The organism is Micromonospora sp. L32 (assembly GCF_052068055.1).
Lineage (GTDB): Bacteria > Actinomycetota > Actinomycetes > Mycobacteriales > Micromonosporaceae > Micromonospora > Micromonospora purpureochromogenes.
This window is the reverse complement of the sequence record NZ_JBQHDD010000002.1, coordinates 1-56209: the sequence shown is the minus strand read 5'-3', so window position 1 is coordinate 56209 and position 56209 is coordinate 1. Positions and strand designations below refer to the sequence as shown.

At 73.3% G+C, this 56209-nt stretch carries 54 protein-coding genes and 2 tRNA genes (1 of these 56 cut by a window edge); 38 read left to right on the top strand and 18 right to left on the bottom strand.

Going from position 1 to position 56209, the window contains the following annotated elements; all coding sequences use genetic code 11:
• A protein-coding gene (locus tag ACTMTB_RS04825) for an SURF1 family cytochrome oxidase biogenesis protein (protein WP_441142736.1) crosses the window boundary here: on the bottom strand, window positions 1-149 show its 5' end (the start). The gene continues 667 nt to the left of window position 1, outside the view; the window shows 149 of its 816 coding nt (coding positions 1-149); it begins with the start codon at window positions 147-149; its stop codon lies off the left edge, out of view.
• Window positions 150-321: 172 nt separating this feature from the next.
• Between ACTMTB_RS04825 and ACTMTB_RS04820 the strand changes: the two genes are divergently transcribed.
• Window positions 322-1689, top strand: coding sequence for a cobyrinate a,c-diamide synthase (locus tag ACTMTB_RS04820; RefSeq protein WP_441142734.1), 1368 nt, complete (start codon window positions 322-324; stop codon window positions 1687-1689).
• The gene (locus tag ACTMTB_RS04815) at window positions 1686-2255 is read left to right on the top strand and encodes a GNAT family N-acetyltransferase (protein WP_441142732.1); all 570 of its coding nucleotides are present in this window, start codon (window positions 1686-1688) and stop codon (window positions 2253-2255) included. The genes ACTMTB_RS04820 and ACTMTB_RS04815 overlap by 4 nt, the downstream gene beginning before the upstream one ends.
• A 174-nt stretch (window positions 2256-2429) precedes the next feature.
• Here the strand turns inward: ACTMTB_RS04815 and ACTMTB_RS04810 are convergent, their stop codons facing one another.
• The gene (locus ACTMTB_RS04810; protein ID WP_441142730.1) at window positions 2430-4562 is read right to left on the bottom strand and encodes a transglycosylase domain-containing protein; all 2133 of its coding nucleotides are present in this window, start codon (window positions 4560-4562) and stop codon (window positions 2430-2432) included.
• Between the two features lie 133 nt (window positions 4563-4695).
• On the opposite strand from ACTMTB_RS04810, the gene cobC reads away from it, so the two are divergent.
• Genes cobC through cobA form a run of 3 tightly spaced genes read left to right on the top strand, consistent with a single transcriptional unit; the run spans window position 4696 to window position 8080 of the window.
• Entirely contained in the window at window positions 4696-5781 is a 1086-nt protein-coding gene (gene cobC, locus ACTMTB_RS04805) for an Rv2231c family pyridoxal phosphate-dependent protein CobC (protein WP_441142728.1), read from the top strand.
• Window positions 5781-6857, top strand: a complete 1077-nt coding sequence (gene cobT / locus ACTMTB_RS04800) for a nicotinate-nucleotide--dimethylbenzimidazole phosphoribosyltransferase (RefSeq protein WP_441143975.1) — start codon at window positions 5781-5783, stop codon at window positions 6855-6857. Before cobC ends, cobT begins: the two co-directional genes overlap by 1 nt.
• Window positions 6854-8080, top strand: coding sequence for a uroporphyrinogen-III C-methyltransferase (cobA, locus tag ACTMTB_RS04795; protein WP_441142726.1), 1227 nt, complete (start codon window positions 6854-6856; stop codon window positions 8078-8080). Before cobT ends, cobA begins: the two co-directional genes overlap by 4 nt.
• 334 nt (window positions 8081-8414) lie before the next feature.
• Here cobA and otsB read toward each other — a convergent pair whose 3' ends face one another.
• Together otsB and ACTMTB_RS04785 are read right to left on the bottom strand one after the other, a co-directional pair.
• Window positions 8415-10976 carry a trehalose-phosphatase gene (gene otsB / locus ACTMTB_RS04790; RefSeq protein ID WP_441143973.1) on the bottom strand — a complete coding sequence of 854 codons (2562 nt, stop codon included), beginning with the start codon at window positions 10974-10976 and terminating at the stop codon, window positions 8415-8417.
• 38 nt (window positions 10977-11014) lie between these two features.
• A complete protein-coding gene (locus ACTMTB_RS04785; RefSeq protein WP_210775986.1) occupies window positions 11015-12415 on the bottom strand; it encodes an alpha,alpha-trehalose-phosphate synthase (UDP-forming) in 1401 nt (466 codons plus the stop codon).
• A gap of 361 nt (window positions 12416-12776) precedes the next feature.
• On the opposite strand from ACTMTB_RS04785, the gene ettA reads away from it, so the two are divergent.
• The 4 genes from ettA (at window position 12777) to ACTMTB_RS04765 (ending at window position 16307) form a co-directional block, all read left to right on the top strand.
• Window positions 12777-14453, top strand: coding sequence for an energy-dependent translational throttle protein EttA (ettA, locus tag ACTMTB_RS04780; RefSeq protein ID WP_334571555.1), 1677 nt, complete (start codon window positions 12777-12779; stop codon window positions 14451-14453).
• Between the two features lie 2 nt (window positions 14454-14455).
• The gene (locus tag ACTMTB_RS04775; protein ID WP_441142724.1) at window positions 14456-14902 is read left to right on the top strand and encodes an acyl-CoA thioesterase; all 447 of its coding nucleotides are present in this window, start codon (window positions 14456-14458) and stop codon (window positions 14900-14902) included.
• On the top strand, window positions 14899-15588 hold the full coding sequence (locus ACTMTB_RS04770; protein WP_441142722.1) for a hypothetical protein: 690 nt from the start codon (window positions 14899-14901) through the stop codon (window positions 15586-15588). Before ACTMTB_RS04775 ends, ACTMTB_RS04770 begins: the two co-directional genes overlap by 4 nt.
• A gap of 131 nt (window positions 15589-15719) precedes the next feature.
• The gene (locus ACTMTB_RS04765; RefSeq protein ID WP_280836195.1) at window positions 15720-16307 is read left to right on the top strand and encodes a YbjN domain-containing protein; all 588 of its coding nucleotides are present in this window, start codon (window positions 15720-15722) and stop codon (window positions 16305-16307) included.
• Between the two features lie 45 nt (window positions 16308-16352).
• On the opposite strand, the gene ACTMTB_RS04760 is transcribed toward ACTMTB_RS04765, so the two are convergent.
• The 3 genes from ACTMTB_RS04760 to ACTMTB_RS04750 form a co-directional block, all read right to left on the bottom strand.
• Window positions 16353-16781, bottom strand: a complete 429-nt coding sequence (locus tag ACTMTB_RS04760) for a globin (RefSeq protein WP_357607187.1) — start codon at window positions 16779-16781, stop codon at window positions 16353-16355.
• A 63-nt stretch (window positions 16782-16844) separates the two neighbouring features.
• A complete protein-coding gene (locus ACTMTB_RS04755) occupies window positions 16845-18233 on the bottom strand; it encodes an MFS transporter (protein WP_441142719.1) in 1389 nt (462 codons plus the stop codon).
• Window positions 18234-18481: 248 nt separating this feature from the next.
• Window positions 18482-19657, bottom strand: coding sequence for a mechanosensitive ion channel family protein (locus ACTMTB_RS04750; RefSeq protein WP_441142717.1), 1176 nt, complete (start codon window positions 19655-19657; stop codon window positions 18482-18484).
• Between the two features lie 184 nt (window positions 19658-19841).
• Here ACTMTB_RS04750 and ACTMTB_RS04745 point away from each other — a divergent pair, with 184 nt between their 5' ends.
• Window positions 19842-20375: an HNH endonuclease gene (locus ACTMTB_RS04745; protein ID WP_441142715.1), complete on the top strand. Its 534-nt coding sequence runs from the start codon at window positions 19842-19844 to the stop codon at window positions 20373-20375.
• A 22-nt stretch (window positions 20376-20397) separates the two neighbouring features.
• Here ACTMTB_RS04745 and ACTMTB_RS04740 read toward each other — a convergent pair whose 3' ends face one another.
• From ACTMTB_RS04740 to ACTMTB_RS04730, 3 genes are all read right to left on the bottom strand, one after another.
• Window positions 20398-21216 carry a class F sortase gene (locus ACTMTB_RS04740; RefSeq protein ID WP_441142713.1) on the bottom strand — a complete coding sequence of 273 codons (819 nt, stop codon included), beginning with the start codon at window positions 21214-21216 and terminating at the stop codon, window positions 20398-20400.
• Between the two features lie 12 nt (window positions 21217-21228).
• On the bottom strand, window positions 21229-21705 hold the full coding sequence (locus ACTMTB_RS04735; protein ID WP_280836245.1) for a hypothetical protein: 477 nt from the start codon (window positions 21703-21705) through the stop codon (window positions 21229-21231).
• Between the two features lie 136 nt (window positions 21706-21841).
• On the bottom strand, window positions 21842-22315 hold the full coding sequence (locus tag ACTMTB_RS04730) for an Lrp/AsnC family transcriptional regulator (RefSeq protein WP_441142711.1): 474 nt from the start codon (window positions 22313-22315) through the stop codon (window positions 21842-21844).
• Between the two features lie 146 nt (window positions 22316-22461).
• Between ACTMTB_RS04730 and ACTMTB_RS04725 the strand changes: the two genes are divergently transcribed.
• From ACTMTB_RS04725 to ACTMTB_RS04650, 16 genes are all read left to right on the top strand, one after another.
• Window positions 22462-23364 carry a tryptophan 2,3-dioxygenase gene (locus ACTMTB_RS04725; RefSeq protein ID WP_441142709.1) on the top strand — a complete coding sequence of 301 codons (903 nt, stop codon included), beginning with the start codon at window positions 22462-22464 and terminating at the stop codon, window positions 23362-23364.
• A 14-nt stretch (window positions 23365-23378) separates the two neighbouring features.
• Window positions 23379-24659, top strand: coding sequence for a kynureninase (kynU, locus tag ACTMTB_RS04720; RefSeq protein ID WP_441142707.1), 1281 nt, complete (start codon window positions 23379-23381; stop codon window positions 24657-24659).
• Window positions 24656-25993 (top strand): FAD-dependent oxidoreductase, encoded by a 1338-nt coding sequence (locus tag ACTMTB_RS04715; protein WP_441142705.1) that lies wholly within the window; start codon window positions 24656-24658, stop codon window positions 25991-25993. Before kynU ends, ACTMTB_RS04715 begins: the two co-directional genes overlap by 4 nt.
• Before the next feature lie 20 nt (window positions 25994-26013).
• Window positions 26014-27495 (top strand): 2-hydroxymuconic semialdehyde dehydrogenase, encoded by a 1482-nt coding sequence (locus ACTMTB_RS04710; protein WP_441143971.1) that lies wholly within the window; start codon window positions 26014-26016, stop codon window positions 27493-27495.
• Between the two features lie 17 nt (window positions 27496-27512).
• On the top strand, window positions 27513-28310 hold the full coding sequence (locus tag ACTMTB_RS04705) for a 2-keto-4-pentenoate hydratase (RefSeq protein ID WP_441142703.1): 798 nt from the start codon (window positions 27513-27515) through the stop codon (window positions 28308-28310).
• Window positions 28307-29239, top strand: a complete 933-nt coding sequence (locus ACTMTB_RS04700) for an acetaldehyde dehydrogenase (acetylating) (RefSeq protein WP_441142701.1) — start codon at window positions 28307-28309, stop codon at window positions 29237-29239. Before ACTMTB_RS04705 ends, ACTMTB_RS04700 begins: the two co-directional genes overlap by 4 nt.
• Window positions 29236-30309 carry a 4-hydroxy-2-oxovalerate aldolase gene (dmpG, locus tag ACTMTB_RS04695; RefSeq protein WP_179801417.1) on the top strand — a complete coding sequence of 358 codons (1074 nt, stop codon included), beginning with the start codon at window positions 29236-29238 and terminating at the stop codon, window positions 30307-30309. The genes ACTMTB_RS04700 and dmpG overlap by 4 nt, the downstream gene beginning before the upstream one ends.
• The gene (locus ACTMTB_RS04690; protein ID WP_441142699.1) at window positions 30306-31079 is read left to right on the top strand and encodes a 2-keto-4-pentenoate hydratase; all 774 of its coding nucleotides are present in this window, start codon (window positions 30306-30308) and stop codon (window positions 31077-31079) included. Before dmpG ends, ACTMTB_RS04690 begins: the two co-directional genes overlap by 4 nt.
• Complete coding sequence (locus ACTMTB_RS04685) at window positions 31076-31498, top strand: RidA family protein (RefSeq protein ID WP_441142697.1); 423 nt, start codon at window positions 31076-31078, stop codon at window positions 31496-31498. Before ACTMTB_RS04690 ends, ACTMTB_RS04685 begins: the two co-directional genes overlap by 4 nt.
• Complete coding sequence (locus ACTMTB_RS04680; protein WP_334571583.1) at window positions 31495-32019, top strand: 3-hydroxyanthranilate 3,4-dioxygenase; 525 nt, start codon at window positions 31495-31497, stop codon at window positions 32017-32019. Before ACTMTB_RS04685 ends, ACTMTB_RS04680 begins: the two co-directional genes overlap by 4 nt.
• Complete coding sequence (locus ACTMTB_RS04675) at window positions 32019-33029, top strand: amidohydrolase family protein (RefSeq protein WP_441142694.1); 1011 nt, start codon at window positions 32019-32021, stop codon at window positions 33027-33029. Before ACTMTB_RS04680 ends, ACTMTB_RS04675 begins: the two co-directional genes overlap by 1 nt.
• Before the next feature lie 28 nt (window positions 33030-33057).
• A complete protein-coding gene (locus ACTMTB_RS04670; RefSeq protein WP_334571585.1) occupies window positions 33058-33276 on the top strand; it encodes a type II toxin-antitoxin system VapB family antitoxin in 219 nt (72 codons plus the stop codon).
• Complete coding sequence (locus ACTMTB_RS04665) at window positions 33273-33698, top strand: PIN domain-containing protein (RefSeq protein ID WP_441142691.1); 426 nt, start codon at window positions 33273-33275, stop codon at window positions 33696-33698. The genes ACTMTB_RS04670 and ACTMTB_RS04665 overlap by 4 nt, the downstream gene beginning before the upstream one ends.
• A 74-nt stretch (window positions 33699-33772) precedes the next feature.
• Window positions 33773-35236, top strand: coding sequence for an amidase (locus tag ACTMTB_RS04660; protein WP_441142689.1), 1464 nt, complete (start codon window positions 33773-33775; stop codon window positions 35234-35236).
• Window positions 35237-35290: 54 nt separating this feature from the next.
• Complete coding sequence (ctaJ, locus tag ACTMTB_RS04655; RefSeq protein WP_435819943.1) at window positions 35291-35593, top strand: aa3-type cytochrome oxidase subunit CtaJ; 303 nt, start codon at window positions 35291-35293, stop codon at window positions 35591-35593.
• Window positions 35580-35987: a DUF5130 family protein gene (locus tag ACTMTB_RS04650; protein WP_357607150.1), complete on the top strand. Its 408-nt coding sequence runs from the start codon at window positions 35580-35582 to the stop codon at window positions 35985-35987. The genes ctaJ and ACTMTB_RS04650 overlap by 14 nt, the downstream gene beginning before the upstream one ends.
• A gap of 119 nt (window positions 35988-36106) precedes the next feature.
• Here ACTMTB_RS04650 and pepN read toward each other — a convergent pair whose 3' ends face one another.
• On the bottom strand, window positions 36107-38653 hold the full coding sequence (gene pepN, locus ACTMTB_RS04645; protein WP_441142687.1) for an aminopeptidase N: 2547 nt from the start codon (window positions 38651-38653) through the stop codon (window positions 36107-36109).
• A 249-nt stretch (window positions 38654-38902) separates the two neighbouring features.
• On the opposite strand from pepN, the gene ACTMTB_RS04640 reads away from it, so the two are divergent.
• From ACTMTB_RS04640 to ACTMTB_RS04625, 4 genes are all read left to right on the top strand, one after another.
• Entirely contained in the window at window positions 38903-39502 is a 600-nt protein-coding gene (locus ACTMTB_RS04640; RefSeq protein WP_441143969.1) for a mycothiol-dependent nitroreductase Rv2466c family protein, read from the top strand.
• 343 nt (window positions 39503-39845) lie between these two features.
• Window positions 39846-40157, top strand: coding sequence for a hypothetical protein (locus ACTMTB_RS04635; protein ID WP_441142685.1), 312 nt, complete (start codon window positions 39846-39848; stop codon window positions 40155-40157).
• 71 nt (window positions 40158-40228) lie between these two features.
• Window positions 40229-41431: a DUF1015 family protein gene (locus tag ACTMTB_RS04630; protein ID WP_154942420.1), complete on the top strand. Its 1203-nt coding sequence runs from the start codon at window positions 40229-40231 to the stop codon at window positions 41429-41431.
• A 71-nt stretch (window positions 41432-41502) separates the two neighbouring features.
• Complete coding sequence (locus ACTMTB_RS04625) at window positions 41503-41970, top strand: ribose-5-phosphate isomerase (RefSeq protein WP_154942421.1); 468 nt, start codon at window positions 41503-41505, stop codon at window positions 41968-41970.
• A gap of 70 nt (window positions 41971-42040) precedes the next feature.
• Here ACTMTB_RS04625 and ACTMTB_RS04620 read toward each other — a convergent pair whose 3' ends face one another.
• Window positions 42041-42370, bottom strand: coding sequence for a hypothetical protein (locus tag ACTMTB_RS04620; RefSeq protein ID WP_441142682.1), 330 nt, complete (start codon window positions 42368-42370; stop codon window positions 42041-42043).
• A 46-nt stretch (window positions 42371-42416) separates the two neighbouring features.
• Window positions 42417-43652, bottom strand: a complete 1236-nt coding sequence (locus ACTMTB_RS04615) for a GNAT family N-acetyltransferase (protein ID WP_441142680.1) — start codon at window positions 43650-43652, stop codon at window positions 42417-42419.
• Window positions 43653-43761: 109 nt separating this feature from the next.
• On the opposite strand from ACTMTB_RS04615, the gene ACTMTB_RS04610 reads away from it, so the two are divergent.
• On the top strand, window positions 43762-44298 hold the full coding sequence (locus tag ACTMTB_RS04610; protein WP_238451741.1) for a hypothetical protein: 537 nt from the start codon (window positions 43762-43764) through the stop codon (window positions 44296-44298).
• Window positions 44299-44436: 138 nt separating this feature from the next.
• On the opposite strand, the gene ACTMTB_RS04605 is transcribed toward ACTMTB_RS04610, so the two are convergent.
• The 4 genes from ACTMTB_RS04605 to ACTMTB_RS04590 all read right to left on the bottom strand — a co-directional run bounded on the left by ACTMTB_RS04605 (window position 44437) and on the right by ACTMTB_RS04590 (window position 48779).
• Window positions 44437-44697: a hypothetical protein gene (locus ACTMTB_RS04605; RefSeq protein ID WP_441142677.1), complete on the bottom strand. Its 261-nt coding sequence runs from the start codon at window positions 44695-44697 to the stop codon at window positions 44437-44439.
• A gap of 82 nt (window positions 44698-44779) precedes the next feature.
• The gene (locus ACTMTB_RS04600; protein ID WP_441142675.1) at window positions 44780-47767 is read right to left on the bottom strand and encodes an Hsp70 family protein; all 2988 of its coding nucleotides are present in this window, start codon (window positions 47765-47767) and stop codon (window positions 44780-44782) included.
• A 309-nt stretch (window positions 47768-48076) separates the two neighbouring features.
• On the bottom strand, window positions 48077-48406 hold the full coding sequence (locus ACTMTB_RS04595) for a hypothetical protein (RefSeq protein ID WP_441142673.1): 330 nt from the start codon (window positions 48404-48406) through the stop codon (window positions 48077-48079).
• 299 nt (window positions 48407-48705) lie between these two features.
• Window positions 48706-48779: transfer RNA gene (locus ACTMTB_RS04590), tRNA-Gly, on the bottom strand.
• A gap of 271 nt (window positions 48780-49050) precedes the next feature.
• Here ACTMTB_RS04590 and ACTMTB_RS04585 point away from each other — a divergent pair.
• The 7 genes from ACTMTB_RS04585 to ACTMTB_RS04555 all read left to right on the top strand — a co-directional run bounded on the left by ACTMTB_RS04585 (window position 49051) and on the right by ACTMTB_RS04555 (window position 55398).
• Window positions 49051-49124, top strand: a tRNA-Pro gene (locus tag ACTMTB_RS04585).
• Window positions 49125-49272: 148 nt separating this feature from the next.
• Entirely contained in the window at window positions 49273-50625 is a 1353-nt protein-coding gene (gene tig, locus ACTMTB_RS04580; RefSeq protein ID WP_441142672.1) for a trigger factor, read from the top strand.
• A gap of 172 nt (window positions 50626-50797) precedes the next feature.
• Window positions 50798-51439 (top strand): ATP-dependent Clp protease proteolytic subunit, encoded by a 642-nt coding sequence (locus ACTMTB_RS04575; RefSeq protein WP_088960728.1) that lies wholly within the window; start codon window positions 50798-50800, stop codon window positions 51437-51439.
• A gap of 10 nt (window positions 51440-51449) precedes the next feature.
• Window positions 51450-52112, top strand: a complete 663-nt coding sequence (locus ACTMTB_RS04570) for an ATP-dependent Clp protease proteolytic subunit (RefSeq protein WP_210776026.1) — start codon at window positions 51450-51452, stop codon at window positions 52110-52112.
• Window positions 52113-52322: 210 nt separating this feature from the next.
• On the top strand, window positions 52323-53618 hold the full coding sequence (gene clpX / locus ACTMTB_RS04565) for an ATP-dependent Clp protease ATP-binding subunit ClpX (protein ID WP_210776027.1): 1296 nt from the start codon (window positions 52323-52325) through the stop codon (window positions 53616-53618).
• Window positions 53619-53727: 109 nt separating this feature from the next.
• Window positions 53728-54561 carry an EamA family transporter gene (locus tag ACTMTB_RS04560; RefSeq protein ID WP_350795819.1) on the top strand — a complete coding sequence of 278 codons (834 nt, stop codon included), beginning with the start codon at window positions 53728-53730 and terminating at the stop codon, window positions 54559-54561.
• Between the two features lie 39 nt (window positions 54562-54600).
• Window positions 54601-55398 (top strand): carbon-nitrogen hydrolase family protein, encoded by a 798-nt coding sequence (locus tag ACTMTB_RS04555; protein WP_441142668.1) that lies wholly within the window; start codon window positions 54601-54603, stop codon window positions 55396-55398.
• A 7-nt stretch (window positions 55399-55405) separates the two neighbouring features.
• On the opposite strand, the gene ACTMTB_RS04550 is transcribed toward ACTMTB_RS04555, so the two are convergent.
• Window positions 55406-55633: a hypothetical protein gene (locus ACTMTB_RS04550; RefSeq protein ID WP_441142666.1), complete on the bottom strand. Its 228-nt coding sequence runs from the start codon at window positions 55631-55633 to the stop codon at window positions 55406-55408.
• Window positions 55634-56209 lie beyond the last annotated feature (576 nt).

The window sequence follows — 56209 nt, the reverse complement described above, 5'->3', positions numbered from 1 at the left end:
CGGCTGCCGGCGTCGATGCGCTCGTTGACCGCCGTGCGCTGCTCGTAGCGGTCCAGCTGCCAGTTGCCCAGCAGCACCATCACCGCGGCGGCGACCAGGGTCAGCGCGAGGATGCCCAGCCAGCGTGGGGTCAGCAGGAACCGGTACACGCCACGAGGCTACCCGTATGACCGGGACCACCGACCGCGACGGCCCGGTGCGCCGACCGGTCGGCGGCCGCACGTGTCGGTCTGGGCGGGTATGGTCACGCGAGCGGATCTCCGGTCGGAGATCTTCCCGGTCGTCCGCTTGCCACCACCCGTCGCCCGCGAGGAGTCGATGATGACCGCCGTGCCGCGCCTCGTGCTCAGCGCGCCGTCCTCCGGACACGGCACCAACGCGCTGGCCATCGGGCTGCTCGCCGCCCTCGCCGAACGGGGCCTGGCCGTCGCCGGCTTCAAGGTCGGCCCGGACCACGTCGACGCCGCGTACCTCGGCCTCGCCGCCGGTCGACCCGGGCGCACCCTCGACGCGAGGCTGGTCGGCGCGGACCGGCTCGGCCCGCTCTTCGCGCACGGCGCGGCCGGCGCCGAGCTGGCCGTGGTCCAGGGCACCATGGGGCTGTACGACTCGGTCGCCGGGCGCCCCGATGCGGAGTCCACGGCCGCCGTGGCCACCGCCCTGCGCAGCCCGGTCGTGCTGGTGGTGGACGTGGCGGCGATGGGGCAGTCGGTGGCCGCCCTGGTGCACGGCTTCCGCTCCTACGACGATCAGCTCTGGCTCGGCGGGGTGATCCTCACCCAGGTCGCGTCCCCACGCCACGAGGCGATGCTGCGGCAGGCGCTCGACGACGTCGACGTCCCCGTCTACGGCGCGCTGCGCCGGCACGAGCTGCCCGCGGTGCTGCCGGCCCGGCGGCACGGCGTGCTGCCGGTGGTCGGCGGCGACGCCGAGGCAACCCGCGCGGTGCGGCGCCTCGGCGAGGCGGTGGCCGGCACCGTCGAGCTGGACCGGCTGCTCGCGCTGGCCCGCTCCGCGCCCGCGCTGCCGGTCGAGCCGTGGTCGCCGTCGCCGGCCGCCCCGGTCGAGGGCCGCCCGTTGGTCGCGCTGGCCGGTGGCCCGGGCGGCAGCTACAGCTACGCCGAGACGGCCGAGCTGCTGCGCGCGGCGGGCGCCGAGGTGGTCACCGTCGACCCGCTGCGCGACGAGGCGCTGCCCGCCGGCACCCGGGCGCTTGTGGTCGGCGCCGGCCTGCCCGAGTCGTCCGCCGCCGAACTCTCCGCCAACCGCCGGCTCTGCATCGCCGTGGCCGAGCTGGCCCGCACCGGCCGCCCGGTGCTCGCCGAGGGGGCGGGCCTGCTCTGGCTGGCCCGCGAGCTGGACGGCCGGCCGATGTGCGGGGTGCTGGACGCGATCGGCGCCAGCCGCGACGGCCTGGTCGTCGGCTACCGCGAGGCGACCGCCCGCACCGCCAGCGTGGTCGCCGAGGCCGGGGCGGCCGTGGTCGGCTACAAGCAGCACAGCGCGGTGCTCACCCCCCGGACCGGTGAGCGCCCGGCGTGGAGCTGGGAGGGCGGCGCTCCCGAGGGCTTCGTCTGGCGGGGCGTGCACGCCTCGCAGTTGGGCCTGCACTGGGCGGCCGATCCGGCCATCGCGACCCGACTGGTGTCGGCGGCCGGGATTGCCGAGGGCGTCGGAGCACCGGCGTGATCGGGCAGGTGGCCGTCCGCCGCTTCCCGGCGTTGACCGTCTCCACCCCGCGTACGGAGGTGCGCCAGCTGCGGGCGGCGGACGCCGACGCGGTCGACGAGGTCTTCGCCGACCGGCAGACCCAGCGCTGGCTGCCGCTGGCCGACGCCAACGGGCAGATCGACGGGCCGGCCTGGTGCACGGATCTGGCCCGGCAGCGGCGCGACAGCGGCGACGGCGACCACTACGCGGTGGTGCGCCGGGAGGACGCCCGGGTGGTCGGCTGCCTCTGGACCCGGCGCACCGACTGGGGCGCCCGGCTCACCGAGGTGTCGTACGCCCTCGCCCCGCACGCCCGTGGGTTCGGGCTGGCCGCCGAGGCGGTGGACGCGCTGGCCATCGCGCTGATCCTGGAGCACGGCTTCCATCGGGTCGAGCTGCGGGTGGCCCCGGGCAACGTGGCGTCGCGCCGGGTCGCGGAGAAGGCCGGCTTCAGCTACGAGGGCCTGCTGCGCAACGCCGGCTTCGTCCGGGGCGCCCGGGTCGACCTGGAACTCTGGTCCCTGGTCGCCGCCGACCTGCACTGAACGCCCCGCCCGCCACCGCAGCCGCCCCGCGACCCGCCGGCCCCTGAGCGGGGCCGGCGCCCATGACCGCGCCGGCCGTCGACCCTGGCCCAGCGGGGCGGACAGAAGCGCTGCGCCAGGAACCGCACCGTTCCTGACGCAGCGCTCCCGGTCATCCGGGCGGGCGGGCCGGTCTCACCCCACGATGCGGTCCGACGGTGGGGTGAACTGGCGGGGAGCCGTGCCCTTGAGGCCGTCGCGCAGCGTCTGGGCGACCGCGACGACGGGGACCTGGGACTGGCCGTCACCCACCGCGTTGAACGGGTTGTCCGGGTCGGCGATGAAGCTCGCCGCCGCCAGTTCGGGCGTGTAGGCGACGAACCAGGCCGACCGGGTGCTGTCCGTGGTACCGGTCTTGCCGGCCACCGGGCGGCCCACCGTGCCCCGGACGCTGTCCGCCGTCGACCAGCCCCCGCAACTCCCCTTCGCCGGGGTGTCCCCGGTCGGGCAGCGGGCGGCGTCGGTGGCGGCCCGGGCCGCGTCCGCGCTCACCACCTGCCGGCAGCGCGGCTTGGCCACCTCCCGCTGGATGCCGGACGCCGTCCGGTACGTCGCCGGCGTGCCGTCCCGGTTGGTGATCGACATGACCGGCATCGCCTCGCAGTACCGCCCGTCGGCGGCGATCGCGGCGTACGCGTTGGCCAGCTCCAGCGGGGTGGCGTCGGAGACACCCAGGGTGAACGCGCCCCACTTCTTGGCCTTGGCCGGGGAGGCGTGGTCCCGGTCCACGTCGGTACGCCAGCGCAGCCCGAGCTGCTCGGCGAGCCGAACCCCCTTGTCCGCGCCGATCTGCTCCTCCAGCTGGACGAAGTAGGTGTTCACCGACTTGCCGAAGCCGGACCACATGGTCTGCCGGCCGGTCATCGCCCCGCTGGCGTTGGACGGGGCCCAGCCGTCGTAGACCCTCGACTGGTACCGGTGCGGCGAGTTGTACTCGGTGGACAGCGGCATCCCGGCGTCCAGCGCGGCGAGCATCGGGAACATCTTGAACGTCGATCCGGCCTGGTAGCCGGGGAGGCTGCCGCCGCCGAGCAGGGGCGCCACCGTGTTCGGGTAGTTCGCCTTGACCTTGGGGCCGGCCTCCGGGTTGGAGCTGGACGGGTTCTCGCTGAGGTCCAGTGAGTACGTCCGGTTCACCGCCATCGCCTTCACCCGGCCGGTGCCCGGTTCGGCCACCACGATGCCGTTGGCGAAGGGGCTGCCGACGCCGTCCTTCGCGCCGACGTTCTTCTCCGCCGCCGACTGGATCTTCGGGTCGAGGCTGAGCACGATCCGGTAGCCGCCCCGGCGCAGCTTGTCCATCCGCTCCAGCCGGTTCTCGCCGAACGCGGGCTGCGCGCTCCACCAGTTCTTGACGTAGTCGCAGGCGAAGCCCCAGGTCTGGTACTTGCTTGGCAGTGAGGTGCAGTCGTTGGCCGGGGTCGTCACCCGGGTCCGGATGGGCTCGGACCGGGCTGCGGCCGCGGCGTCCGGGGAGAGGTAGCCGAGCTGGGCCATCCGGTCGAGCACGTAGTTGCGCCGGCCGGTGGCGTCCTTCTGGTCCGAGGTGATCGGGTCGTACTCGGAGGGGGACTTGACCAGCCCGGCGAGGGTGGCCGCCTCGACCGGGGTGAGGGTGGCTGGGGTCTTGGAGAAGAAGATCTGCGCGGCGGCGTAGATGCCGTACGCCCGGTGGCCGAAGTACGCCGAGTTGAGGTAGCGCTCCAGGATCTCCTCCTTGGTCAGCTCCTTCTCGATGTCCAGGGCCATCCGCATCTCCTTGACCTTGCGCAGGCTGGTCTGCTGGGTGGCCTCCTGGACCTCCTTCGGCGTCTTGGCGCTGTCCCGCAGCGCCATCCGGACGTACTGCATGGTCAGGGTCGAGGCGCCCTGGGAGACGCCGCTGGAGCGGGCGTTGGCCACGAAGGCGCGGGCGACGCCCTTCGGGTCGACGCCGTGGTGCTGGTAGAAGCGGTTGTCCTCGGCGGCGACGATCGCCTGCTGGATGTTCGGCGACATGTCCGACAGCTTCGTGTACTGCCGGTACTCCTCGTAGAACATGGTCAGGATCGTCTTGCCGTCGGGGGCGTAGAGGTACGACGTCTCGGCCGGCAGCGCGGTGCGCAGGATGCTCGTCTTCTGCTCCACCGCGTGGGCGGTGGCCTTGGCGCCGAGGCCGGTGAACGCGGCCAACGGGTAGGCCACGGCGGCGACGACGATGCCGGCGATGAGCCCGGCGCGGAGGAGCGGAACGGTACGACCAGCGGCAGCAAGGGGTCGGTTGCTCACAGGGTCAAGTTATGACATTTCCGATTCAGAAATGAGAAGAATTCATAAACGGGCGAGACTGTCGCCGGGCGGTGACGCGACCCACGTTGGGATCCGCTGTCCCGTACGGCGGCTTCCCGGCAGGATCACGGACATGCATGGTCAGCTGATCGAGGTGCCGCCGGGCACCGGGCAAGAACCGGACCTGGGGCACCACGGGGACGCCGAGGCGACCCCGGGCCTGGTCGACCTGGCCGTCAACGTCCGCCGGGACACCATGCCGGACTGGCTGGCCGACCCGCTCACCGCCTCGCTGGCCGAGTTGGCCGCGTACCCGGACCCGGGGCCGGCCCGGGCGGCCGTCGCCGCCCGGCACGGGCGTCCCCCGGCGGAGGTACTGCTCACCGCCGGTGCCGCCGAGGGCTTCGTGCTGCTGGCCCGCGCGCTGGCCGGGGTGCGCCGCCCGGTGGTGGTGCACCCGCAGTTCACCGAGCCGGAGGCCGCGCTGCGCGCCGCCGGGCACCAGGTGGAACGGGTGCTGCTCGACCCGGCCGACGGCTTCCGGCTCGACCCGGCGCGGGTGCCCGCCGACGCCGACCTGGTCATGATCGGCAACCCGACCAACCCCACCTCGGTGCTGCACCCCGCCGCCGCCCTGGCCGCCCTGGCCCGGCCGGGCCGGGTGCTGGTCGTCGACGAGGCGTTCGCCGACACCACCGGAGCCCCCGGCGTGGCCGGCGAGCCCGAGTCGCTGGCCGGCCGGCGCGACCTGCCCGGCCTGGTGGTGGTGCGCAGCCTGACCAAGACGTGGGGGCTGGCCGGCCTGCGGATCGGCTACCTGCTCGGCGAGGCCGCGCTGCTGGACCGGCTGGCCGCCGTCCAGCCGCTCTGGGCCGTCTCCACCCCGGCGCTGGCCGCCGCCACCGCCTGCGCGTCGCCCACCGCCGTCGCGGCCGAGCGCGAGATCGCCGCGCGGCTCGCCGCCGACCGCGACCACCTGGTCGCCCGCCTGTCGGCCCTGCCCGGGGTACGCGTCGCGGGCCGCCCGGCCAGCGCCTTCGTCCTGCTGCACCTGGCCGGCGCCGACCGGGTGCGGGAGACCCTGCGCGAGCGCGGCTGGGCCGTGCGACGCGGGGACACCTTCCCCGGCCTGGGCCCGGACTGGCTGCGGGTGGCGGTCCGCGACCCGGCGACCACCGACGCGTTCACCGAGGTACTCGCCGAGATCCTGGAGGCATGATGCTGGAGACCACCATCGCGGCGATCGGGCCGCTCGACGAGCCGGCGATGGCCGCCGCGCGCGACCTCCAGGCCCGGCTGACCAAGCCCGCCGGTTCCCTCGGCGCCCTGGAGGAACTCTCCGTACGCCTCGCCGGGCTGGCCGGCGCCTGCCCGCCGCCGCTGCCCGAGCCGGCGGCGGTGGCGATCTTCGCCGGTGACCATGGCGTGCACGCCCAGGGGGTGACCCCCTGGCCGCAGGAGGTCACCGCCCAGATGATCGCCAACTTCCTGGCCGGTGGGGCGGTGGTCAACGCCTTCGCCCGCCAGGCCGGCGCCTCGGTCACCGTGGTCGACGTCGGCGTGGCCACCCCGCTCCCGGTCGACCCGGACGCCACCGACCCGGCGGTCGGACCCCGCCTGGTCGCCGCGAACGTCCGCCGGGGCACCCGGGACATGACCGTCACCGCGGCGCTCACCCGCGACGAGGCACGCGCGGCGCTGGAGACCGGCATCCGGATCGCCGGCGACCTGGTCGACGCCGGAGCGGGGATCCTGCTCACCGGGGACATGGGCATCGGCAACACCACCCCGTCCGCGGCGCTGGTCGCCGCGCTCACCGGTACCGACCCGGCCGAGGCCACCGGGCGCGGCACCGGGGTGGACGACGAGACGTACCGGCGCAAGGTCGGCGTGGTGCGGACCGCGCTGGACCGGCACCGGCCCGACCCGGCCGACCCCCTCGGCGTGCTGGCCGCCGTCGGTGGCCTGGAGCACGCGGCGCTGGCCGGCCTGATCCTCGGCGCCGCCGCCCGCCGCGTCCCGGTGCTGCTGGACGGGGTGATCGCGGCCAGCGCCGCGCTGGTCGCCGCGGCCCTGGCCCCGGACGCGGTCGGTGCGATGGTCGCCGGGCACCGCTCCGCCGAGCCGGGGGCCACCGTGGCGCTGCGCCACCTCGGCCTGGACCCGCTGATCGACCTCGGCCTGCGCCTCGGCGAGGGCACCGGCGCGCTGCTGGCGCTGCCGGTGGTCACCGGCGCGGTCCGGGTGCTGCACGAGGTCGCCACCTTCGACTCGGCGGGGGTCTCCGAGAAGTGATCGGGAACCCCTACCCTCTCGGCCTGCGGCTCGCCGGCCGGCGGGTGGTCGTGGTGGGCGGGGGAGCGGTCGCCACCCGGCGGGTGCCGGCGCTGCTGGACGCCGGGGCGGACGTCTTCCTCGTCGCGCCGGAGCTGACCCCCGCGCTGCACGCCCACGTCGACGCCGGCCGGCTGCACTGGGCGCCGCGCCGGTTCGCCCCGGACGACCTGGACGGCGCCTGGCTGGTCCAGGTCGCCGTCGACGACCCGCTCGCCGCCGCGTCGGTCAGCGCCGCCGCCGCCGAGCGGCGGATCTTCTGCGTACGCGCCGACGACCGGTCCGCCGCCACCGCGTGGACGCCGGCGGTGACCCGGCACGGCCCGGTCACCGTGGCGGTGTTCGGCGGTGGTGACCCGCGTCGCGCGATGAGCGTCCGGGACGCCGTGCGCGACCTGCTGAACGTGCGCACCGGTCTGGCCGCCGCCGGGCGGGGCACGACACCGGGCGGGGCCGCACCCGGTCGGGTTGCGCTGGTGGGTGCCGGGCCGGGCGATCCGGAGCTGATCACCGTCAAGGGCTGGCGGCTGCTCACTGAGGCGGACGTGGTGGTCGCCGACCGGCTGGTGCCCGGGCTGCTCCTGGACGAGCTGCGCCCCGACGTCGAGCTGGTGGACGCCTCCAAGATCCCGTACGGCCCGTCCCGGGCCCAGGAGGAGATCAACCGGATCCTGGTGGACCGGGCCCTGGCCGGCAAGGTCGTCGTCCGGCTCAAGGGCGGCGACCCGTACGTCTTCGGCCGGGGCGGCGAGGAACTGCTGGCCTGCGCCGAGGCGGGCGTACCGGTGACCGTGGTGCCGGGCGTGACCAGCGCGATCGCCGTGCCGGCGGTGGCCGGCGTCCCGGTCACCCACCGGGCGGTGGCGCACGAGTTCACCGTCGTCTCCGGGCACGTCGCGCCGGACTCGCCGGACTCGCTGGTGCGCTGGCCGGCCCTGGCCGGCCTGCGCGGCACCCTGGTCGTCCTGATGGGGCTGAAGAACCTCGCCGCGATCACCGCGACGCTCACCGCGCACGGCAGAGACCCGGCCACCCCGGTCGCCGTGGTCCAGGAGGGCACCACCGGCGCCCAGCGGACGCTGCGCTCGACGCTCGGCGCGGTGGCGGCGGACGTGGTGGCGGCGGGCCTGCGCCCGCCCGCCATCGTGGTGATCGGCGACGTGGTGGGCACCCTCGACGTCTGACCGGCGCCCCGGCGCCGGCCCCTTGGCCAACCCCACTCGCGGTCCCGGCGCCGGGCATCCGACCCGGTTTGCGGCGTGTCGCGGTATCCGCGCGCCACGAGACCGCGACACGCCGCAAACGGCCCTGGCCCCTTGGCCAACCCCGCTCGCGGTCCCCGCGCCGGGCATCCGACCCGGTTTGCGGCGTGTCGCGGTATCCGCGCGCCACGACACCGCGACACGCCGCAAACGGGGGGTGGGTCTTCGGCCGGCCGGCGGCTCCGCACGACGGGGCGGAGCTGCGACGGCGGCCGGAGAGAGGTCTCTCCGGCCGCCGTCGTCGTCGCTGGTCAGGTCACTGCTTGAGCATGTTGTCCAGCAGCAGCGCGCAGCGGATCAGGCCGAGGTGGCTGTAGGCCTGCGGGTGGTTGCCCAGGCCGCGCTCGGCGAGCGGGTCGTACTGCTCGGGGAGCAGCCCGGTCGGGCCCGCCGTGTCGATCATCTGCAGGAACAGCTCCTCCGCGTCGGTGCGGCGGCCGGTGCGCAGGTACGCCTCGATCAGCCACGCCGTGCAGATGTGGAAGCCGCCCTCCCGGCCGGGCAGGCCGTCGTCCCAGTGGTACCGGTAGACGACCGGCCCGCTGCGCAGGTCCGCCTCGATCCGCAGCACGGTGGAGAGGAAGCGCGGGTCGTCGCCCGGCAGCAGCCCGGACAGGCCGATCCAGAGCGAGGAGGCATCCATCTCCTCGTCGCCGTACGCGACGCTGTACGCCTCGACGTGCTCGTGCCAGCCGTTCTCCAGCACGTTGGCGCCGATCCGGTCGCGCAGCTCCACCCACTCCGGCCGGTCCTCGCCGCCGTGCTGGCGCATGATGTGCAGCGCGCGGTCGACGGTCATCCAGCACATCACCTTGGAGAAGATGTGGTGCCGTGGGGGGAGGCGGGCCTCCCAGATGCCGTGGTCGGGCTCGTGCCAGCGGCGGCGGACCGCCTCGACCATGTTCTCCAGCACCCGCCACTCGTCCTCGCGGACCGAGCCCCGGGCGTCGGCCACGGCGGCGATCAGGTCCGCGATCGGGCCGAAGACGTCCAGCTGGAGCTGGTGGTTGGCGAGGTTGCCCACCCGGACCGGCCGGGAGCCGGCGTACCCGGGGAGGGTGTCGATGACCGCCTCGGCGCCCAGCTCGTAGCCGTCGATGGTGTAGAGCGGGTGCAGCCGCTCCGGGTGGCCGCCGGTGCGCTCGATGCAGCCGTCCACCCAGCGCAGCAGCGCCTCGGCCTCCTCGAGGGAACCCAGGTCGACCAGCGCGCGAGCGGTCAGTGCCGCGTCACGCAGCCAGCAGTAGCGGTAGTCCCAGTTGCGGACCCCGCCCAGCTCCTCCGGCAGCGAGGTGGTCGCCGCGGCCAGGATCGAGCCGGTCGCCTCGTGGCAGAGGCCGCGCAGCGTGAGCGCGCTGCGGGCGACCAGGTCGCGGGCGGTGGTGGGCAGCCGCAGCGAGGCCACCCAGTCCTTCCACGGCTGCTCGGCCCTGGCCTGCCGCTCGTGGATCGGGACGGCGTGGTGCTCCAGGCTGTGCGTGCCGAAGCGCAGCTCCAGCACGACCTGACCGCCGGCGGCGGAGAGGTCGACCATCGCCTCCGCGCTCTCGTTCACCCCGTCGCTTCTGACTTCCCAGGTCACGCCCGGGGCGTAGAGCGCGGCCGGCTCGTTGGAGCCGAGCACCAGCAGGCCGTCGTCGAGCGGTTGCAGCTGGACGGCGACCTGGCCGAACTCCGGGCGCGGGGCGAAGTCGATGCGGGCCTTGCCGGAGCCGGTCAGCACCCGGACCAGGGTCGAGTCGCCGGTGATGATCGCCGGGCCGTCCGGGGTGGTTTCCCGGGCCGGCAGGTCCAGCCAGTCGGTGACGGTGAGACCGGACCAGCGGGTCTCGACCGTCATGGTGCCGCTGCGGTAACGCTGCCCCAGCGGGATGCCGCCGCGCTCCGGGACGATACTGAAGTGACCGGCCGGGCTGCCGCCGACCAGGTCGGCGAAGATCGCCGCCGAGTCCGGCTTGGGGTGACAGAGCCAGCTGACCTTGGCCTCGGGCGTGAGCAGGGCGACCGTCCGGCCGTTGGAGAGCATCGAGTGCCGCTCGATCGGGACGGCCCGCTCGCCGAAGAGCCAGTGCCGGCGGGTCTCCAGCAGCAGGCCCAGGGCCCGGGCCGCCTCGATCGGCTCGGCCACCCGGTAGCCGGCCTGGGTGTCGCCGGGGCCGATCTTGATGCCGACGTCCGGGCCGTGCAGGTTGCCGAAGGCGTTCTCGTCGGTGACGTCGTCACCGATGAAGAGCACGGCGCTGGCCGAGAGCTGGGTGCGCAGCTGGTCGACGGCGGTGCCCTTGTGGGTGGCGACCACCGACAGCTCGATGACCTCCTTGCCCTGGGTGACCGTGACGCCGTCCCACTTGGCGGGGCCGTTGCGGACCGCCTCGATGGTGGCCGCCGCGACCTGCGGGTCGACCCCGCGGGTGTGCACGGCGACGCTGGCCGGCTTGCGCTCCAGCCGTACGCCGGGGTGGGCCGCGGCGATCTCGCGCAGCGCGTCGCGCAGCCGGGTGCGGACGGCGATCAGCTCGGGGGAGAGTCGCTCGACGAAGCCGATGTCGAACTCGGAGCCGTGGCTGCCGACCAGGTGGACCTCGCTGGGCAGCCGGGAGAGGGCGGCCAGGTCGCGCAGCGCCCGACCGGAGACCACCGCGACGGTGGTCTGCGGCAGCGCGGCGAGCGCCCGGATCGCGGCGACCGACTCCGGCAGCGGCACGGCCTTGCTCGGGTCCTCGACGATCGGCGCGAGCGTGCCGTCGTAGTCGCAGGCGACCAGGAGCTGGGGGACCCGGGCGATCCGCCCGATGGCCGCGCGCAGCTCGGGGTCCATCGTCCCCGCGGGCGGGGTCACGATGTCGGTGGGGACGTTCACGCGGCCTCCACCCCGGACGTGCCGAGCTCGGTGAGGAACGATTTCGCCCAGTGCCCCACGTCGTGGGTGCGCAGATGACGTTGCATGATCCGCATGCGTCGACGGGCCTCCGGCTTCTCCACGTGTACGGCCCGCAGCAGGGCGTCCTTGACCGCGTCCGGGTCGTGCGGGTTGCACAGGAATGCCTGGCGCAGCTCCGTGGCCGCGCCGGCGAACTCGCTGAGCACGAGCGCGCCGCCCTGGTCGGCGCGCGATGCCACGTACTCCTTGGCCACCAGATTCATTCCGTCTCGCAGGGGGGTCACCATCATCACGTCGGCCGCGACGTACATCGCGGCCAGTTCGGAGCGACTGTACGACTGATGCAGATAATGCACCGCGGGCACACCCACCCGTCCGAATTCGCCATTAATCCGACCAACCTCGCGCTCCACCTTGACGCGAAGTGCCTGGTAGTGCTCCACCCGCTCGCGGCTGGGCGTCGCGACCTGCACCATAACCGCGTCCGGCACTGTCAACTTTCCGTCAGCGAGGAGTTCCCGGAAGGCTTTCAGCCGAAGTTCGATGCCCTTGGTGTAGTCGAGCCGGTCGACGCCCAGGATGATCGTCTTCGGGTTGCCCAGCTCCTCGCGGATCTGCTTGGCCCGGGCCTGGATCGCCGGGTCGGCGGCCATCCGCTCCATCTCGTGGGTGTCGATCGAGATGGGGAAGGCACCGGCCTTCACCTGCCGGCCGTCCACCTGGATCATCTGGCCCTCGTAGCGCAGGCCGAGCAGGTGCCGGGCCAGCCGGACGAAGTTCTGCGCGGCCAGCCGCTGCTGGAACCCGACCAGGTCGGCGCCGAGCAGCCCGCGCAGGATCTCGGTGCGGAACGGCATCTGCATGAACAGCTCGATCGGTGGGAACGGGATGTGCAGGAAGAAGCCGATCTTCAGGTCCGGCCGCAGCTCGCGGAGCATCGCCGGGACCAGTTGGAGCTGGTAGTCCTGGATCCAGACCGTGGCGCCCTCGGCCGCCACGTCCGCCGCGGCCTCCGCGAACCGGGCGTTGACCAGGCGGTACGCCTCGCGCCACCGGCGCTTGTAGGCCGGGGTCTCGACCGCGTCGTGGTAGAGCGGCCAGATGGTGGCGTTGGACTGGCCCTCGTAGTAGCGCTCCAGCTCCTCGGCGCTCAGCGGCACCGGGTGCAGGCGGATGCCCTCCAGGTCGAACGGCTCCGGAGCGGCGCCGGTCCCGCCGGCCCAGCCGACCCAGGTGCCCTGGTGCTCGGCGAGGACGGGGTGCAGGGCGGTCACCAGCCCGCCCGGGCTACGTCGCCACTGCCGTCCCTCGGGTGTGCTCACCTCGTCGACCGGCAATCGGTTCGCCACTACGACAAAGGAGCTACGGACGGTCACGATCGGCCACCTCCGGGTACTGACGGGTCCACCGCGATGAGAGTCTGAGCCTAGCTGCGGCGTCTGGCGCCCCGTGCCGGAGTCACCTACCCGTCCCACGGTCGCTGAACCGTACCCGTGATCATGGTGACAGCCTCGGGCGGAGGTCGGCGATCCCGCGGTCCTCCGGCTCGCCGACAGCCGGGGGAGCGGGCCGCGGCGTGCTGCTCGGGCGGGGTGATGTGGGCGCGGCGAGCCGTACCTGTCAGGATTGACGACGGCGTGCGCGCGGCCGGCTCCCGGCCGGCGGCGGCGGGCGGCGGACGCAGCCCGTGCCGTGCCCGCCAATCGGCGACAGCAACCGACGGAGGTAGCCCGCACCGTGGCCCAGTTCATCTACGTCCTGGAAAAGGCGCGCAAGGCGCACGGCGACAAGGTCGTGCTCGACAACGTGACGCTGAACTTCCTGCCGGGGGCCAAGATCGGTGTGGTCGGCCCGAACGGCGCCGGTAAGTCCAGCCTCCTCAAGATCATGGCAGGCTGGGACCGGCCGAGCAACGGCGAGGCCCGGCTGATGCCCGGCTACACCGTCGGCATGCTCGCCCAGGAGCCCCCGCTCAACGACAGCAAGACCGTCCTCGGCAACGTCGAGGAGGCGGTGGCCGAGACCAAGGCCAAGCTGGAGCGGTTCAACTCCATCGCCGAGCAGATGGCCACGGACTACTCCGACGAGCTGATGGAGGAGATGGGCAAGCTCCAGGAGGAGCTGGACCACGCCGACGCCTGGGACATCGACTCCAAGCTCGAACTGGCCATGGACGCGCTGCGCTGCCCGCCGCCGGACGCCGACGTCACCCAGCTCTCCGGTGGTGAGCGCCGCCGGGTCGCGCTGTGCAAGCTGCTGCTGGAGGCCCCCGACCTGCTGCTGCTCGACGAGCCCACCAACCACCTGGACGCGGAGAGCGTGCAGTGGCTGGAGCAGCACCTGGCCAAGTACGCCGGCACCGTCATCGCCATCACCCACGACCGGTACTTCCTGGACAACGTGGCCAACTGGATCCTGGAGCTGGACCGCGGCCGGGCCTACCCGTACGAGGGCAACTACTCCACCTACCTGGAGAAGAAGGCCGCCCGGCTGGCCGTCGAGGGCCGCCGCGACGCCAAGATGAAGAAGCGCCTCTCCGATGAGCTGGAGTGGGTCCGCTCCAACGCCAAGGCGCGGCAGACCAAGTCCAAGGCCCGACTCGACCGGTACGACGAGATGGCCGCCGAGGCGGAGAAGACCCGGAAGCTGGACTTCGAGGAGATCCAGATCCCGCCGGGCCCGCGCCTGGGCAGCACGGTCATCGAGGCGAACGACCTGAGCAAGGGCTTCGGCGACCGGCTGCTGATCGACAACCTGTCGTTCTCGCTGCCGCGCAACGGCATTGTCGGCATCATCGGCCCGAACGGTGTCGGCAAGACCACCCTGTTCAAGACCATCGTCGGGCTGGAGCAGCCGACCGGTGGCGAGGTCAGGGTCGGCCCCACCGTCTCGCTGTCCTACGTCGACCAGGCCCGGCAGGGCCTCGACGGCGACAAGACCGTCTGGGAGGTCGTCTCCGACGGGCTGGACCACCTCATGGTGGGCAAGGTCGAGATGCCGTCGCGGGCGTACATCGCCGCGTTCGGCTTCAAGGGGCCGGACCAGCAGAAGCCGACCAAGGTGCTCTCCGGCGGCGAGCGGAACCGGCTCAACCTGGCGCTGACCCTGAAGATCGGCGGCAACGTCATCCTGCTCGACGAGCCGACCAACGACCTGGACGTGGAGACCCTCTCCAGCCTGGAGAACGCGCTGCTGGAATTCCCCGGCTGCGCCGTGGTCATCTCCCACGACCGGATGTTCCTGGACCGGGTCGCCACGCACATCCTGGCCTGGGAGGGCGACGACGAGAACCCGTCCAAGTGGTTCTGGTTCGAGGGCAACTTCGATGCCTACGAGAAGAACAAGGTCGACCGGCTCGGCGCCGAGGCGGCCCGCCCGCACCGGGTGACCTACCGCAAGCTCACCCGCGACTGAGCATGGCGGACCGCTTCGTCTACGACTGCACGCTGCGCTGGTCCGACCTGGACGCGTACGGGCACGTCAACAACTCGCGCTTCCTCACTCTCTACGAGGAGGCGCGAGTGGCGTTGATGTTCGCCGGCGGCCGGGCGTGGGGGGTGGGCTCGTTCGCCGACGGAGTGGTCATCCGCCGGCACGAGGTCGACTACCTGCGCCCGGTCGACTACGCGCTGGGCCGGGCCACCGCGGAGGCCGCCCCGACCGTCCGGATCGAACTCTGGGTGGAGGAGATCCGGGCCTCCCGGTTCACCGTCGCCTACGAGCTGTACGACGGCGACGTGCTGGCCAGCACCGCCCGGTCGGTGCTGGTGCCGTTCGACCTGGTGGCCAAGCGGCCCCGCCGGATCACCTCCGATGAGCGGGCCTTCCTGCTGGCGTACGCGCCCGCGGGCGGGGCGGCGTGAGTGGCGCGCGCGTCGTGACGCCGGGGCACGGGCTGGACGGGGTCGCCGACGCGGGGGCCTTCCTGGCCCGGCTGGTCCGCTTCGACCCGGCGACCGTGGTCCGGCTCCGCCCGGTCGACGGGGCCGGGCGTACGGCGCTCTGGGCCCGGCTGCCCTGGGACGTGCTGGTGGTCCGCACGGTGGCCGGCGTCGGCCCGGGTGACGTCACGGTCGCCGCCGCCGACCTGCTGGCCGAGCTGGAGTCCGCCGGCGGGGCGCTGCCGGGCCGGCGGGACGACCGGTGGCGCTGGCCGCTGCCGCCGGCGGCGAGCCGCCGGGTGGAGGCGTTGCCCGCCGGGGAGCTGCGGCGGATCGCCGAGGCGGCGGCGGGCACCCTGCGGACCGCCGCCACCGAGGGCGTGGGCGGCCGGGCGGTGGGTCAGCGGGTGCTGCGCGACGCGCTGCTCGACCACGTGGCGGTGGTGGTCACCCCGGACGACCCGCCGGGCGAGCCGGTCGAGGTGACCCAGCGCCTGGTCCAGGGCGTGGTCCGGATGGGGTTCCTCGGGCCCGCCGACGCCCCGGGCGAGGTCCAGGTACGCGTCGCGGGCCGCTGGATCGGCCTGGTGGGACCGTACGGAGCGGCATGGTCGCGCAAGGTTTCGGAGCTGGCGATCCGACCGGTGAAGGATCATCCGAACGGCTGACCCGTGGTCATTCTTCTGGGCTGGGGCTGTCGTTGGGGGGGTGCTTCAACCCGGCTGTCCGGGTACCGTCCATCCTCGGATCCAACGCACCGTAGGCGTCCGGATCCGCTGGGGAGTGAGGTGCGCGAGCGATGCCGTGGTGGTCATGGCGCCCTGGTCCCGCCGCTGGCGGCGGCGACCCGGAAACTCGAACCGGGATCACAGTGGACAGCACCGTCCGGGTCGGACCACCGTCCCCCCGGCAGCCGGGGGACGACTGCAAGGCCGCCGACCGGCCGGTGATCACGGACATGCCGGTCAGTGTGGAGCCGGTCACCCTGCGCCGGGTCTGTGCGGCCCTCGACCTGCTCGACGTGCGGTACCTGGCCGACGGCGACGGGAACCTGCTGGCCATGTGGGAGCGGCACGCGGTGCTGGTCACCCTGGAGGGCCCCGAGGACGAGATCCTGGTGATGCGGGCCCGTCCACACGCGACGGTCCCGCCGGACTGGGCGGACCGGGCCTACCGGGTAGTCAACGAGTGGAACCACACCCGCCGGTTCTGCAAGGCGTACATCGGCGACCCCACCGAGCGGGGTCAGCTGCCGATCTACGCCGAGCTGCAGGTGCCGCTGGGCGCGGGCACCCACGACGCGCTCCTGGTCGAGATGCTCGACTGCGGGGCGGCCGTGGCGACCACCTTCGTGGACTGGCTGCACGACGAGGGCGCCCTGCTCTGAGCCCGACGGGCGGGGCCGGCCCGGCCGGTCGCGACCGCCGGGCCGTCAGGCGTCCCCGGCCGGCTCCTCCATCACGTTGACCATGAAGTACGCGGCGCGCTCCAGGTAGTCCCAGAGCGCCTTGGCGACCTCCGGCGGCAGGTCCAGCCGGTCGACCGCCCGCCGCATGTGGTGCAGCCAGGCGTCCCGCTCGGCCGCGCCGATCCGGAACGGCGCGTGCCGCATCCGCAGCCGCGGGTGCCCCCGCTCGGCGGAGTAGGTGTTGGGGCCGCCCCAGTACTGCATGAGGAACAGCGTCAGCCGGTCGGCGGCCGGCCCGAGGTCCTCCTCCGGGTACATCGGGCGCAGCAGCGGGTCGGTGGCGACGCCGACGTAGAACTCGTCGACCAGCTTGCGGAAGGTGGGCTCGCCGCCGACCGCCTCGAAGAGGGTCGTCGGCGCACCGGGCCGGTCGGACTCAGCTGCGGAATTCACCGTTCCATCCTGCCAGGTGCCCCGGCACACCGGCCGCCGCGTACCGGCCGGGCGGGCTGCCGATCACGTCACAGCGTGGCTGCGCCGGCCCCCGGAGCGGCCGTCCGTCGCCCGGCCGGCGCGCGGCCGGCCGCCGGGCCCGGGCGCGCTGTCCCGGGCCGCGGCGTCGTCCCGGTTGGCCCGGTCGGCCGCCGCGACGGCCGCGTCGATGGTCTCGCCGTCCGGCCAGCGCAGGGCCGTCACCAGCATCAGCACCACACCGGCGGCGCTCCACAGGCCGACCACCACCGGGATGGAGAAGCGGTCGGCGAGCAGCCCGGTGACCAGCACCGAGGCGCCCTGGATCACCTGCATGCCGGTGGCCATCACGCCGAAGGCGCGGGCCCGGTAGCCGTTGGGCAGGGCGCGGACGAAGAGCCCGTTGGCGGTCGGCAGCAGGCCGGCGGCGGCGAAGCCGCAGGCGGCCGCGAGCAGGGCCACCACCACCGGTGGCGGGTCGAGGAGCGTGGGCACCAGGACCAGCGGGGCGATCACCGCCAGCGGCCGCATCAGGGCGAGCCGGCGGGCCGGCGCGACCGCCCGCCCCACCACCAGCCCGCCCAGGATGAACCCGACCGGGTTGGCGGCCATGATGACGGCCTGCGCGACGCCGCTGTCCAGCCCGTCGCCGGAGCGCTCGCCGGCCCAGGCGGCGGCCAGCCCCTCGGGGACGATCGAGAAGAGCATGGCGCTGAAGACCAGCACGGCGATGGCCCGCAGCACCGGGGTGCCGAAGACGATCTGGAAGCCCTGCCCCGTCTCGCGCAACAGGTGGCTGCGATGCGCGGCGGTCATCGCCGGTTCCCGGTCGCGGACGCCGAAGCGGGTCAGCGCGGCGGACCCGGCGAAGGTGGCCGCGTTGATCAGCAGCGCGGCGGTCGGGTTCACCGCGGCCAACGCGGCACCGAGGAGGTAGCCGACCACCTGCGCGGCCTGGGCCGAGCTGGCGTTCAGCGACAGGCCGAGGACCAGCCGGTCCCCGGTGAGGATGGCCGGCATGAGCGCGGACCGGGCGGCCTGGCTGGGCGGGTTGGCGAGCGTGGTGGCGAAGAGCAGGGCCAGGATCACCCACACCGGCACGCCCGGCAGGGCGATCAGCGCCATCAGCGCCATCCGGATCAGGTCGCAGACGACCATGACCTGCCGGTAGCGGTAGCGCTCGGCGAGTGCCGCGAGCAGCGGACCGCCGACCAGCCAGGGCAGGTAGCTGACCGCGAACGCGGCGGCGGAGAGGGCGATCGACTCGCTCTGCCGGTAGACCAGCACGGTGACCGCGGCCTTGGCCACGTAGTCGCCCACCCAGGAGAACACGGTGGCGATGAAGATCGCCCGGTACTCGGACTGGCCGAACACCTCCCGGAATGTGGCCGGCCCGTCCGGAGAGGGTCGCTCGTCGGACACCGTCGCCTCCATCGTGCCCCGCGAACGGCCACTCGTGACGGCCTGACGGGGACCCCGTCGTCAGATCTACGGATCAGCGAGGACATGATCACGCTCCGGCGGGAGCGCGTGCACCGGATTCTGCCCGATCGTCTGACAACTGGCTAGGGCGAACGGATTGGTCGTCGCATCTCCGACTGAACGAACGGACGATACCCGAGGGGCCGCGCGGTCCGCGACCCCCAGATTTCGGACTCCCCGATTCCGTCCTGCCCGGCAGGTCAGGTGGCCCCACCCTGACCGGTGCCCGGGGTGCCCACCGTCCCGGGCGCCCCGGCCGGGCCGATCCCGCCGGTCTGCGGCAGCCCCGGGTAGAGCCGGGCGGCCGCGATCTTCGCGGTGATGCCGGAGTTCTCCAGCGCCTCGGCCAGCCGGCGACGCAGCTCCCGGCCCACCGCGAACTGCCCGTCCGCGGTCGTCTTGACCACCGTCCGGATCACCGCGCCGTCCACGGTCATCTGCTCGACGCCCAGCACCTCGGGCGCCTCGACGATCTCCGAGGCCAGCTCCGGGTCCACCGCGATCGAGGCCGCCGCCGTACGCAGCACGGCGCTCGCCTCCTCGGTGCCGGCGAAGCCGATCGGCAGGTCCACCACCACCAGGGCCCAGCCCTGGCTCTTGTTGCCCACCCGGACGATCTCGCCGTTGCGGATGTACCAGAGCACCCCGCGACCGTCGCGGACGGTGGTCACCCGCAACCCCACCGACTCCACCACGCCGGTCGCCTCGCCCAGGTCCACCGTGTCACCCACGCCGTACTGGTCCTCGATGAGCATGAACAGACCCGCGATCAGGTCCTTCACCAGGCTCTGCGCGCCGAAGCCCAGCGCGACGCCGGCGATGCCCGCGCTGGCCAGCAGCGGAGCCAGGTCGAAGCTGAACTCCTTGAGCACCATCAGCAGCGCGATGCCGAACACGAACGCGGTGACCAGGCTGCGCAGCACCGAGCCGATCGCCTCGGCGCGCTGGCGGCGCCGCTCGGGGATGAACTCGGTGGGATCGAGCGAGGCCGACGGGATGCGCTCGCGCAGCGGCCGGAGCATGGTCGGCACCGCGCCCACGCTGGTGGTCCGGACCAGCCGGTTGATCGTCCGGTGCAACGCCCAGCGGGCGGCGAACGCCAACAGCAGGATCAGCGCGACCCGCAGCGGCTTGAGCAGGATCCAGTAGCTGCCCTCGGCGAACCAGACCGAGTCGGTCACCTCGAACACGCCCTTGCACCAGGTGTCCTGGAGGCATTCGGCCGAGGGTGAGGGGTCGGGGGTCGGGGCTGCGACGGGGAAGGTCAGGCTGCTGGCGCTCACCCTGTCTTCGTACCGCAACACCGTCGGCGGCCTCCCGCCGACCCACCGTCGGGCGACCCCCGCCCGCCGGACGGCGGTCCGCGAACCGGACATCTTCACACGCGCCGAAAAAGCTTCACGAGGGAGCCCGGATTAGTACGTGCAATCGCGGGTCTTATCAGGGACGATGGGCGCAACGGACGTCGGTGATCCCGCCGGCGTCGGTCGTGGTTCCCCGCTGCGCGGGGCGCGGCCGGCGTGGCCAGTGGTGGGCAGCTGGACCGGGAGGGTGAGCACGATGCCTGACATACGACCCACGGTGGGCTCCGGCGCGCTGGTTCTCAACGCCACCTACGAGCCGCTGTGTGTCGTGTCGGTGCGTCGCGCCGCCATCCTCGTGCTCTCCGCCAAGGCGATCTGCGTCGCCGACGGCGACGGCGTCCTGCACAGCGCCCGCGACGCCCTCCCGGTGCCCTCCGTGGTCCGGCTGACCCGCTTCGTCCGGGTGCCGTACCGCACCCACGTCGGGCTGTCCCGGCGGGCGATCTTCGCCCGCGACGGCGGGCGCTGCGCCTACTGCCGGGGGCCCGCGGAGACCATCGACCACGTCTTCCCGCGCAGCCGGGGTGGCCGGCACGCCTGGGAGAACGTGGTCGCCGCCTGTGCCCGGTGCAACCACACCAAGGGCGACAAGACCCCGGCTGAGCTGGGCTGGCGGCTGCACTCCCTGCCCGCCGCCCCCAAGGGCACCGCCTGGCGGGTGCTGGGTCACCGCGCGCCCGACCCGCGCTGGGCGGACTGGCTCGACCTGCGCGAGCCCGAGGCCGCCTGAGCGGGGCGCCGGCGCCGCCCGGTCACCGGTCGCGCGCCTTCACCAGCGAGGCGTACACCACCACGTTGTCGGCGTAGCCGGTGTCGCCACCCACCCACCGGCCGCCGCAGGTGATCAGTCGCAGGTTCGGGCGGCTGAAGTCGCCGAACACCTCGTCCACCGGCAGGTCCTCCTTGCCGTAGCGCTGCACCTGGTTCACCTCGAAGACCGCCACCTTCCGGTCCTCGCGGGTCACCTCGACCGTGTCGCCGTCGCGCAGGTCCCGCAGCCCGTGGAAGACCGCCGGGCCGGTGGTGGTGTCGACGTGCCCGACGATCACCGCCGGGCCGTACTGGCCGGGGGTGGGGCCCTGGTCGTACCAGCCGGCCTCCTGGGCGCGGGCGGCGTCGGGCACCCCGATGCTGCCGTCCGGGGCGATCCCGACGTGGTGCACCGGGGCCTGCACGTCGATCCGGGAGATCGAGATCAGGGTGGGTGGGCTGCCCGGCAGCACCGGGAACTTCTTCGGCGCCGGGCGCAGGCCGGCGATGAACCGGTCCGGCAGGACGCTGAGGCCGGTCACCTGCTCGACGCCGAGCATCGCGACGATCAGCGCCATCAGGGTGGCGATCACCATGAACGCGGCGCCCGGTCCCCGGCTCCGGTAGCCGCCGTACCGGGCCGGCCGCGCCGCCGGCCGTACCGGACGGGCGTGGGCGACCGGGTCGGTCGTGGTCACGCTGGCGGTGAATGCCTGGCCGGCCACCCGGCGGAAGCGGCCGGCCGCACGGGCCCCCAGCCGGGCCGCGGCGCGGACCCGGTCCCGACCCGACCGCGGGGTGCGTCTGCGTGTGCGGGTCATGGCGACGTGGGGTCAGGAGTTCGTCCCGGCCCGCCGGCGGCTCCCGCCGAACATCCCGAGCCCGGCCACCACGGTCACCACGGCCAGGCCGCCGACCAGGAGCAGCGAGCCCGCGCCCCGGCCGTCGGCGGTGCCGCCGGCCCCGGTCGCCGGGCCCTTGGTCGGCTGGGCCATGTTCAGCACGGTCAGGGTGGTCGACGCGGTGTTGCCGTTGGCGCACCGCAGGTCGACCGGGTAGTCACCCGGCTGCTTGTTGCCCGGGATGGTCACCGCCCCGGTCAGGAAGCCGTTGTCCGGCCGCAGCACCACCCGGCCGAAGGCGTCCGACTGCACGGTGGCCTGCTGGTTGTTGGCGTTGTCGCAACTGGCCCGGATGCTGACCCGGGTGCCGGCCTGCGCGGTGTTCGGCGTGACCTCGACGAAGGTGTTCTCCCCGGCCCGGGCCGGTGTGGCCGTTGCCAGGACGAACGCCGCGACCAGGGCGAACATCGCCAGGACGGCGGAAAAGGCACGATGGTACGCGCTGAGCCCCCGCATGATTCTCCCCTCCCGGCCAGGTGCGCCGGAATCCTGCGACGGGTGTCCGGGCCTGCATTCCCGCTCGCCGTGGGGCAAACCCGCCCGGTCAGCGGCGGCGGGTGCCCGGCGCCCCGGCCGGCGGGTTCGGCAGCGGGGTGACCGGGTGCCAGTCCAGCGGGGTGGAGAGCACCATCGTGCTGGACGGCTGGCCGTACGGGGCGAGCCGGTCGATGACCGCCTCGAACTCGGTGATCGAGCCGGCGGCGACCTTGAGCATGCTGCACGCGTCGCCGGTGATCCGGTGGATCTCCCGGATCTCCGGCCAGCCGGCGACGCCCGGGTCGTGCAGGATGCAGCGCGAGCCGTAGCAGGACATCCGGATCAGCGCGACCACGCCGCGACCGGCTCGGGTCAGGTCCACGTGGGCGTGGTAGCCGGTGATCACGCCGGACTCCTCCAGCCGGCGGACCCGCTCGGCCACCGCCGGCGGGGACAGGTGCACCCGCCGGGACAGCTCGCTGTACGACAGTCGCGCGTCGGTCTGCAGCTCACGCAGCAGGGCCCAGTCCATCTCGTCCACGCGTGGACCTTACCTTCTGCAGGTCGAACGGCAGAAGAGCCTTCCGCGCCAAAGGTGAAACTGCGGATCGCCGTCGAATCGGCATTCCGTACGCCGTTGTGACCAGGGCATCATGTCGTCACCCGGCTCACGGAGGAGACGACAAGGTGGATCAGACGGATCTGCGGGCGCCCACCCGGACCGCCGCGGTGCGCCCGGTCACGCCGCAGCAGCGCACCGCGCGGGCGGCCCGCAACGGCGGCGAACCCACGCTGGAGTTCGCCGACCGGGTGCCGTACGACGCGTACGTGCACGCCAGCACCCTGCACACCCTGCAGCGGCCGCTCAGCACGGACCCCGGCGAGATGTCCTTCCTGATGGTCAGCCAGATCATGGAGCTGTACTTCGGGTTGACCTGCCACGAGCTGCGCCAGGCCCAGCAAGACCTGCGCGCCGACCGGGTGTGGGAGGCGCTGGCGCCGCTGCGCCGGGCCGCGCTGCACCTGGAGGGCCTCAACGCCGCCTGGCACGGGCTGCGCTGGATGACCCCGGCCGACTTCAACCGGTTCCGCAACCTGCTCGGCGAGGGCTCCGGCTTCCAGTCCGCCATGTACCGGCACCTGGAGTTCCTGCTCGGCCTGCGCGACCCGGCGCTGATCCGGCCGTTCCGCCGCCAGGAAGACGTCTACGACGAGCTGCGCGCCGCTCTCGACGTGCCGAGCCTCTGGGACGACGTGATCGCCCTGCTCGCCCGGCACGGCCACGACCTCCCGGCCGACCTGCTGGAGCGGGACGTCACCGTCGAGCACCTGCCGCACCCGTCGGTCGAGGCGGCCTGGGTCGAGATCTACGACGACGGCGGGCCGCAGAACCACCTCCGCCTGCTCGGCGAGGCGCTGACCGAGGTGGCCGAGCAGTTCGGCGACTGGCGGTGGAACCACGTCAAGGCCGTGCAGCGCACCATGGGCGCGAAGGTCGGCAGCGGCGGCTCGGCCGGACTGGCCTGGCTGCAACGCAGCATGGCCCGGGTGGTCTTCCCGGAGCTGTGGTCGGCCCGGACGGCGATGTGAGCGGGGAGCGGGACATGACCACCTCGGAGCAGGAGGCGCACCGCCTCGACGCCGCCGACCCCGGGCACCGGCACCTCTTCCACGTGCCGCCCGCGGACGGCGGACGCTACCCGCAGACCGCCTACCTGGCCGGCAACTCCCTCGGGCTGCAACCGCGGGCCACCCGCGCGGAACTCCTCGCCGACCTGGACGCCTGGAGCCGGCTCGGTGTCGAGGGGCACCTGGAGGCGGAGCGGCCGTGGCTGCCGTACCACGAGCTGTTGACGGCGCCCGCCGCGCGACTGGTCGGCGCCCGGCCCGCGGAGACCGTGGTGATGAACTCCCTCACCGTCAACCTGCACCTGCTGATGGTGAGCTTCTACCGGCCCGCCGGGGAGCGGACCCGGATCGTCATCGAGGACAGCGCCTTCCCCTCGGACAGCTACGCGGTGCGCAGCCAGGCCCGCTTCCACGGCCTGGACCCGGACGACACCGTGGTCCGGCTGACGCCGCGCGCCGGCGAGGACACCCTGCGCACCGAGGACGTGACCGACTACCTGGCCGCCGAGGGCGACCGGGTGGCGCTGGTGCTGCTCGGTGGGGTCAACTACCTCACCGGCGAGCTGATGGACATCCCGACGATCACCGCCGCCGGCCGGGCGGCCGGCGCGATCGTCGGCTGGGACCTGGCCCACGCCGCCGGCAACGTGCCGCTGGCACTGCACGACTGGGACGTCGACTTCGCCGCCTGGTGCTCCTACAAGTACCTCAACTCCGGGCCCGGCGCGCTGGGCGGGGTCTTCGTCCACGAGCGGCACCTGGGCGACCCCCGGCTGCCCCGCTTCGAGGGCTGGTGGAGCACCGAGGCGACCACCCGGTTCGAGATGACCCCGGTCTCCCGGCCGCCGGCCACCGTGGAGGCCTGGCAGATCTCCAACCCGCCGATCTTCGCGATGGGCCCGGTGCGCACCTCGCTGGAGCTCTTCGACAGCGTCGGCATGCCGGCCCTGCGGGAGCGCAGCGTGCGGCTCACCGGCTACCTGGAACGGCTGCTCGACGAGGTGATCCCCGGCCGGCCGCTGACCGTGGTCACCCCGCGCGATCCCGCCCGGCGGGGCTGCCAGCTCTCGGTGCGCATCGGCGCCGGCAGCGCGGCCGAGCTGACCAAGCGGCTGCGGCACGAGCACGGCGTGGTCGCCGACGCCCGGGAGCCGGACATCGTCCGGTTCGCCCCGGTGCCGCTCTACTCCACGTACCACGACTGCTGGCGGGTCGCCGACGCGCTGGCGGCGACGGTTTCCGAGGTGCATCCATGAGTGCGGAACGCGACGAGATCGCGGTGGTCGGGGCCGGTCTGGCCGGCTGCCTGCTGGCCTGCTACCTGGCCCGACGCGGCTACCCGGTGGCCCTCTACGAGCGGCGGCCGGACCCGAGGACCGGGCGGGTCGAGCGCGGCCGGTCGATCAACCTGGCGCTCTCCGAGCGCGGCCTGGACGCGCTGCGCCGCATCGGCCTGGCCGAGCAGGTGATGGCGGACGCCCTGCCGATGCGCGGCCGGATGATCCACCCGGTCGCCGGTGAGCCGCAGTTCCAGTCGTACAGCGGCTCCGGGGACCGGGCGATCAACTCGATCAGCCGGGGCGCGCTGAACAACGCCCTGCTCAACGCCGCCGCCGCGCTGCCCGGGGTGCGGGTCGCCTTCGACCACCGGCTGGTCGGCCTCGACCCGACCAGCGGCGAGATGACCTTCGAGACCCCGCAGGGCAAGGTCGCCGCCACCGCGTCGGTCGTCCTCGGCGCCGACGGCGCCGGCTCCGCCGTGCGCGGGCAACTGCTCGGGTACGGAATGCTGACCGAGAGCCTGGACTTCCTCGACTACGGCTACAAGGAACTCACCATCCCGCCGCTCGGCGGGGACTTCGCCCTCGACCCGTCGGCGCTGCACATCTGGCCGCGCGGCACCTCCATGATGATCGCGCTGCCCAACCCGGACCGCTCGTTCACCTGCACGCTCTTCTGGCCCACCCACGGCACCGCCAGCTTCGCCTCGCTGGGCAGCCCGGCGGCGATCGAGCGGCACTTCGCCACCCACTACCCGGACCTGATCCCGCTCGCGCCCAACCTGGTCGACGACTACCAGCACAACCCGGTCGGGGTGCTGGGCACGGTCCGCTGCGCGCCCTGGCAGGTCGACGGGAAGGTGGCGCTGCTCGGCGACGCGGCGCACGCCATCGTGCCGTTCTACGGCCAGGGCGCCAACTGCGCCATGGAGGACGTCGTCGAACTGGACCGCTGCCTGGACGAGTGCGACGACGACTGGTCCGCAGCGCTGCCGCTCTACCAGCGGCGCCGGCAGGACAACGCCGAGGCGATCGCCCGGATGGCGCTGGCCAACTTCGTGGAGATGCGGGACAAGGTCGCCTCGCCGGTGTTCCAGACCCGCAAGCGGGTCGAGCACGCCCTGGAACGGGCGCTGCCCGGCCGGTACGTTTCGCAGTACGAACTGGTCTCCTTCTCCACCACCCCGTACGCGCAGGTGCGCCGCCGGGTGCGCCGCCAGTACGCGGTGGTGGGGGCGGTGGCCGCGGGCGGGCTGGCGTTGCTGGTCGGCGTGGTGGGTGCGGCGATCGGCCGGGGGAGGCGCGGATGACGCTCTGGGACGCGCGGCTGATGGCCGGGAGCGCGCCGGACGGGCCGGGGTTGCTGCGCCACTTCGTCGGCGGCGAGTTCGTCGACGCGGGGCCGCGCTTCACCAAGCGCAGCCCGGTGACCGGCGAGCCGGTCTTCGAGGTGGTCGAGGCGTCGAAGTCCACGGTGGACGACGCGGTGGCCGCCGCCCGGGCGGCGCTGCGCGGGCCGTGGGGCCGGATGGGGGAGCGGGAGCGCGCCGAGGTGCTGCGCCGGGTCGCCGACGAGCTGGAACGTCGCTTCGACGACCTGGTCACCGCCGAGGTCGCCGACACCGGCAAGGCCATCTCGCAGGCCCGCACCCTGGACATTCCGCGCGGCGCGGCGAACTTCCGGGCCTTCGCCGAGATCGTGGCGACCGCGCCGACCGAGTCGTTCACCACGGTCACCCCGGCCGGCGGGCGGGCGCTGAACTACGCCGTCCGCAAGCCGGTCGGCGTGGTCGCCGTGATCGTGCCGTGGAACCTGCCGCTGCTGCTGCTCACCTGGAAGGTGGCCCCGGCTCTGGCCTGCGGCAACGCCGTGGTGGTCAAGCCCAGCGAGGAGACGCCCGCCTCCGCGACGCTGCTGGCCGAGGTGATGGCCGCCGCCGGCGTGCCGGACGGGGTGTTCAACCTGGTGCACGGCTTCGGCCCGGACTCGGCCGGTGAGTTCCTCACCCGGCACCCGGGGGTGGACGCGATCACCTTCACCGGCGAGTCGGCCACCGGGGGCGCCATCATGCGGGCCGCCGCGGACGGGGTGAAGGCCGTCTCGTTCGAGCTGGGCGGCAAGAACGCCGGGCTGGTCTTCGCCGACGCCGACCTGGACGCGGCGGTGGCCGGCTCGGTGCGCTCCAGCTTCACCAACGGCGGGCAGGTCTGCCTCTGCACCGAGCGGATCTACGTGCAGCGCCCGGTCTTCGAGGAATTCACCGCCCGACTGGCCAAGCGGGCCGGGGAACTGGCGTACGGGTGGCCGGCCGACGAGGCCACCGCGAACATGCCGCTGATCTCGCACGGCCACCGGGACAAGGTGCTGAGCCACTACGCGCTGGCCCGGACCGAGGGCGCCGAGGTGCTCACCGGGGGTGGCGTGCCGCGCTTCGGCGACGGCCGCGACGGTGGGGCGTACGTGCAGCCGACCGTGCTGACCGGGCTCGGCCCGCGGGCGCGGACCAACACCGAGGAGATCTTCGGCCCGGTCGTGCACGTGGCCCCGTTCGACGACGAGGACGAGGCGTACGCGCTGGCCAACGGCACCGAGTACGGCCTGGCGGCGACGGTCTGGACCCGGGACGTCGGCCGGGCGCACCGGGCCGGCGCCCGGCTGGACGCCGGCATCGTCTGGGTGAACACCTGGTTCCTGCGCGACCTGCGCACCCCGTTCGGCGGCGTGAAGGCCTCCGGCATCGGCCGGGAGGGTGGCGTGCACTCGCTGGACTTCTACTCGGAACTGACCAACGTCTGCGTGGACCTGTCGTGAGCGGGCGAGGAGCCGGCGTGAGAGCTGACATCGAAGCGGCGAACCGGGAGCTGGCCGAGGCCCGTACCAGCGGGAAGCCCTGCCCACCGCTGCGCGGGCGGCTGCTGCCCGAGGGCGACGTCGAGTCGGCGTACCGGGTGCAGCAGTTGCAGGCGCGGGCGTGGCAGGGCCGGGGCGAGCGCCGAGTGGGCGCGAAGATCGGGCTGACCTCCCGGGCGGTGCAGGAGAGCTTCGGCGTATTCCAGCCGGACTTCGGGGTGCTGACCGACGCGATGGCGGTCGGCGACGGCGTCGAGGTGCCGATCGAGCGCCTGCTCCAGCCCCGGGTGGAGGCGGAGATCGCCTTCGTGCTCGGCGCGGACCTGACCGACGAGCGGGTCACCACCGTGGACCTGCTCCGGGCGGTCGACCACGTGCTCCCGGCCATCGAGATCGTCGACTCGCGGATCGCCGGTTGGGACATCTCCATCGTGGACACCGTCGCCGACAACGCCTCCAGCGGGATGTTCGTGCTCGGCACCACGCCGCGCCGGCTCGCCGACGTGGACCTGCGGTTGTGCGGGATGGTGCTGGAGCACGCCGGCGAGCCGGCCTCGGTCGGCGCCGGGGCGGCCTGCCTCGGCAATCCGTTGCACGCGCTGGAGTGGCTGGTCCGGACGATGGCCCGGGCCGGGGACCCGCTGCGCGCGGGCGACGTGGTGCTCTCCGGGGCGCTCGGCCCGATGGTGCCGGTCACCCCGGCCGCCGCGTACGAGGCCCGGATCTCCGGGCTCGGTTCGGTGCGGACCTGTTTTGCGAAGGAGGCCCGGGCATGACCACGGGTGTGGCGGTGATCGGGTCCGGCAACATCGGCACCGATCTGATGATCAAGGTGTTGCGGCTCAGCGACAGCCTCCGGATGGTGGCGATGGCCGGCATCGACCCGGAGTCCGACGGCCTGGCCCGGGCCCGGCGGCTCGGCGTGGCCACCACCGCCGGCGGCGTGGACGGGCTCGTCGCCATGCCCGAGTTCGCCGACGTGGAAGTGGTCTTCGACGCCACCTCCGCCGGCGCGCACCGGCACAACGACGCCGTGCTGCGGGCGCACGGCCGCACGGTGGTCGACCTGACCCCGGCGGCCATCGGCCCGTACGTGGTGCCCCCGGTCAACCTGGACGAGCACCTGCACGAGAGCAACGTCAACATGGTCACCTGCGGCGGGCAGGCCACCGTGCCGATCGTCGCCGCCGTCGGCCGGGTCACCCCGGTCGCGTACGCGGAGATCGTCGCCTCGATCGCCTCGAAGTCGGCCGGTCCGGGCACCCGGGCCAACATCGACGAGTTCACCGAGACCACCGCCCGGGCGATCGAGGTGGTCGGCGGCGCGGAGCGCGGCAAGGCCATCATCGTGCTCAACCCGGCCGACCCGCCGCTGCTGATGCGCGACACCGTCTACTGCCTCTGCCCGGACCCCGACGCCGACCGGGCCGCCATCGCCGCCTCGGTGGCCGACATGGTGGCCACCGTGCAGGAGTACGTCCCCGGCTACCGGCTCAAGCAGGACGTGCAGTTCGACCGGGTCGACACCTACGTGCCGTCGCTCGGGCGGCACCTGACCGGCTGGCAGGTCTCGGTCTTCCTGGAGGTCTCCGGGGCCGGGCACTACCTGCCGGCGTACGCCGGGAACCTGGACATCATGACCTCCGCCGCGCTGCGCACCGCCGAGCGACTGGTGGCCCTGGGCGCGAAGGGAGTGCCGGCGTGACCGACCTGTACATCCAGGACGTGACGCTCCGCGACGGCATGCACGCCATCGCCCACCGCTACACCGTCGACCAGGTGCGCACCATCGCCGCCGCGCTGGACGCCGCCGGGGTGGCCGCGATCGAGGTGGCGCACGGCGACGGGCTGGCCGGGTCCAGCGTCAACTACGGCCACGGCGCGGCGAGCGACGCCGACTGGATCTCCGCCGCCGCCGAGGTGCTGACCACCGCGAAGCTGACCACCCTGCTGCTGCCCGGGATCGGCACCATCGCCGACCTGAAGGCGGCGAAGGCGCTCGGGGTGACCAGCGTGCGGATCGCCACCCACTGCACCGAGGCGGACATCTCCGCCCAGCACATCTCCTGGGCCCGGGAGAACGGCATGGATGTCTCCGGGTTCCTGATGATGTCGCACATGAACGACCCGGCCGGGCTGGCCGCCCAGGCCAAGCTGATGGAGTCGTACGGGGCGCACTGCGTCTACGTCACCGACTCCGGCGGCCGGCTGCTGATGTCCGACGTGGCGCAGCGGGTCGACGCGTACCGGCAGGTGCTCCGGCCGGAGACGCAGATCGGCATCCACGCCCACCACAACCTGTCGCTCGGGGTGGCCAACAGCGTGCTCGCCGTCGAGCACGGCCGGATCGCCGGCGACGGGCCGGCCGGCCCGGACGCCCCGCACGGCCGTACCGTCCGGGTGGACGCGTCGCTGGCCGGGATGGGCGCCGGGGCCGGCAACGCCCCGCTGGAGGTCTTCGTCGCGGTCGCCGAGCTGCACGGCTGGAAGCACGGCTGCGACGTGTTCGCGCTGATGGACGCGGCCGACGACATCGTCCGGCCGCTGCAGGACCGCCCGGTCCAGGTCGACCGGGAGACGCTCTCCCTCGGGTACGCCGGGGTCTACTCCAGCTTCCTGCGGCACGCCGAGCGGGCCTCGGCGAAGTACGGCGTGGACGTCCGCTCGATCCTGGTCGAGCTGGGCCGGCGGCGGATGGTCGGCGGCCAGGAGGACATGATCGTGGACGTGGCGCTGGACCTGGCCGGCCGCGAGGAGCAGGGGGAGGCCGCATGATCGGGGTGGATGTCGCGGGGATCGCCGAGCGGCTGGGCGTGGCGGCGGACTCGGCCACCGCGATCCCGCAGTTGGCCGCCGAGACCGGCCTGGACGTCGACGCCGCGTACGCGGTGCAGACCGCGCTGCTGCAGCGCCGGCTCGACCGGGGCGAGCGGCTGGTCGGGCTCAAGATGGGGCTGACCAGCAAGGCGAAGATGGCCCAGGTCGGCGTGGACGAGGTGATCTGGGGCCGGCTCACCGACGTGATGCGGGTCCCCGACGGCGGCACTGTCGACGTGGCCGACTTCATCCACCCACGAGTCGAGCCGGAGGTCGCGTTCCTGCTGGACCGCCTCCCCGATCCGGGCGAGCCGGTCGGCGCCTTCGCCGACGCGGTCCGCGCGGTCGCCCCGGCGATCGAGCTGATCGACTCCCGCTACGCGAACTTCACCTTCTCCCTGCCGGACGTGGTCGCCGACAACACCTCGGCGGCGGCGTTCGTGGTCGGGCCGTGGTCGCCGGTGCCCGACGGGCTGGACAACCTGGGCGTGCTGCTGGAGATCGACGGGCGGGTGGCGCAGGTCGGCTCGACGGCGGCGATCCTCGGCGACCCGCGCCGGGCGCTGGACGAGGGCATCCGGCTGGCCGGCCGGCACGGGGTGCGGATGCGCTCCGGGTGGGTCTTCCTCGCCGGCGCCGCCACCGCGGCTGTGCCGCTGCGCCCCGGTGCCCACGTGCGTGCCGTCGTGGATAAGCTCGGGGCCGCCTCGCTGCGGGCCGCGTCGTGACCGCCCGGGTGGTCGCCGGCAAGGCGGTGCCGCGGGGGGCGTTTCCGCACGTCAAGGTGGCGGGCGGGTTCGTCTTCGTCTCGGGTACGTCGGCGCGGCGGCCGGACAACACCTTCGCGGGTGTGTCGGTGGACGAGTTCGGCACCACGGACCTCGACATCCGGGTGCAGACCCGGGCGGTCATCGAGAACATCCGTGATCTGCTGCGGTCGGTCGGTGCGGACCTCTCCGACCTCGTCCAGGTGACCTCGTACCTGGTCAACATGAACGACTTCGGTGGTTACAACGAAGTGTGGGCGGAGTTCTTCGACGCGTCCGGCCCGACCCGGACGACCGTTGCCGTGCACCAGTTGCCGCACCCGCACCTGCTGATCGAGATTCAGGCCGTCGCCCTGCTTCCCCAAGGAGGTCAGTCGTGAGTGAGATCGCCGAGCCGTTCAGCTTCCCGGGCTGGATCGCGGAGAACCAGCACCTGCTGAAGCCGCCGGTGGGCAACAAGGAGATGTTCCCGGGTGGGGACGACTTCATCGTGATGGTGGTGGGCGGGCCCAACCAGCGCACCGACTTCCACGTCGACCCCTACGAGGAGTTCTTCTACCAGGTCAAGGGCAACATGCACATCAACCTGATGACGCCCGAGGGGCCGCGTACGGTGCACGTGCGCGAGGGTCAGATGTGGATGCTGCCGCGCAACACCCCGCACTCGCCGCAGCGCCCCGAGCCCGGCTCGATCGGCGTGGTGGTGGAGCGGGTCCGCGAGGAGGGCACGCTGGAGAAGTTCCAGTGGTACTGCCCGGAGTGCGGGCACAAGGTGCACGAGGTGGAGCTGCAGGTGCGCGACATCGCCGCCGACCTGCCCCCGGTCTTCCAGGCGTTCTACGCCGACGAGTCCGCGCGCACCTGCGACAAGTGCGGCACGCTGCACCCGGGCAAGGGCTGATGCGCCCACCGGTCGTCGACGTGCACACGCACGTCGTACCCAGGGGGTGGCCGGACCTCGCCGCGGCGTGCGGCGGGTCCGGCTGGCCCTGGTTGCGGGTGGACTCCGAGCGCGCCGCCATGATCATGGTGGGCGAGACCGAGTTCCGTCCGGTCGGCGCGGAGTGCTGGGACGCGCCGACCCGGCTGGCCGACATGGCCGCCGATGGCGTCGACGTGCAGGTGGTCTCCCCGACGCCGGTCTTCTTCTCCTACGACCGCCCCGCCGACCAGGCGGTGAAGGTCGCCCGGATCTTCAACGACCTCACCCTGGAGGTCACGGCCGCCGGTGGGGACCGGCTGGTGCCGTTCTGCCAGGTGCCGTTGCAGGACCCGGACGCGGCCTGCGCCGAGCTGGACCGCTGTCTGGCGGCCGGGCACGTGGGCGTGGAGATCGGCAACCACGTCGGCGACCGCGACCTCGACGACGCCGGCATCGTGCAGTTCCTGACCCACTGCGCGGCGGTGGGCGCGCCGGTCTTCGTGCACCCGTGGGACATGGCGGGCGGGCCCCGGCTGGACCGGTGGATGGCCCGCTGGCTCACCGGCATGCCGGCCGAGACGCACCTGTCGGTGCTGGCGCTCATCCTCGGCGGGGTCTTCGACCGGGTGCCGGAGACGCTGCGGATCTGCTTCGCGCACGGCGGCGGCAGCTTCCCGTTCTGGCTGGGCCGCGCCGACAACGCCTGGCACCGCCGTGGCGACCTGGTACGCGGCGCCTCGACCGCGCCGCCCAGCTCCTACACCGACCGGTTCAGCGTCGACTCGGTGGTCTTCGCCCCGGCCGCGCTGCGGCTGCTGGTGGACACCATGGGCGCCGACCGGGTGCTGGTGGGCAGCGACTACCCGTACCCGCTGGGGGAGCGGCCGGTCGGGCGGGTGGTCCACGAGGCGGACTTCCTTACCGGCGAGCAACGCGCCAAGCTGCTCGGCGGCAACGCGCTGCGCTTCCTCGGCCGGCCGGGTATATAAACATCGCATGGCGTTATATAGTCTTCTCGTGAAGACTGTTATCGACCTCGATGATGACCTGCTCGAACGCGCGCGGCGTGAGCTGGGCACCAAGAGTAAGAAGGACACGATCCACGCGGCGCTGCGGCTGGTGGCGGAACGCAGCGAGCGGCTGGAGGCCGTACGCGAACTGCTGTCCGTCGACCGTGACTGGACCGGGATCCTGAACGACGACAAGACACCACGCGGCCAGCAGGATGCCGCGTGACTCCGAGCGGCCTTTATCTGATCGACACGTCGGCCTGGGCCCGGATGCGTCTGCCGGTGGTCCAGAAGCGACTCGCGGCGATCCTCGAGGAGGGCCTCGCGGCAACATGCCTTCCGCTGGATCTCGAGGACGGCCGCAGCGCGCGGGACTTCCGGGACGCCATGACCATCCGTGCCCGGCGCGCTCAACTCATGGTGGACCTGCCGGTCACCGCTGCGGTCTGCACGCGAGCCCGGGACCTGCAGTTGGCGCTGACCGCCCGAGGTCACCACCGCGCCGCGAGCCCGGTTGACGTGACCGTCGCCGCCACGGCCGCCGAATACTCCGCGACCGTTCTGCACTATGACCGTGACTTCGACCTCCTGAGCGAGGTCGGTGGCCCACGGTCCGAGTGGGTCGCTCCGGCGGGCACCCTCTCCTGACGCCACGTCGGCGCGGATCTGCGTCCCGGCCGTGTCGACGGGCCAACCGGCCGCCGAGCGGGCAGGATGGCGGCATGGCCGAGCCGCACGACCTGACCGCGCTGGAGCAGGCCGCCGCCGTGGCGCGGGGCGAGCTGTCCAGCGTGGAACTGGTCGAGCACCACCTGCACCGGGTGGACGCGCTCGGCGACACCGTCGGCGCGTTCGTCACCGTCACGCCCGAGCGCGCCCTCGCCGCCGCCCGGGCCGCCGACGCGGTACCGGTCGCGGGGCGCGGGCCGCTGCACGGCGTACCGACCGCGATCAAGGACCTGACCCTCACCGCCGGGGTGCGCACCACCTTCGGCTCGGCGGCGTTCGCCGACTTCGTCCCGCCGGTGGACGCCGACGTGGTCCGGCTGATGGCCGCCGCCGGGCTGGTCAGCCTCGGCAAGACCACCACCTCCGAGCTGGGCTGCTCGCTCTACTCCGAGGGGCTGGTCGCGCCGCCGGCCCGCAACCCGTGGGACCTGGCGTACACCGCCGGCGGCTCCAGCGGCGGCGCGGCGGCCGCGGTGGCCACCGGCCTGGTCCCGGTCGCCCAGGGCTCCGACGGCGGCGGGTCGCTGCGCATCCCGGCCGCCCTCTGCGGCCTGGTCGGCTACAAGCCGAGCCGGGGCCTGGTCTCCAGCGGCCCGCTCGGCTTCGGCGCGTTCGGCCTGCCCACCAACGGCCCGCTCGGGCGTACGGTCGCCGACGTCGCCGCGCTGCTCGACGCGATGGCGGTGCCGGTGCCCGGCGAGCCGTACCTGCCGCCGCCGCGACCCGACGGCGGCTACCTCGGCGTCGCCCGCCGGGCCGCCCCGGGCCGCCTGCGGATCGGCCGCTTCGACGCCCCGATGCTCGCCGAAGAGCCGGTCCACCCCGACTGCGTCGCCGCGGTGGACCGGGCCGCCGCGCTGCTCACCGCGGCCGGCCACGAGGTGGTCGAGGTCGACCGGCCGCTCGGCCCCGCGGTGTGGCCGCTCTTCGAGACCCTCTGGTACGTGCTGGCGCTGGCCCCGGTGCCGCCGGAGCGGGAGTCCGAACTGCTGCCGCTGACCCGGTTCCTCCGCGCCCGGGGCGCGGTCGTCGGCGCCGGCGCGCTGATGGCCACCCTCGGCGAGATCCAGGCCCAGGTACGCCTCGGCGCCCGTCGCACCGCCCACTGCGACCTGCTGCTCTGCCCCACCCTGGCCGCACCCCAGGCGCCGATCGGCTGGTTCACCGCCGACGCCGACCCGGCCGCCGATTTCGACCGGCAGCGCCGGTTCTCGCCGTACTGCGCGGTGTTCAACGTGACGGGAGATCCGTCCGTCTCGCTACCACTCGGGCGCACCGCGACCGACCTGCCCGTCGGGGTGCTGCTGACCGGTCGCTACGGCGACGACGCCCGACTGATCGCCACCGCAGCGCAACTGGAACACTGCAGTGACGGATGGGATCGGCACCCCGCAATCTGGCGGGGCGTCGACTCCGCTAACGTGAATGGCAGCGGAGTCGGGAGGTCGGCGCCATGATCGTCACCCGACCCGGATGCTCTGGTCGCTATCTTCCGCCTGGGGGCGTTGGGATTGTCTGTCACTGAGACGTTGCTGATCTTCGTCGGCATCCCGGCGGCGGTGATGCTGGTGATCGTCGGTCTGGTGTTCGCCAGCAACCGCCGAGGTGGCGGCGGGTCCAAGCGCTACCGGCCGGGCCGCCGCTTCGACTTCACCCCCGTCTGGTTCCTGGGCCGCCCGGAGCAGCTGGCCGACTCGGCCGGCACCGCCCTGTCCGCAGGCGCGCAGGCGCCGGCGCTGACCAGCCACAAGCTCGAGCAGGCCGGCATCGAGGCGCCGGCCGGTGGAACCGGAGGCGCAAGTGACCGTTGGTGAGATGCAGACCGGGACGGGTAACCCGCCCGACGTGCTGGACGGGCCGTTCTCGACCCGCCAGCTGCTGCGCATCGACGAGGCGCTCCGCCTGGCCGACCAGGGCACCGGCCTGGTCTTCTCGGTCTACGTGGGCGGCCTCGACGAGCCGGTCCGGGAGCACGCCGAGCGCCTGCACCGCCAGCTCGCCGACCCCGACCGGTCCGTCCTGATCGCGGTGTCGCCCAACCAGCGCCAGCTGGAGGTGGTCACCGGCCGGCACGCGCGCAAGCGCATCCCCGACACGTACGCTCGGCTCGCCGCGCTGTCGATGGTGGCGGCGTTCGGCGGCGGCGACCTGGCCGGTGGCATCATCAACGGCCTCGACCAGCTCGCCAGCCACGCCGGCAGGGCCTGAGCCCCCGCACGTACGACGAAGCCCGGCCCGCGTGACGCGGGCCGGGCTTCGTGCTTCCGATGACGGTCCGGGGCCGGCGCGGGCTCTCGCCCACGCCGGCCCCGGACCGGGTACTCCTGTCAGGCGCTCTGGGCGTCCTTGGCGCGGGCCCTGAGCGAGCGGACCACCCCGTCGCGGCCCTCGGCGACCAGCCGGCGCAGCGGCGCCGGGTGCCCGTCCTGCGCCAGCCAGGCGTCGGTGGCCGCCACCGTCTCCTCCTCGACCAGGTACGCCGGGTAGGCGAGCTGGACGAACTCCTGCGCCGGCTCGCTGTCCCGCTGCGCCCAGACCTGCGCCACGCTGGCGAAGTACTTCTCCCGGTACGGCGCGGTGAGCTCCACCTGCGCCGGGTGGGTGAAGCCCTGCAGCAGCGCCCGGTTGCGCCAGTTCGGCAGCGACTGCGGGCCGGTCAGCTCGGCCCAGACCGCCGCCTTGTTCTCGGCGGTCGGCACCAGCGCGTGCGCGTACGCGGCCTCCCGCTCGCCGCTGGCCGTCCGGTCGGCGGCCAGCTCGGCCTCGACCTCGGCGGCGCCGGCCGCCCCGTTGGCCACCAGCGACTGGAGGACCGTCCAGCGCAGCTCGGTGTCGATGGTCAGCCCAGCCGGCACGCCGTTGCCGTCCAGCCAGCCGCGCAGGGTCGCCAGGTCCTCGGCGGAGCGGGCCGCCGAGGCGTACGCGCGGGCCCAGGCGAGCTGGAAGCCGCTGCCCGGCTCGGCGGCGGACAGCGCCGTCTTCGCGGTACGGGCCAGCTCCGCCCAGCCGGTCGGCGCCCAGGCCGGGTCGGCGTAGACGGTGATCGTGGTGCTCGCCTGGCGCTGGGTGGCGGTGACCAGGTTGATGTCGGTCTCGGCGGGGAGCCCGGCCAGCACCAGCGCCACGTAGTCGCGGGCGGCGAGCTCCGCGTCGCGGGTCATGTCCCAGGCGGCCGTCCAGCACAGGGCCCGGGCCAGCGAGGACTCCAGCCCGGCGATGTGCTGCACTACGGTAGCCATCGACCGCTCGTCCAGCCGCAGCTTGGTGTACGTCAGGTCGTCGTCGTTGAGCAGCAGCACGTCGGCGGCCCGCTTGCCGTGCAGCGCGGAGAGCTCGGTCTGCTCGCCGGTCACGTCGACCTCGATCCGCTCCCGGCGGACCAGCCGGCCGTCGGTGCGGTCGTAGAGGCCCACGCCGATGCGGTGGGTACGCAGCGTCGGGTACCCCGCCGGTGCCTCCTGGCGGACCAGCACCCGCTGGTACGTCCCGTCGTCGCCGATGGTCACCTCGGGGCGCAGCGTGTTGACCTGGGCGGTCTCCAGCCACTGCGCGGCGAACTTGCGCAGCTCCCGACCGGAGGCGGTCTCCAGCTCGGAGAGCAGGTCGTCGAAGGTGGCGTTGCCCCAGGCGTGCTTGCCGAAGTACGCCCGCAGGCCGGCCAGGAACGGCTCCTCGCCGACGTACGCGACGAGCTGCTTGAGCACGCTGGCGCCCTTGGCGTAGGTGATGCCGTCGAAGTTGACCTCGACCGCCTCCAGGTCCGGCATCTCGCAGTACACCGGGTGGGTGGAGGAGAGCTGGTCCTGCCGGTATCCCCAGTTCTTCCGGATCGACAGGAAGGTCGTCCAGGCCTCGGAGAACCGGGTGGCGTGGGTGTTGCACCAGTGGCTGGCCCACTCGGCGAACGACTCGTTCAGCCACAGGTCGTTCCACCAGCGCATGGTGACCAGGTCACCGAACCACATGTGCGCCAGCTCGTGCAGGATCGTGTTGGCCCGCTGCTCGTACTCGAAGTCGGTGACCTGGGAGCGGAACAGGTAGTGCGACTCGGCGTGCGTGACGCAGCCGAAGTTCTCCATCGCGCCGGCGTTGAAGTCCGGCACCCAGAGCTGGTCGTACTTGGGCAGCGGGTAGCGCACCCCGAACTGCTCGTGGAAGAAGTCGAAGCCCTGCTTGGTGATCAGGAACAGGTCGTCGGAGTCCAGGTGCGGCGCCATCGAGGCCCGGCAGAAGACCCCCAGGTCGATGCCGTCGTGGCTGTCCCGCACCTCGTGGTACGGCCCGGCGCAGAGCGCGGTGATGTAGGTGCTCATCCGGGCCGACTCCACGAAGTGGACGGTCTTGAGCGCCTCGCCGGCCGGCTCCTCGCGCTCCACCGGCATGTTGGACACCACGCGCCAGTGGTCGGGGACGGTGGCGTGCCAGGTGTAGACGCTCTTCAGGTCGGGCTGGTCGAAGCAGGCGAAGACCCGCTGCGCGTCGGCCGTCTCGAACTGGCTGTAGAGGTAGGTCTCGCCGTCGACCGGGTCCACCGTGCGGTGCAGGCCCTGCCCGCTGTTGGAGTACGCGAAGTCGGCGTCCACGACGAGCGTGTTCTCCGCGGCCAGCCCGGACAGCGCCAGGCCCTTCTCGGCCGACCAGCCGGAGAGGTCGACCGGCGCGCCGTTGAGCGTCGCCGACCGCACCGACTCGGCGGCGGTCTCGATGAAGGTGCCGGCACCCGGCTCGGCGCAGCGGAACCGGACCTGGGTCACCGACCGGAACGTACGGCCCTCGGCCTGCACGGCGGTCGACAGGTCCAGGCTGATGTCGTACCCGGTCACCTCCAGCAGGCGGGCCCGCTCGGTGGCCTCCACCTGGGTCAGGTTGCGCACTCCCGGCACTGTTCGTCTCCATCCCACTCTCGCCGCCTCGCGGCTGCGCCAGCCCAGTCGGCCGCTCGTGACGGCCGGCCCGAGCCGAGTCTTCCATGCACCGACGCCCCGCGGTGGTCGAGGTCACGCTCTCATTCCGCTACCAGTCGCTGCCCTGCGGGGTGAGGATCGAGGCAGCGGCGCCGGGGCTGCCCGGCGCGTCACCCGTCGCGAAGGGACCTCACCGTGACCGATCGTGTCACCGTCGACATGTGGTTCGACCCCCTGTGCCCCTGGGCGTGGATCACCTCCCGCTGGCTGCTGGAGGTCGAGAAGGTCCGGGACGTGGACATCCGCTTCCACGTGATGAGCCTCTCGGTGCTCAACGAGGGTCGGGACCTGCCCGAGGATTACCAGGAGCTGATGAACAAGGGCTGGGGCCCGGTACGCGTCTGCGTGGCCGTCGAGCAGCAGCACGGACAGGAGGCGGTGGCGAAGCTGTACAACGCCATGGGCACCCGGATCCACCTGGGTAAGGAGCAGCTCGGCCCGGAGCTGTTCAAGGCCGCGCTCACCGACGTCGGCCTGGACCCGGCGCTGGCCGGCGTCGCCGACACCACCGAGTACGACGAGGCGCTGCGCACCAGCCACGAGGCCGGGATGCGCCCCGTCGGCACCGACGTCGGCACCCCGGTCGTCCACGCCCCGGGCCCGGACGGCCGCCAGGTGGCCTTCTTCGGCCCGGTGATCACGCCGGCTCCGAAGGGCGAGGCCGCCGGACGGCTCTGGGACGGCGTCCTGCTGGTCGCCGGCACCCCGGGCTTCTACGAGCTCAAGCGCTCCCGCGAGCTCGGCCCGATCTTCGACTGAACCGCGGCCGTCGCCCCGGGCCCGCTCGTCCGGTCCGAGGCGACGACCCGGCCGGGGGCGAGGACGGTGTGGCGCTCCTGTCGAGCTGATGACGTGAACGATTCACCGCGTCGCTGGTCGGTGATTCGTTCACGACATCAGCTCCACAGCGTCCGCGTACCGGGTTCGCCCCTCGAGGGACCCGCTGACCGCGCCGGGCCGCGTCCGACTCCGACGCCCGTCGCCGTGCCGGCCCGGGGCCGCCGCCGACGCCGCGTCACCCTCCCGGGCACGGTGTCGTTTTTCCGGTTGTCCAGCGCAGCGGCCGCAGCGGCCGCACCCGGCCGACCCGGAGGCTTTCCCGATGGCCAAGCACCGCCGTCCGTCCGCTGACGACCTGTCGACCGGGCAGGAGGTGGCCGACCCCACCACGTACTGGTCGGTCGACGACTGCCACTGGCCGACGGTCAGCCCGGAACTCCCCGTCGAGATGGTCGACCTGCTCGCCCCGCCGATCGTGGTCGGCGTCGCCCGGGTCCCGGTCACCTGCCGGGCCACCCCGCCCGGCGCCCGGCCGGGCTGCCCGGGTGGCTCCGCGCCCGCGGGCCGCGGCGCGCCCGTCCCCAACCAGACCGGACGGCACCGCCGCGTCAAGGAGCCGGCCGAGCGGGGATGACCGGTTCATCTGGTGGACCCGGCGCGGGGTCCGCGTCGTCCGGGCGGCCGACGCCGGTAGCGTCAACGGGCATGACGGTCGTGCATCCGATCGCCCGGGCCTGGATCACCACTGGCGGCACCGGCGCGCAGAACTACGACGAGTTCGCCGACGACGCGGAAATCACCGCGATCATCGAGGCGAACCCGCACAGTGCCCTCGGCATCGAGATGCCCCACCGGGCGCCGGAGAGCCTCGGCAAGTCCTTCCTCGACGCGCTCGGCGACGCGGTGGCCCGCCTCGCCGAGGCCAAGGCCGACGGCAGCTACACCCCGGCCGAGCAGGTCGTGGTGCTCTACCGGATCAGCGCGCCGGGCGAGGAGTCGGCGTACGGGCTCTTCGCCATGGTGGACACCGACCAGATCTCCACCAGCGCCGACGAGCCCGGCCTGGTCATCCGCAACGAGGACGTCTTCATCGCCAAGGTGCGCGAGCGGGTGGCCCTCGCCGAGGCGCTGGGGCACCTGCTCTCACCCGTACTCCTGCTCCAGACCGGGCGGGGCGACGAGCTGCACGCCGCGCTCGCGGCGGCGACCGAGTCCGCCGGCGCGCCCGCCGCGACCGACACCGACCAGGCCGGCCGGACGCACGCCATCTGGCTGCTCGGCCCCGGCCCGCAGCAGGACGAGCTGACCGCGCTGGCCGGCGGCGGCGAGCTGGTGGTCGCCGACGGCAACCACCGCAGCCTGGCCGCGCAGACCGGCGGCCTGCCCCGCTTCCTGTCGGTGGTCACCACCCCGGCGTCGGTCGCCATCCAGCCCTACAACCGGCTGGTCAGCGAGCTGACCACCACCGGAGACGAGCTGCTCGACCGGCTGCGCGCCGCCGGCGCGACGATCACCCCGATCGACGGCCCGGTCGAGGTCCCGCCGGCCGGCGGCACCGTCCACCTCCGGCTGTCCGGCCAGGGGTACGCGGTCACGCTGCCGCACGACGAGGGGGCCGCCCGGCTGGAGAACCTGGACCACGCGCTGGTCGAGCGGCTGCTGCTGCGCGATGCGCTCGGCCTCGACCCGGGCGACAAGCGGATCACCTACGTCGGCGGCGACTACCCGGCGAGCTGGCTGACCGGCGAGGTCGACGCCGGCCGGGCCGAGCTGGCGATCCTCATCGCCCCGGTGACCGTGGACGACTTCGTCGCGGTGAACCTGGCCCGGGAGAAGATGCCCCGCAAGAGCACCTGGTTCACCCCGAAGGCCCGCGGCGGCCTGGTCGTCGCCGAGCTGCCCCGGTGACGCTGTGACGAATCCGCCCCGGTTCGCCGCCCGCGCGACGTGCCGGGGCGGGGCCTGACAGACTGCGCGGTATGCGCGTCTACCTGGGATCCGACCACGCCGGTTTCGAGTTGAAGGTGCACCTGGCCAACCACCTGGCCAAGCAGGGCTACGAGCTGGTGGACGTCGGGCCGCACGCCTTCGACCCGGACGACGACTACCCGGCCTTCTGCCTGCACACCGGTGACCGGGTGGTCAACGACCCGGGCAGCCTCGGGGTGGTCATCGGCGGCTCCGGCAACGGCGAGCAGATCGCCGCCAACAAGATCGCCGGCGTCCGGGCGGCGCTGGCCTGGAACGTCGAGACCGCCCAGCTCGGCAGGGAGCACAACGACGCCAACGTGGTGGCCGTCGGCGCCCGCCAGCACACCCTGGACGAGGCGACCGCCATCGTCGAGGCGTTCCTCACCACGCCCTTCTCGGGCAACCCGCGGCACTCCCGCCGGATCGCCCAGATGGCCGAGTACGAGCGCACCCGCCAGCTCCCCGAGCTGCCCTGACCGTCGACTGACCCGGCCCCACCGGGCCGGTCCCCGTTCGAGGCCGGCCCGTGCGGGCCGGCCTCGGCCGTCACCGGCCGGAGCGGGGCAGGTCCTCGCGGGGCACCCAGTTGCGGCGCACGATCACCAGCCGGGCCTCCGCCTCGGCCAGGTCCTCGTCGGTCGGCCGGGCGGCGTCCCGGGCCCGCAGCGCCGCGCCGACCCCCACCTGCGAGGAACCGGAACCGACCAGCCCCCGCAGGCCCCGCTCGCTCTCCTCGGCCCCGCCGCCGCGCCGCGCCCGGGGCGCGGGCGTGCCGTCGTGCACCTCGCCCGTGGCCGCCGTCGGGCCGTCGCCGTCCCCGGCCACCCCGTCCGGCTGGTGCCGCAGCCGGCGTCGCCGTCGCTCCGCATCCGCCATCAGCCGACCGTACCGCCCGCACCGGCCCCGGTGGCCCCGCCGGCGCTCAGAAGACCTCCATCGCCCCCGGGGCGCGGTGCCAGCCGAAGGCCGGTCCGACGGCGGCGAGCGCGCCGGGACGCAGCTCGCGGAGCCGGCCCGTGGCGGCCAGCGCGGCCGGTGCCACGCCGCCGAGGTACAGCTCGCCGAGGCCGCGTACGTCGCAGGCCAGCTCCGCCGGGTCGTCGGTGCGGACGCACACCGCGCCGGTGGGGCCGCCGGTGAGCCGCCAGCGCCCGGTGTTCTCCGGTAGCAGCTCGTCGGTGACGTCGACCACCACGTCGACGGCGGTCGGGTACCGGCGGGCGGCCAGCGCGGCCGGGACGTCCACCACCCGCACCCAGAGCGCGTCGACCAACTGGGCGCCGAGCCGGCGGGGCTCGTCCACCAGGCGCAGCAGCGGCTCGTCCACGGCGACCCGGCCGCAGGAGAGCTGCCGGGTCAGGTCGATCGAGAAGAGCGTCCGCCACAGCGCCAGGTACGCCTCGGGGTCGGTGGCGACCACCTCGTCCACCCGTACCTGGCCGCGCGGCCCGCGCTGGTCCCACTCCTCCCGGGTCCGCCAGAGCGCGTACCCGTCCACGCCGTCCGGCCCCTCGTGCAGCAACGCCCGGCGCGGGGTCGCCCCGCCCCGCCAGGCGGTCGGGTCGGCCAGCACGTACCGCCACCAGCGCTCGTCCCGGTCCGACCAGCCGGGGCGGTCCGGGCGCACCCGGTCGTACACCCGGGCCAGCTCGGGTTGCGACGCGACCGGGTCGGCCAGGCGGAGAGTGCCCGCCGCGGACGCCGGCTCTGGCAGCCGCAGCTCGGCGGTGGCCGGGCACTCGACGGCGAGGCGCTGCGCGGCCAGGCCGTAGCCGAACCGGGGGTAGATCCGTCCCTCGCTGGCCCACAGCACCGCGACCGGCTCCCGGCCGGTGTCGTAGATCTCCCGAAGCTGGCGACCCATCAGCGTGCTGAGCAGCCCCCGGCGGCGGTGGGTGACGGCCACCGCGACCATGGTGACGTGCGCCGCCGCCACCGTCGCCCCGGGGACGGTGAGCGTCCGGGTGAAGGCGGAGGCGTGCGCCACCGGTCGACCCCCGTCGCGGACCAGCAGCGACCGGGCCGGCTCGAAGATGCCCCGCTCGGCCTCCCGGGCGTCGGTGTCGAACGCGTTGTGGAACGCGTCACCCATCAGGTCGGCGATCTCGTCGAAGTCGGACGCGGCCGGGACCTGCACGTCGGCGACGGGGTGGGTCATCGCCCCTGTCTAGCCCATCGTCGGCGGGGCGGCGACCGATTTGCCGGCTGGCTACCCTCGAAGACGGCGGGCCGGCCGGAGGCCGGCACCGGTCAGGGGAGGACACGAGATGGCAGACCAGACACAACCGTGGGCGGAGCGGACAGTCGAGGTGCCGCCGCAGCCCGGTGTCGGGGTGCCGCCGCAGCGGGACGCGTTCCGCCCCGGCGTCGCCTCCGTCGGGCGGCCGCGCACCCCACGCACCGAGCAGTTCCCCACCGTGGGTGCCGACGAGCACACCTGGAACGAGCCGGCGCCGCGCCGGCCGATGAGCTGGCACCTGGCGCAGCTGCGCCAGGGCCGCGAGTGGAGCATGGCGGGGGCGCTCTTCGCCTTCGTCTGCTGGGGGATCTGGGCCATCTCCGGGCGGGGCGACCTGGGCGCGCCGCTGCTCACCTTCGTGCTGAGCCTGCTCGTGGCGGTCGGCCTGTTCGCGCTCTCCCGCCTGATCGGGCGGGTGATCTGGGAGCGTCAGCTGGGCCGGATCCGGCGCGGCGCACGCGGCGCGCACCTGGTGACCGCGATCTTCCTGGTCGGCGTCGGGGTCGCCTACCTCCAGCAGACCGAGTGGGTCGTGTCGGTCTGGAACTTCGTCACCGGCAACTGACGTACGTCGCGGGCGGATCGGCCGGGGCCGACCCGCCCGCGACTCCGGTCGCGGGAGGCCGCGACAACGGGTCGTTCTCCACCAGGCCGGCGGTGCTTACCCCGCCGGCCGCGGTTCATCCGCGCCCCGGCCGCGCCGTCACGCCGTGCCGTGCCCTTCCGCGTCCGACTTGGGCGAGGCGACCCGGGCCGCCGGGTCCTCGACGCCGGGCTGCCCGCCGTCCGGCGCGACCATGCCGTCGTAGTTGTAGACCGTGCCGTCCTCGCCGTGCTGCTTCGTGGTGCGCACGTAGCGGTGGATCATGCCGTCCAGCTCGATCTCCAGCAGGGCGCTCTCCGCCTGCTGGGTGCTGCCGTCACGGGGGCCACCGACCAGGTACGCGTTCGTCTTCGTCTCCATGCCGACTGCCCTACCCAGGGCGAACCGGGGGAAAACGACTCGTCCGCCGACCGTCCGCCGCAGTCGGCCCCGGCCGTGGGGCTCAGTCGTCCCCGGCGAAGCGGTACAGCACGAAGTCCTTCTCCCGGCCGCAGGCGATCACCGAGGCGTTCCACGAGCAGGACTCGCTGCGGACGTCCTTGAGCTCACCCATCTCGAACGGCGACTTTCCGCCCACCGCCATGCCGGCGAGGCTGCGGTCGTCCTCGGCGGTGCTCGGCGGCTCCGCGAAGACCAGCACGTTGCCGGCGTCCAACCGGACCGCCACGCCGTCCCGGTCGGGCAGCACCGCCCTGCCGTCGGCGTCGAAGAGGGTGACGGCGTACTGCGGGGAGTCCCGCCGGGCCAACAGGTGCTCGCCGACCGGCACCAGCCCGTCGGCCTCCGGGGCCGGCCAGTGCCGGCTGCCCTTGCCCTCGGTCGCCGCCACCACCTCGGTATTCGCGGTCTCGCCGTCCGGCACCTCCAGCAGGCAGGCCCGGTGCTCGCCGCAGGCGACCAGCGACTGCGGCCGTCGCCCGTCGTCGGGGGCGGTGTGGAGCACGTCCGGCTCGCCGAGGCTGGCCAGGTCGTACCCGAGCAGCCGGTAACCGCGCTCGTCCTCGGTGACGTACAGCCGGTCGGCGTGCGCCACCACCAGGTCGTCGACGTCGGCCACGTTGGGCCGGCTGCGCAGCACGTCACCGCTGTCCATGTCGATCAACCGGACCGACCGGTCGGCGCCCACCTGCACCAGCCGGCCGCCGGTACCGAGCCAGGGCGCCGTGGGCGCGCCGGTGACGAACCCGGCACCGCCCAACGCCTCCGGGGTGCTGACCCGCACCACCCGGGTCCGCTTGCCGCCGTACTCGTCGCGCGGGCTGTCCTGGAGCCACTCCTCGTGGCCGTCGCGCATCCGCAGGCCGACCAGGCGGTCGCCGGTCCGGTCGACCCAGACCACCGTGTCCCGGGTGTAGTGCAGGTCGTCGTCGCCGTGCACGGAGAGCCGCCACCGTTGGTCGCCGGAGCCGGCGTCGAGGACCAGCAGGTCGCGCGGCGTGCTGTCGCCGGACGCGTCCGCGAGGACCGCGACCCCGCCGGGCAGCGCGCGGATCCCGGCCCACCGCTGCGCGCCGACCGGGGTGACCTTGCGCCACAGCTCGTCCCCGCTGCCCGCGTCGACCGCCACCACCTCCAGCCGGTCGTCGGCCAGCTGGTGGGCGAGATAGGCGCGGTCGTCCAGGACCGAGGTGAACACGGCGGTCGCGCGCTCCGCGCCGGCCTTCGGCGTGGCCACCACCTCCAGGGTCCGGAACTCCAGCGCCGGGTAGCGGTCCCGGGTCAGCCACAGCACGGTCGCGGCCAGCACCCCGACGACCGCGAGGCCCGCGCCGAGCGCGATCCACAGCCCCCGCCGGGACCGTCCCGGCCCGGTCGGACCACCGCCGGGTGCCGGCGACACCGGCGGAGCCGATTGGGGTACGCCCGGCCAGCCCGCCACCGTCCCGGCTGCCGGCGACACCGCCTGCCCGGGCAGGTACGGGTCGGGCCGGGTCGGTGCCGGCCGGGGGAGGGTCGCCGCCGTCGCCGTCTTCGCCGTCGCATCGGCCACTCCCGCCGCGTCGCCGGCCGACCCGTGTGCCGCCGGCGCGTGCCCCGGCGCCTGGTGCGGCGTCGCCGGTGCGTGCCCCGGCGTCTGATGGGGCGTCGCCGGTTGGCCCGGCGTTCCGTGCGCCGCCGCGTCGCCGGGTGACGCGTGCGTCCCTGGCGCCTGCCCCGGCGTCTGATGCGGCGTCGCCGCTCGGCCCGGCGTCCCATGCGGCGCCGCGTGCCCGGGTCCTCCGGGTGCCGCTGCCGCCGCCGGGGCGTGGCCGGGTGCTCCGGCGGCGACCGGTGCCGGCCGGGACTGTGGGCGGGGCATCGGCAGGTCGGTCAGCGCCCCCTCGGCGACCGGCAGCTCGGGTTGTTCCAGCACGGTCGGCGCGATGCCCAGCTCGGCGTGCAGCATCCGGGCCACCAGCGGTATCCGGGACGAGCCGCCGACCAGGAAGAGCCCGGCCAGCCGCTCCGGGGTGAGTCCCGCGGCGGCGATCACCTCGCGGGTCTCCGCCACCGCCCGGGCCAGCAGGGGAGTGGCGAGCCGTTCCAGGTCGGCCCGGTCCAGCCGCGCCGCCGTCTCCACCCCCGGTACGGCGACCGGGGCGACAATGGCCCGCGACAGCATCTCCTTCGCCCCGCGCACGTTGTCCCAGAGCTGCTGCCGGTCCCGCCACTGGGTGGCCGTCTCCGGCGTCGTCAGCCGGGCCCACCGTGCCGGATCGGCGTCGGCGACCAGCTCCCCGAGCCGGCCCACCAGGGCGGCGTCCAGGTCCAGCCCGCCCAGGTCGGCCACCCCGCCGGTGGAGATCACGGTGAAGCCGGAGTCCCCCCACGGGTCGGCGCCCTCGTTGCGAACCACGGCGACGTCCAACGTGCCGCCGCCGAAGTCGAAGACCGCGACCGCGCCGCCGACCGGCACCGGCCGGCGCAGCATGTCGGTGTAGTAGCGGGCGGCGGCCACCGGCTCCCGTAGCAGGCGGGTCCCGGGCGGGATCGGCCCGGACATGGTGTGCTCGGCGGCCGTGGGCCAGCCGGCGAGTGCCAGCGCCTCGTGCAGCACCTGCCGTCGGGGCGCCTCCCAGGCCGCCGGGTAGGTGACCACCGCCGGGGGCAGGAAGCCGGCCGCCGCGACCGCCGACTCCGCCACCGCGCGCAGGGTCGCCGCCAGCAGCTCCGCCGGGGGGTACGGCCGCCCGCCCAGCGACACGCTCGGCTCGTCCACCCGCCGCTTTGGATTCGGCTCGTACCCGGCCGGGTCGGCCTGCGCCAGCCGCTGCGCGTCCCGGCCGACGTGCAGCCGCCCGTCGGCGTCGGCGTACACGCCGGAGGGGAGGATCGGCTGGCCGTCGACGAGCAGTGGCCGGGTCCGGCCGTCCGGCCAGCGCAGCACAGCCACGGTGTTGGAGGTGCCGAGGTCGACGCCGAGGGCGAACCCGTCCTGCTGGCCTGCCATCGGTCGATACCTCCACGCCCATGAGTTGCCCGGCTCCGCATCGTACGCAGCCGATGCAGCAGACCTGATCGACCGCCCGGCTCCGTCCGCCGGCCGAAACGGAAGTGCGCGACGGACCGACGGCGACCACGATGGCCGGACGATCGTGTGTCGGCGCACAGGCTGGGGCTGGTCGAGGAGCCAGGTGTACAGAGTGGTCGACTGCGGCCTCAACCAGGCGGCGACGACGAGGACGGCGAGGACCGTGCTCGCCAGCAGGCTGCGCCACCGGGCGGATTCGGCACGCGGCCGGGGACTGTACCCGTGCCGCTACTTGCCCCGCCTCACTGGCGCCGTCAGGTCCCGCCGCAGGGCCTTCATCAGGGCGGCGTGTCGATTGGTGCCGCCACGTGGCATCAGCCGACGGGAGTACAGGGTTAGCAGCCCAACCCATACGGCGGCCGCCCCGACAAACACCGTCGCGAACGTGATGATGATCGGGACGAACGCCAGTGGTGGCTTCCGGGACCAGAGGGCTATCACGCCGATGGACACACCCATCATGAGCGGCCCGAGCAATAGGCAGCGGTATCCGACGACGAGCAGCCGATATGCCCCCGTCGCCCGGATGCGCTCGACTGCCTTGTCGACCTCTGCCACGTCGTCACCACCCCGGAATCGCCGTGACTGTACCGAGGCCCCGCTCCCGTGCCATCCCGTCCACCGTCGACCCACACACTGGTGGCGCTGGGCTGCTCGGCTCCGCTGGTTCGACGGTGGGCGGGATGGCTGCCCATCCCAGAAACCAGAGCGCCCCGTCGGAGGCAAGGCTTGGATCGGCCGGCGCGCCAAGCTGGCCGCGACAGCTGGCGGCCCAGGTGTGGCCGGCAAGATCAAGTGCAGTGGCCCGCCGGCGCAGGATCGGGGGGAAGTGCCTCCGAGCTGGGCCGGAGGTCTTTTGGAGCGGGCGACGGGAATCGAACCCGCACCGTCAGTTTGGAAGACTGAAGCTCTGCCATTGAGCTACGCCCGCAGTCGCCCCGCCACGACGGGACGCGCCGACAGCCTACCCGGTCGCCCCACCCACCGCGCACAGGCATATCCACGCGTCCCCTCCCGTGCTCCGCGCACTTCAAGAGAAGGGAGTGGCCTCGCATCGCCCGGAGGCCACTCTTTCTCCGAAAGTGCGGCCAGGGCGGCCGCCGCCAGGCGGCCCGGGGCCGTCCGGTTGGTGGGGGTTCGGCGGGTTGGGGGCCTCCCCGGCACCTCCGGCCGGTGCCGACGGCATACACTTCTCGTCGCCACGGGGTGTGGCGCAGCTTGGTAGCGCACTCGCTTTGGGAGCGAGGGGCCGTGGGTTCAAATCCCGCCACCCCGACTGTCGTCCGCCGGCCGGGTCGCCCGGGCCGTCGCCGATTTTTGTCGCGCGGTACCCGGGCGCTGCCGGAGCAGCAGCCCGGCTCGCCTACACTCGATGCGCGCAAACACGCCCAGACTCAAACTGAGATCCGTCAAGGAGTACGCCTGTGAAGAGCACCGTCGAGACTCTGAGCCCGACGCGCGTGCGGCTCGCCATCGAGGTGCCGTTCGTCGAGCTCGAGCCGAGCCTCAGGAAGGCGTACCGGGAGATCGGTTCGCAGGTGCAGGTTCCCGGCTTCCGCCGGGGCAAGGTGCCGGCCGCCGTCATCGACCAGCGGGTGGGCCGGGGCACCGTCCTCAACGAGGCGGTGCAGGAGGCCATCCCGCAGAACATCCTCGCGGCGGTCCGTGAGCACGACCTGAAGACCCTCGGCCGCCCGGAGGTCGAGATCACCGAGTTCAACGACGGTGACTCGCTCAACTTCACCGCCGAGGTCGACGTCCGCCCGGAGATCACCCTGCCGGACCCGGCCACCGTCGAGGTGACCGTGGACGAGCTGCAGATCGACGACAGCGAGATCGACGAGCAGGTCAAGAGCCTGCGCGAGCGGTTCGCCACCCTGAAGACGGTCGAGCGGGCCGCCCAGGAGGGTGACTACGTCCAGATCGACCTGAACGCCACCGTCGACGGCGAGGAGGTGCCGGGCGGCTCGGCCAGCAACATCTCGCACGAGGTCGGCAGCAAGCAGCTCCTGCCGGGGCTGGACGAGGCCGTGGTCGGCCTCGCCGCCGGCGAGAGCACCACCTTCACCACCCAGCTCGTGGGCGGCGACTTCGCCGGCCGGGACGCCGAGGTGGCGGTGACCGTCCGCACGGTCAAGGAGAAGGAGCTGCCGGAGCTGGACGACGACTTCGCCCAGATGGCCAGCGAGTTCGACACCATCGCCGAGCTCCGCGACGACCTGCGCGAGCGGGTCACCCGGGGCAAGCGGGTCGAGCAGATCTACGCCGCCCGGGACAAGGCCCTGGAGCAGCTCGTCGGGGCCGCCGAGGTGCCGGCGCCGGAGGGTGTCGTCCGCGAGGAGGTCGAGAGCCGCAAGGCGGCGATGATCGACCAGCTGGAGCGGATCGGCGCCTCGCTGGAGGAGTACCTCGCCGCCGAGGAGAAGACCGAGGAGCAGATCGACGCCGAGCTGAACGAGGCGGCGACCGAGGGCGTCAAGATCCAGCTCCTGCTGGACACGCTGGCCGACGCCGAGGACGTCCAGGTCTCCGACGACGAGTTCGGCCACGAGATCGTCCACCGCGCGCAGCGCGCCGGCATGGCGCCGCAGCAGTACTACGACCAGCTGGTGCGCTCCGGCGCGGCCGCCGCCGTCTTCGGTGACGTCCGTCGTGGCAAGGCCCTCGCCGCCGTCATGGAGAAGATCAAGATCAAGGACACCGCCGGCAACGAGGTCACCCTCGAGGCGCTGCGGGCCGAGAGCGAGCAGGCTCACGAGCACGACCACGAGCACTGATCTTCCCCGGTAGGCCGCCGTCCGCCCGTTGCGGTGGACGGCGGCCGAAACCGTTTTCCGGGTAGGTCGGAGGCACAACTGCGCTGAGAGCGAACAGTGCCCCGACCGGGAGTCGATCACCCGGCTGAGCGGTTAGTGTCGGTGAGGACGGTACGGAGAGCGAAGGGCTGCCATGACCGACATGCACATCCCCAAGAAGTCGCTCCGGGCGATCGAGGCCCGCGGTGGCGACTCCATTGGCAACCTCGACGACTCGGTCTACAACCGGTTGCTCAAGGAGCGGATCATCTTCCTGGGCAGCGAGGTGACCGACCAGGTCGCCAACCGCATCTGCGCGCAGCTGCTGCTGCTCGCGGCGGAGGACCCGGACCGCGACATCAACCTCTGGATCAACTCGCCGGGTGGCTCGGTCTACTCCGGCATGGCGATCTACGACACCATGCAGTTCATCGACAACGACGTGTCGACCGTGGCGATGGGCATGGCGGCCTCGATGGGCCAGCTGCTGCTCTGCGCCGGCACGAAGGGCAAGCGGTACGCCCTCCCGCACGCGCGGATCATGATGCATCAGCCGTCCGGTGGTCTCGGCGGCACGGCCTCCGACATCGCGATCCAGGCCGAGCAGATGCTCTACACCAAGCGGATGTTCCAGGAGCGGGTCGCGCACCACACCGGCCAGAGCCAGGCGCAGATCGAGGCGGACTCGGACCGGGACCGTTGGTTCACCGCCCAGGAGGCCATGGACTACGGCTTCATCGACAAGGTGATCATCGGGGCCGCTCAGGTTCCGGATGGCGCCGGGACCCTGAGCTGAGGAGCTGACGATGACCGATCTGAGCCTGCCGCCCCAGTTCGCGGCCGTGCACAACCGCTACGTCCTGCCGTCGTTCGTCGAGCGCACGTCGTACGGGGTCAAGGAGTCCAACCCGTACAACAAGCTCTTCGAGGACCGGATCATCTTCCTCGGCGTCCAGGTGGACGACGCGTCCGCCAACGACGTGATGGCGCAGCTGCTGACGCTCGAGGGCACCGACCCGGACCGCGACATCATCATGTACATCAACTCGCCGGGTGGCTCGTTCACCGCGATGACGGCGATCTACGACACCATGCAGTACGTCCGTCCGGACATCTCCACCGTCTGCCTGGGTCAGGCGGCCAGCGCGGCGGCGGTCCTGCTGTCGGCCGGCACCCCGGGCAAGCGGATGGCGCTGCCGAACTCGCGGATCATCATCCACCAGCCGGCCACCGAGGGCGGCTACGGGCAGGGCTCGGACATCGAGATCCAGGCCCGGGAGATCCTGCGGATGCGGACCCAGCTGGAGGACATGCTCTCCCGGCACTGCAACCGCCCGATCGAGCAGGTCCGCAAGGACATCGACCGGGACAAGATCATGACGGCCGAGGAGGCCAAGGAGTACGGGCTGGTCGACACGATCCTGACCAGCCGCAAGAAGGGTCTCCTGGCGGCCCAGGCCGCTACCTGAGCAGTACCGGGTCGGAGGTCGGTCGGAGCGTCGTTTCCGGCCGACCTCTGACACACCCGTTTTGGGGGTCGGAGAAACCTCCGTCAGCGGGTAACGTCGGTTCCGTACCGCTGGCCGGGTCGGGCCGGCGGCAGGGATCGAGACGGACGGGCGCGCGGCGCCCGCAGGTCAGGGCCGGCGTTCCGGCCGACGAGTGCAGGGAGAACGTAGGTGGCACGGATCGGTGACGGCGGCGACCTACTGAAGTGCTCCTTCTGTGGCAAGTCGCAGAAGCAGGTCAAGAAACTCATCGCGGGCCCCGGGGTCTACATCTGCGACGAGTGCATCGATCTCTGCAACGAGATCATCGAGGAGGAGTTGGCCGAGTCCGGCGAGGTGAAGTGGGAAGAGCTTCCCAAGCCGATGGAGATCTGCCAGTTCCTCGACAACTACGTCGTCGGTCAGGACCAGGCCAAGAAGGCGCTCGCCGTCGCGGTCTACAACCACTACAAGCGGATCCAGGCCGAGGCGGCCGGCGCGCCGGGTTCCGGCAGCGACGCCGTCGAGCTGGCCAAGTCCAACATCCTGCTGCTCGGCCCGACGGGTTGCGGCAAGACCCACCTGGCGCAGACGCTGGCCCGGATGCTGAACGTCCCGTTCGCCATCGCCGACGCCACCGCGCTGACCGAGGCCGGGTACGTCGGCGAGGACGTGGAGAACATCCTCCTCAAGCTGATCCAGGCCGCGGACTACGACATCAAGCGCGCCGAGACCGGCATCATCTACATCGACGAGGTCGACAAGATCGCCCGTAAGTCGGAGAACCCGTCGATCACCCGGGACGTCTCCGGCGAGGGCGTCCAGCAGGCGCTGCTGAAGATGCTGGAAGGCACGGTGGCCAACGTGCCGCCGCAGGGCGGACGCAAGCACCCGCACCAGGAGTTCATCCAGATCGACACCACCAACGTGCTGTTCATCTGCGGTGGCGCCTTCGCCGGTCTCGACCAGATCATCGAGGCCCGCACCGGCCACGGCGGCACCGGCTTCGGCGCCCGGCTCCGGTCGGTCTCCGAGCGGTCGACCGACGACATCTTCAGCCAGGTGATGCCGGAGGACATGCTCAAGTTCGGGCTGATCCCCGAGTTCGTCGGCCGGCTGCCGGTGATCACCAACGTGCGCAGCCTGGACCGCAGCGCCCTGGTCCGGATCCTCACCGAGCCGCGCAACGCGCTGGTCAAGCAGTACCAGCGGCTCTTCGAGCTGGACGGGGTCGAGCTGGAGTTCGACGAGCCGGCGCTGGAGGCGATCGCCGACCAGGCGATGCTGCGCGGCACCGGTGCCCGTGGCCTGCGCGCCATCATCGAGGAGGTCCTGCTCTCCGCGATGTACGAGGTGCCGAGCAACCCGGACGCCGCCCGCGTGCTGATCACCCGCGAGGTGGTCCTGGAGAACGTCAACCCGACCATCGTCCCGCGGGAGTTCACCGGCCGCCGGGCCCGCCGGGAGCGCGAGGAGAAGTCCGCCTGACCGGCGCACCACACTGACGACGACGGCACGGCCACCACTGGTGGCCGTGCCGTCGTTCGGTACGGGATCACACTGGCCGGGTCCGCCCGTCGTCTGGTAGGACCGTCCGATGTTCCCCATCATGCTGGCGGCGGTGTCCGCGGTCGCCTTCGGCACGGCCGACTTCTCGGGCGGCAAGGCGTCCCGCCGCGCCGACCCGGTCGCCGTCACCGTGGTCTCCCAGGTGTTGAGCGTGCCGCTGCTGCTCCTGCTGGTGCTGGTGGTACCCGGCACCCCCACCGCCGTCGACCTGGCGTGGGGGCTCGGTGCGGGCGTCGCCGGCGCCGCCGGGGTGATGCTGCTCTACCGGGCCCTCGCCGCCGGGATGATGGCCGTGGTGGCGCCGGTCACGGCGATCACCGCCGCGGTGGTGCCGATCATCGCCGGGCTGCTGACCGCCCGCTGGCCCGGCACCCTCGCGCTCTGCGGGGCGGGGCTGGCCGTGCTCGCCATCGCCCTGGTCAGCCTCGGCGAGGGTGGCGCGCGCGGCGCGGTGTCCACCCGGGTGATCGGGCTGGCCCTCACCGCCGGGGCGCTCTTCGGCGTCTTCTTCGCCCTGCTCGGCCAGGCCGGTCCGGCCGCCGGCATGTGGCCGGTGCTGGCGCTGCGGCTCAGCTCCATCGTCTTCGGTGTCGCGCTCGCGGTCGGCACCGGCGTACGCCTGCGGATCGGTCCGCGAGTACTCGGCTGGGCGGCCGCCGCCGGCCTGCTCGACAGCGCCGCCAACGCGCTATACCTGGCCGCCGCGGCCCGTGGCCACCTGAGCGTGGTCGCCGCGATCGCGGCGCTCTACCCGGCCAGCACCGTGCTGCTCGCGCTCGCGGTGGACCGGGAACGGCTCCGGCCGGTGCAGCTGGCCGGTCTCGGGTTCGCCGCCGGCGCCCTGGTGCTCGCCAGCGTCTGACGCTGTCCCCGGCCGTCGTCCGCCCGTACCCTCATCTCCATGCGCGTCGCCGTCTGCCAGCTCAACGCCCGCGACGACCGGGCGGCCAACCTGGCCGCCGCCGAGGCCCTGCTGGTCAGGGCCGCCGCGGCCGGCGCGGATCTCGCGGTCCTCCCGGAGTACGTCGACTACCTCGGCCCCGCCAAGGCGATGCCGGAGCCGGAGCCGGTGGACGGCACGGTGGGCACCTTCTTCGCCGGCGTCGCCGAGCGGCTCGGCATCTGGGTGGTGGCGGGCTCGTTCCACGAGGCCGGCCCGGATCCGGCGCACACCTGGAACACCTCCCTGGTGTTCGACCGCTCCGGCTCGCTCGCCGCCAGCTACCGCAAGATCCACCTGTACGACGTGGAGATCCCGGGGCGGGTGTCGTACCTCGAATCGGCGACGGTCGCCCCGGGCGACCAGCCGGTGGTCGTCGACGTCGAGGGTCTGCGGGTCGGTCTGTCGATCTGCTACGACCTGCGCTTCCCCGAGCTCTACCGGCTGCTGGCCGTCGACGGGGGAGCGCAGCTCCTGGTCGTGCCGGCCGCGTTCATGATGCACACCGGCCGGGACCACTGGGAGGTGCTGCTGCGGGCGCGGGCCATCGAGAACCAGTGCTTCGTGGCCGCTGCCGGTCAGATCGGTGACCACGAGCCGGAGCGCACCTGCTTCGGGCGCAGCATGGTGGTCGACCCGTGGGGGACGGTGCTCGGCCAGGTGCCCGACGGCCCTGGGCTGAGCGTGGTCGAGCTGGACCTCGACCGCCTGCACACCATCCGTACCGAGCTGCCCAGCCTCGCCAACCGGCGGCTCTGAGCGCCGGTCATCCCTGGACGAGTACGCCGATCACGGTCAGGCCGACGATCGCGGCGGCGGTGACGAGCAACGCGGTGGTCATCCGGGACCGGCCGCGCCGGGCCAGCCGGGCGATCGAGAGCACGACGACGGCGAGCACGACCGCGGCGATCACCAGCTGCCAGAAGGGCGCCAGGAGTCCGAGCAGCGCCTCGTCGGCGAGGGTGACCGCCGGGGATCGGGACACGGGATCCATGGCAGCCACTCTGGCACGCCGCCGGGCCGGCCGGCGCGCCGATCCGATCGGGTACGCCGGCGGGGCGCCGGACCGCACGCCGGATCCGCCAATGACGATCATTGATTTGCCTTCTCCGGGCCAGTCCGCGTAACTTTCTCTCTGCACGCGGGAGGCCGGACAAACCGGCCGAGAGCGGGTACCAGGCTCGTGGCGGAGACGCCGAGCGAGGCTGAGGAGCGGGCGGTGCGAGACACCCCGGAAGACGGGGTTGCGATCGCGAGACCGACCGGGTAGAGTTCGAAAGCCGGCAGGGAGCCGGGCGGGTGGCCGCGAAGCGGCGATCGGCCGGTCTGCCGACTTCCCACGACAGAAACGACCACCGGACACGGTGAGCGTCAGCGTGGATCGGGCCGTACCAAGTTGATCACCTCGAACGCGAGGTTGACAGCGAAAGTCGGACCGGGTAAGTTAGAGAGGTTGCCCCAGACGGGGGTTCCACGGTGTGGAGCTTTCGGATGGTGTGTGGTTGTTCTTTGAGAACTCAACAGGGTGCTTGAAAAGCCAGTGCCAATTATGATTTATACCCCGGACTGG

Excerpts from the sequence above, each read along its gene's own strand:
- ACTMTB_RS04820 (WP_441142734.1), top strand. The coding sequence starts at position 322 with ATGACCGCCGTGCCGCGCCTCGTGCTCAGCGCGCCGTCCTCCGGACAC.
- cobC (WP_441142728.1), top strand. The coding sequence starts at position 4,696 with ATGCATGGTCAGCTGATCGAGGTGCCGCCGGGCACCGGGCAAGAACCG.
- cobT (WP_441143975.1), top strand. The coding sequence starts at position 5,781 with ATGCTGGAGACCACCATCGCGGCGATCGGGCCGCTCGACGAGCCGGCG.
- otsB (WP_441143973.1), bottom strand. The coding sequence starts at position 10,976 with ATGGACCCCGAGCTGCGCGCGGCCATCGGGCGGATCGCCCGGGTCCCC.
- ACTMTB_RS04775 (WP_441142724.1), top strand. The coding sequence starts at position 14,456 with ATGGCGGACCGCTTCGTCTACGACTGCACGCTGCGCTGGTCCGACCTG.
- ACTMTB_RS04765 (WP_280836195.1), top strand. The coding sequence starts at position 15,720 with ATGCCGTGGTGGTCATGGCGCCCTGGTCCCGCCGCTGGCGGCGGCGAC.
- ACTMTB_RS04755 (WP_441142719.1), bottom strand. The coding sequence starts at position 18,233 with ATGGAGGCGACGGTGTCCGACGAGCGACCCTCTCCGGACGGGCCGGCC.
- ACTMTB_RS04750 (WP_441142717.1), bottom strand. The coding sequence starts at position 19,657 with ATGTCCGGTTCGCGGACCGCCGTCCGGCGGGCGGGGGTCGCCCGACGG.
- ACTMTB_RS04745 (WP_441142715.1), top strand. The coding sequence starts at position 19,842 with ATGCCTGACATACGACCCACGGTGGGCTCCGGCGCGCTGGTTCTCAAC.
- ACTMTB_RS04740 (WP_441142713.1), bottom strand. The coding sequence starts at position 21,216 with ATGACCCGCACACGCAGACGCACCCCGCGGTCGGGTCGGGACCGGGTC.
- ACTMTB_RS04735 (WP_280836245.1), bottom strand. The coding sequence starts at position 21,705 with ATGTTCGCCCTGGTCGCGGCGTTCGTCCTGGCAACGGCCACACCGGCC.
- kynU (WP_441142707.1), top strand. The coding sequence starts at position 23,379 with ATGACCACCTCGGAGCAGGAGGCGCACCGCCTCGACGCCGCCGACCCC.
- ACTMTB_RS04715 (WP_441142705.1), top strand. The coding sequence starts at position 24,656 with ATGAGTGCGGAACGCGACGAGATCGCGGTGGTCGGGGCCGGTCTGGCC.
- ACTMTB_RS04710 (WP_441143971.1), top strand. The coding sequence starts at position 26,014 with ATGGCCGGGAGCGCGCCGGACGGGCCGGGGTTGCTGCGCCACTTCGTC.
- ACTMTB_RS04700 (WP_441142701.1), top strand. The coding sequence starts at position 28,307 with ATGACCACGGGTGTGGCGGTGATCGGGTCCGGCAACATCGGCACCGAT.
- ACTMTB_RS04690 (WP_441142699.1), top strand. The coding sequence starts at position 30,306 with ATGATCGGGGTGGATGTCGCGGGGATCGCCGAGCGGCTGGGCGTGGCG.
- ACTMTB_RS04675 (WP_441142694.1), top strand. The coding sequence starts at position 32,019 with ATGCGCCCACCGGTCGTCGACGTGCACACGCACGTCGTACCCAGGGGG.
- ACTMTB_RS04660 (WP_441142689.1), top strand. The coding sequence starts at position 33,773 with ATGGCCGAGCCGCACGACCTGACCGCGCTGGAGCAGGCCGCCGCCGTG.
- ACTMTB_RS04640 (WP_441143969.1), top strand. The coding sequence starts at position 38,903 with ATGTGGTTCGACCCCCTGTGCCCCTGGGCGTGGATCACCTCCCGCTGG.
- ACTMTB_RS04635 (WP_441142685.1), top strand. The coding sequence starts at position 39,846 with ATGGCCAAGCACCGCCGTCCGTCCGCTGACGACCTGTCGACCGGGCAG.
- ACTMTB_RS04630 (WP_154942420.1), top strand. The coding sequence starts at position 40,229 with ATGACGGTCGTGCATCCGATCGCCCGGGCCTGGATCACCACTGGCGGC.
- ACTMTB_RS04625 (WP_154942421.1), top strand. The coding sequence starts at position 41,503 with ATGCGCGTCTACCTGGGATCCGACCACGCCGGTTTCGAGTTGAAGGTG.
- ACTMTB_RS04620 (WP_441142682.1), bottom strand. The coding sequence starts at position 42,370 with ATGGCGGATGCGGAGCGACGGCGACGCCGGCTGCGGCACCAGCCGGAC.
- ACTMTB_RS04615 (WP_441142680.1), bottom strand. The coding sequence starts at position 43,652 with ATGACCCACCCCGTCGCCGACGTGCAGGTCCCGGCCGCGTCCGACTTC.
- ACTMTB_RS04610 (WP_238451741.1), top strand. The coding sequence starts at position 43,762 with ATGGCAGACCAGACACAACCGTGGGCGGAGCGGACAGTCGAGGTGCCG.
- ACTMTB_RS04605 (WP_441142677.1), bottom strand. The coding sequence starts at position 44,697 with ATGGAGACGAAGACGAACGCGTACCTGGTCGGTGGCCCCCGTGACGGC.
- ACTMTB_RS04600 (WP_441142675.1), bottom strand. The coding sequence starts at position 47,767 with ATGGCAGGCCAGCAGGACGGGTTCGCCCTCGGCGTCGACCTCGGCACC.
- ACTMTB_RS04575 (WP_088960728.1), top strand. The coding sequence starts at position 50,798 with ATGACCGACATGCACATCCCCAAGAAGTCGCTCCGGGCGATCGAGGCC.
- ACTMTB_RS04570 (WP_210776026.1), top strand. The coding sequence starts at position 51,450 with ATGACCGATCTGAGCCTGCCGCCCCAGTTCGCGGCCGTGCACAACCGC.
- ACTMTB_RS04560 (WP_350795819.1), top strand. The coding sequence starts at position 53,728 with ATGTTCCCCATCATGCTGGCGGCGGTGTCCGCGGTCGCCTTCGGCACG.
- ACTMTB_RS04555 (WP_441142668.1), top strand. The coding sequence starts at position 54,601 with ATGCGCGTCGCCGTCTGCCAGCTCAACGCCCGCGACGACCGGGCGGCC.
- ACTMTB_RS04550 (WP_441142666.1), bottom strand. The coding sequence starts at position 55,633 with ATGGATCCCGTGTCCCGATCCCCGGCGGTCACCCTCGCCGACGAGGCG.